The organism is Neobacillus niacini (assembly GCF_000759675.1).
Taxonomy (GTDB): Bacteria; Bacillota; Bacilli; order Bacillales; family Cytobacillaceae; genus Neobacillus; species Neobacillus niacini_A.
The window spans coordinates 1-56,717 of sequence record NZ_BAWM01000012.1 but is presented as its reverse complement, the minus strand read 5'-3'; the positions used below and the strand labels follow the sequence as shown (position 1 = coordinate 56,717).

The following is a 56,717-nucleotide window of genomic DNA, read 5'->3' as shown; positions in this document are numbered from 1 at the left end:
CTAAAAGTTCTTGTTAATATGTTTGGACGTGACACCCCGGTAGAACTGGAATTTACACAGATTGAGAAGCTTTAATTTAAAGAAATATAAATAGTAATTTTAAAAAAACTTGAAATCATTTATAAAAAGTGGTAATATTTCATAGGTCAGTATGTCTCTTGTGAGACAAAGACTTTTGATAAGCTCTTTATCTTTATATAAAGACTTTTGTTGAGTGGGAGGGTAAAAACCCTATTACCACATCACGGACTTTAAGGAGGTGTGTCTCGTGGCTAAAAAAGTAATTAAAGTTGTTAAATTACAAATCCCTGCTGGGAAAGCAAATCCTGCGCCACCAGTTGGTCCTGCATTAGGTCAAGCCGGTGTTAACATCATGGGATTCTGTAAGGAATTTAACGCTCGTACAGCAGATCAAGCTGGATTAATTATTCCTGTTGAAATCACGGTTTTTGAAGACCGTTCATTTACATTTATTACGAAAACCCCTCCTGCTGCCGTTCTTTTAAAAGTAGCAGCTGGAATTCAGTCTGGTTCTGGTGAACCTAACCGTAATAAAGTAGCAACAGTTAAGCGTAATACAGTACGCGAGATTGCGGAACAGAAAATGCCTGACCTAAACGCAGCAAGCGTTGAAGCAGCAATGCGTATGGTTGAAGGTACTGCTCGCAGCATGGGTATCGTAATCGAAGATTAATCCATGTAAACTGTTTTTGTAATGAAGGGGGTTGCGTAATTGCGCAACCTTTATTCGTGGGAGGTAATTCCGCTAAAAGGTTATTCCGTTAAAACCACAATCTAGGAGGAAATAAAAATGGCTAAAAAAGGTAAGAAGTATTTAGAAGCTGCTAAGCTTGTTGATAACACAAAAGCTTACCCAGTTGCTGAAGCGATTGAACTTGCAAAGCAAACAAACTACGCTAAATTCGATGCGACACTTGAAGTTGCATTCCGTTTAGGAGTAGACCCTAAGAAAGCTGACCAACAAATTCGTGGTGCAGTAGTACTTCCGAATGGTACTGGTAAGACTCAACGCGTATTAGTATTCGCTAAGGGTGAAAAAGTGAAAGAAGCAGAAGCTGCTGGTGCAGATTATGTTGGCGATGCAGAATACATCACCAAAATCCAACAAGGTTGGTTTGAGTTTGATGTAATCGTAGCAACACCTGACATGATGGGTGAAGTTGGTAAACTTGGTCGTACATTAGGACCTAAAGGTTTAATGCCAAACCCTAAAACTGGTACAGTAACATTTGATGTAACTAGAGCTATTAATGAAATTAAAGCAGGTAAAGTTGAGTACCGTGTTGATAAAGCTGGAAACATCCACGTTCCAATCGGTAAATCATCTTTCGAAAACGAAAAACTTGTTGAGAACTTCAAAACAGTATTCGAAACAATGTTAAAAGTTAAGCCTGCAGCTGCAAAAGGTACTTACATGAAGAACGTAACAGTTACTTCAACAATGGGACCTGGCGTGAAGGTTGATCCTTCATCAGTTACAGTTAAGTAATTTTTTACCAATTGACAAATATAGATTCATTTTATATAATCTATTTTGTTGTTTAAATAAAAACATTTGTACTGAAGACAGCAGGTGCTTATAAAGCTTAATTTCCTGCCGAGGTAATGCGATAATTGGCTGAAATCTTCGGCTATTGTATGCACCTCCATGTCTGACATTTGATGTGGAGGTTTTACTTTGCCTGGTATAAATGTAGAGAATCTACAGGAGGTGTAAAGATGAGCAGCGTAATCGAACAAAAGATTCAAATCGTTGATGAAATTACAGCTAAGTTAAAAGCTAGTGTTTCAACAATCGTAGTTGACTACCGTGGGCTAACTGTTGCTGAAGTAACTGAACTTCGTAAGCAACTTCGTGAAGCTGGTATCGACTTCAAAGTTTACAAAAACTCTATGACTCGTCGTGCGGCTGATGCAGCTGAGCTTTCAGAATTAAATGCAGCATTAACTGGTCCGAACGCAATTGCGTTCAGCACAGAAGATGTAGTAGCACCTGCAAAAATTCTTAACGACTTTGCGAAAAAGCATGATGCACTTGAAATTAAAGCTGGTGTAATCGAAGGCAATGTAGCAACAGTTGAAGAGGTTAAAGCACTTGCAGAACTACCTTCACGCGAAGGCTTGCTTTCTATGCTACTCAGCGTACTACAAGCTCCAATCCGCAACCTTGCTCTTGCTACAAAAGCAGTTGCAGAACAAAAAGAAGAACAAGGCGCATAAGTTAAAACTTATCGCTTAAAAAATAACGGAATGAAAACTAAGGAGGAAAATTAAAATGACTAAAGAACAAATCATTGAAGCGGTTAAATCTATGACTGTTTTAGAACTTAACGATCTAGTAAAAGCAATCGAAGAAGAATTCGGTGTAACTGCTGCTGCTCCAGTAGCAATGGGTGGCGCAGCTGTTGCAGCTGTTGAAGAGCAAACTGAATTTGATGTTATCCTTGCTAGCGCTGGAGATCAAAAAATCAAAGTTATCAAAGTGGTACGTGAAATCACTGGTCTTGGTCTTAAAGAAGCAAAAGACCTTGTTGACAACACTCCAAAAGCTGTTAAAGAAGGCGTTTCTAAAGAAGAAGCTGAAGAAGTTAAAGCTAAGCTTGCTGAAGTTGGAGCTAACGTTGAAGTTAAGTAATAACCTTATAGAAAAGCTCGCTGTATAAGCGGGCTTTTTTTCGATAGTTTTTTTCCTCAGGTAACCTCATTAATGAACACTCCTCAGGAGGTGAGCTTATTGTCTGAACATTACTATTCTCGCACTCAAAAGGTTGAAAGTGAACCGAAATATTGGGACTTTACCTTAAGGAATCAGTTATTCCGTTTTAAAACGGATAACGGAGTATTTTCAAAGAAGGAGGTAGATTTTGGCTCCCGCTTATTAATAGAAGCTTTTGAATTCCCGAATATAGAAGGACCTGTTCTAGATGTAGGGTGCGGTTACGGTCCAATTGGTCTTTCAATCGCAAAAAATTATCCAGAGCGCATTGTACATATGATTGATGTAAATGTACGAGCGATTGAACTGGCAAAGGCTAATGCTGGACAAAACTCTGTACACAATGTTGATATTTATGAGAGTGATACTTTGATAAATGTTAAGGAATTCAATTTTGCTGCTATTTTAACAAATCCTCCAATCAGGGCGGGTAAAAAGACAGTTCATGATATCTTCGAACAAAGTCATGAGCATTTAGTCACCCGTGGTGAGCTTTGGGTTGTGATTCAAAAGAAGCAAGGAGCACCTTCCACGATTGAAAAATTAAACCAATTATTTACCACGGTAGAGACTATTGACAAGTCAAAAGGTTATTTTATCATTAAAGCGGTAAAATAGTTGACTTGAAAATGTCATATATGGTAGCATTATAAAATGCCATCATAATAATTTCCGATTTATTCCTGTAAATACTTATTTCTATGGTATAAAAATGGTTTAAGACGGAAATGATGACAAAATAATAGTCAAAATGTGAAAATGTGGTTTTTAAGAAATAAAAACCCTTTTTCTTTTTTTGTCTGATGGGGGAACAATCTAGTTCCTTTCATATAGACCAAAATATATGTTTAATAAAAACGCTTGATTTGAGGGGTGAATCAGTTGACAGGTCAACTAGTTCAGTATGGACGACACCGCCAACGAAGAAGTTACGCACGAATCAGTGAAGTTTTAGAATTACCAAATCTTATTGAAATCCAAACCTCTTCATATCAATGGTTTCTTGATGAGGGATTGCGTGAAATGTTCCAGGATATTTCACCGATTGAAGACTTTACTGGTAACCTATCACTAGAATTTATTGATTACAGCCTTGGCGAACCAAAGTATTCTGTTGCGGAATCAAAAGAGCGGGACGTTACATATTCTGCACCATTGCGTGTTAAAGTACGTCTTGTAAACAAAGAAACAGGCGAAGTAAAAGATCAAGATGTTTTTATGGGTGATTTTCCACTTATGACGGAAACAGGTACGTTTGTCATCAATGGGGCAGAACGTGTTATCGTTTCTCAGTTAGTACGTTCACCGAGCGTATACTTTAGTGGAAAACTTGATAAAAACGGAAAAAAAGGATTTACAGCTACTGTAATTCCGAACCGCGGCGCTTGGCTGGAATATGAAACTGACGCCAAAGATGTCGTATATGTCAGAATAGATCGTACTCGGAAACTGCCCGTTACGGTTCTTTTGCGTGCACTTGGGTTCGGCTCTGATCAAGAAATCATTGAATTGATTGGAGACAACGAGTACATTAGAAATACTCTTGAAAAGGACAACACTGAGGGAGTAGAAAAAGCGCTTCTAGAAATTTATGAGCGCCTGCGTCCAGGTGAACCTCCAACCGTGGATAACGCAAAGAGTTTATTGGTTTCGAGATTTTTTGATCCAAAGAGATATGACTTAGCAAATGTAGGTCGTTATAAAATTAACAAAAAGCTTCATATTAAAAATCGTTTATTCAACCAGCGTTTGGCTGAATCTCTTGTTGATCCTGAGACAGGTGAGATTATTGCAGAAAAAGGAACAGTTCTTGATCGCAGAAACCTTGATCGGATTATTCCTGCTCTCGAAAAGGATATTAACTTCAAGGGCTTTAATCCGGTTGGCGGTGTAGTAGAGGAAGAAATCATTCTTCAAGGCATTAAAATCTATGCACCAAATGACGATGGTGAAAAGGTAATCAATGTGCTAGGTAATGCTTACGTTGCTGAGCCAATTAAGAATATTACACCTGCTGATATTATTGCTTCTATCAGTTATTTCTTTAACTTACTGCATGGTGTCGGAGATACCGACGACATTGACCATTTAGGGAACAGACGTCTTCGTTCAGTTGGCGAATTGCTTCAAAATCAGTTCCGAATTGGTTTATCTCGTATGGAACGTGTGGTTCGTGAAAGAATGTCGATTCAAGATACTGCTACGATCACACCACAGCAGTTAATTAATATTCGTCCTGTAATTGCCTCGATAAAAGAGTTCTTCGGAAGCTCCCAGTTATCGCAATTCATGGATCAAACGAACCCGCTTGCAGAATTAACACATAAGCGTCGTTTATCTGCATTAGGACCTGGTGGATTAACACGTGAACGTGCAGGATTTGAAGTGCGTGACGTTCACTATTCACACTATGGCCGTATGTGTCCAATTGAAACGCCAGAGGGACCAAACATTGGTTTAATCAACTCTTTATCATCTTTTGCAAAGGTTAATCGTTTTGGCTTTATCGAAACTCCATATCGTCGGATTGATCCTGATACTGGAAAGGTTACAAGTCGAATCGACTACTTAACAGCAGATGAAGAGGATAACTATGTTGTTGCACAGGCGAATTCTCGTCTAGCTGATGATGGTTCATTCATAGATGAAGATGTTGTTGCCCGTTTCCGTGGCGAAAACACGGTGGTAAAACGCGACCGAATCGACTATATGGATGTATCACCTAAACAGGTAGTTTCTGCAGCGACAGCTTGTATTCCGTTCTTAGAAAATGATGACTCTAACCGTGCGTTGATGGGAGCGAACATGCAGCGTCAAGCCGTGCCGCTTCTACAGCCAGAAGCACCAAGAGTTGGAACAGGTATGGAGTATGTTTCTGGGAAAGACTCTGGAGCAGCGGTTATTTGTAAGCATGAAGGAATCGTTGAGCATGTTGAGGCACGTGAGGTTTGGGTGCGTCGAATTAATACAGTTGATGGTCAAGAAGTTAAAGGTGACCTTGATAAATACAAAATGTTGAAGTTCATTCGTTCTAATCAGGGAACTTGTTATAATCAACGCCCAATAGTTGCTGTGGGTGACCACGTAACAAAAGGTGAGATTCTTGCTGATGGTCCTTCTATGGAACTAGGTGAACTAGCTTTAGGTCGTAACGTTTTAGTTGGCTTCGTTAACTGGGATGGCTACAACTATGAAGATGCGATCATTATGAGCGAGCGCCTTGTAAAAGATGATGTTTATACTTCTATTCATATTGAAGAATATGAGTCGGAATCACGTGATACAAAGCTTGGACCAGAAGAAATTACCCGTGACATTCCAAATGTAGGGGAAGATGCCCTTCGTAATTTAGATGAGCGTGGAATTATTCGTACTGGTGCTGAAGTAAAAGATGGTGACTTGCTTGTTGGTAAAGTAACTCCTAAGGGTGTTACAGAACTTACTGCTGAAGAGCGCTTGTTGCATGCAATCTTCGGAGAAAAAGCACGTGAAGTTCGTGACACTTCATTAAGAGTTCCACATGGCGGAGGCGGTATTGTTCTTGATGTTAAAGTCTTTAACCGTGAAGACGGCGATGAACTGCCACCAGGTGTGAATCAACTTGTACGTGTATATATTGTTCAAAAACGTAAGATCCATGAAGGGGATAAAATGGCGGGTCGTCATGGTAATAAAGGGGTTATTTCTCGTATATTGCCTGAAGAAGATATGCCATATTTACCAGATGGTACTCCGGTTGACATAATGTTAAATCCGTTGGGCGTTCCTTCACGTATGAATATCGGACAGGTGCTTGAGTTACATTTAGGTATGGCAGCTAGAGCCCTTGGAATCCATGTTGCATCACCAGTATTTGACGGTGCACGTGAAGAAGATGTTTGGGGAACGATTGAAGAAGCTGGAATGGCCGGTGATGCAAAAACTGTATTATATGATGGACGTACCGGTGAACCGTTTGATAACCGTGTGTCTGTTGGTGTCATGTATATGATTAAACTTGCTCACATGGTTGATGATAAATTGCATGCTCGTTCTACAGGACCTTACTCACTTGTTACGCAGCAGCCACTTGGCGGTAAAGCTCAATTTGGTGGACAGCGTTTCGGTGAGATGGAGGTATGGGCGCTAGAAGCATACGGTGCCGCATATACTCTTCAAGAAATTCTGACAGTAAAATCAGATGACGTTGTTGGTCGTGTGAAAACGTATGAAGCGATTGTAAAAGGTGAAAATGTACCGGAACCAGGTGTTCCTGAATCATTCAAAGTATTAATTAAAGAACTTCAGAGTCTTGGTATGGATGTAAAGATCCTATCAGGAGATGAAAAAGAGATAGAAATGCGTGATATGGAAGATGAAGATGACTTACAGCAAGTTGATACATTAAACATCGTTCCAGAAACACAAGCATTTGAATCTGAGAAGGTTGGTTCCAAGGAATAAGACTTAGCTGAAAGCGCTCATGACGCGCTTTCAGCTAATGATTGTCTAGATAGAAAGGGAGGTAGGCCCCTTGCTGGATGTTAATAATTTTGAGTATATGAAGATCGGTCTGGCATCACCAGATAAAATTCGTTCTTGGTCATTTGGAGAAGTAAAAAAGCCAGAAACCATTAACTATCGTACATTGAAGCCTGAAAAGGATGGTTTATTCTGTGAGAGAATTTTTGGTCCAACTAAGGATTGGGAATGTCACTGTGGAAAATATAAACGTGTCCGCTACAAAGGTGTTGTATGTGACCGATGCGGTGTTGAAGTAACACGTGCAAAGGTTCGTCGTGAACGTATGGGGCATATTGAGCTTGCTGCTCCTGTTTCTCATATTTGGTATTTTAAAGGAATCCCTAGCCGGATGGGACTAGTTTTAGATATGTCCCCTAGGGCGTTAGAAGAAATTATTTACTTTGCTTCCTATGTTGTTACTGAATCAGGGGATACAGCTCTTGATAAGAAACAACTTTTATCAGAAAAAGAATATCGAGCATACCGCGAAAAGTACGGAAATAAATTCCAAGCTGCCATGGGTGCTGAAGCGATTAAAAAGCTTCTTTCTGATATCGACTTAAATAAAGAGGTTGACGCATTAAAAGAAGAATTAAAATCAGCCCAAGGTCAACGTCGTACTCGGGCGATTAAGCGCCTTGAAGTTTTGGAAGCATTCCGTAACTCTGGAAATGAACCTTCCTGGATGATTCTTGATGTTCTTCCTGTCATTCCGCCAGAACTTCGTCCAATGGTACAGTTGGATGGAGGAAGATTCGCTACATCTGACTTAAACGATTTATACCGTCGAGTAATCAATCGGAATAATCGTCTAAAGCGGTTGTTGGATCTTGGTGCACCAAGCATTATCGTTCAAAACGAAAAGCGGATGCTTCAAGAAGCAGTAGATGCACTAATTGATAATGGCCGCCGCGGCCGTCCAGTAACAGGTCCGGGTAACCGTCCGTTAAAGTCACTTTCCCATATGCTAAAAGGAAAGCAAGGTCGTTTCCGTCAAAACTTACTTGGAAAACGTGTTGACTATTCTGGCCGTTCCGTTATTGTTGTTGGTCCGAACCTAAAAATGTACCAATGTGGTCTTCCAAAAGAAATGGCTCTTGAGTTATTTAAGCCTTTCGTTATGAAGGAACTTGTTGAAAAGGGATTAGCCCATAATATTAAATCTGCAAAACGTAAGATTGAAAGAGTGTCTCCTGAAGTATGGGATGTGCTTGAAGATGTAATTCGTGAGCACCCAGTTTTATTAAACCGTGCCCCAACACTTCATAGACTTGGAATTCAGGCATTTGAACCAACACTTGTTGAAGGAAGAGCGATTCGCCTTCATCCACTTGTATGTACTGCATATAACGCGGACTTCGATGGTGACCAAATGGCTGTTCACGTTCCACTTTCATCTGAAGCGCAAGCAGAAGCTAGACTTTTAATGCTAGCTGCCCAAAATATTTTGAACCCTAAAGATGGCAAGCCAGTTGTTACACCTTCTCAGGATATGGTACTAGGTAACTACTACCTAACTCTTGAAAGAGAAGGCGTTGTCGGAGAGGGTATGATTTTTAAAGATACCAACGAAGCGTTAATCGCTTATCAAAATGGCTATGTTCATCTGCACACCCGTGTTGCTGTCCATGCTGGTTCATTAGGGAACGAAACATTAACGGAAGAACAAAACAATAAGCTACTGATTACTACTGTTGGTAAACTTATTTTTAATGAAATTCTTCCGAAATCTTTCCCATATATCAACGAACCTACAAGACAAAACTTAGAAGTTGAAACACCTGCAAAGTATTTTGTAGAAAAAGGTGAAGATGTTCCAGCAAGAATTAAAGAAATGCCATTAGTAGATCCATTCAAGAAGAAAATCCTTGGTAATATTATTGCTGAAGTATTTAAGCGATTCAAGATTACTGAAACGTCTAAAATGCTAGACCGTATGAAGGACTTAGGATTTAAATATTCTACAAAAGCAGGTATTACTGTCGGTGTTTCTGATATCGTCGTATTACCTGAAAAGCAAGAAATTCTTCACGAGGCTCAAAGCAAAGTTGATAACGTCATGAAGCAGTTCCGTCGTGGTTTAATTACGGAAGACGAACGTTATGATCGTGTCATTGCTATCTGGAGTGCTGCGAAGGATACGATTCAAGGAAAGCTGATGAAATCCTTGAATAAAACAAATCCAATTTTCATGATGAGTGATTCAGGAGCCCGTGGTAACGCATCTAACTTTACACAGTTAGCAGGTATGCGTGGATTGATGGCCAACCCGGCTGGACGTATTATTGAATTACCAATCAAGTCAAGTTTCCGTGAAGGTTTGACAGTATTAGAGTACTTTATTTCTACACACGGTGCTCGTAAAGGTCTTGCTGACACTGCATTGAAAACGGCTGACTCTGGTTATTTAACACGACGTCTCGTTGACGTAGCACAAGATGTTATTGTCCGTGAAGATGATTGTGGAACTGACCGTGGTTTATTAATCCGTTCATTGAAAGACGGTACAGAGGTTATCGAAGGATTGGATGAACGCTTAATTGGTCGACATGCTCGTAACCCAATTAGACATCCTGAAACGAATGAAGTGCTAGTACCTGAAAATGGACTTATCACTGAGGATCTTTCTGAAACAATTGTAGGTGCAGGAATTGAAGAAGTTAAAATTCGCTCTGCTTTTACATGTAATACCCGTCATGGTGTATGTAAGAAGTGTTATGGCCGTAACTTGGCTACAGGTCAAGAAGTTGAAGTTGGGGAAGCAGTTGGTATTATTGCAGCCCAATCAATTGGTGAACCTGGTACACAGTTAACAATGCGTACATTCCATACAGGCGGTGTTGCAGGAGACGATATCACTCAAGGTTTACCGCGTATTCAAGAAATATTCGAAGCGCGTAATCCTAAAGGGGTTGCGGTTATTTCTGAAATTGATGGTGTGGTTGTTGGTATTAATGAAGGTCGTGATCGCCAGCATGAAATTATTGTTCAAGGTGAGATTGAATCACGTACTTATAATGCTCCATATACAGCACGCCTGAAAGTTGCGGTTAATGATCAAGTTGCCCGTGGTGAGGAATTAACGGAAGGTTCAATAGACCCTAAAGAGTTAATTAAAGTAAAAGATGTAACGGCTGTTCAAGAGTACTTGTTACGTGAAGTCCAAAAGGTTTACCGTATGCAGGGTGTTGAAATCGGTGATAAACACGTAGAGGTAATGGTTCGTCAAATGATGCGTAAGGTTCGTGTTAGTGATGCAGGTGAAACAGATGTACTTCCTGGTACACTCCTTGATATTCACCAATTCACAGATGCAAATGAAAAAGCATTGTTAAGCGGCAAATTACCTGCTACTGGACGTCCAGTATTACTCGGTATTACGAAAGCGTCACTTGAAACTGATTCATTCTTGTCAGCTGCATCCTTCCAAGAAACAACTAGAGTTCTTACGGATGCTGCGATTAAGGGTAAACGCGATGAACTACTCGGCTTAAAAGAGAATGTTATCATCGGTAAACTTGTTCCAGCAGGAACAGGAATGCAGCGCTACCGCAAAGCAGAGCCTGTTTTAAGGGACACAACCTCCGAAGAAACTGTTGCAATTGACTAAAAGTAAACATGATGCGGTACACGCTAACAAGCGAGTACCGCATTTTAAAGAATAACTTAAAGTGCATAATCAAAATAAAAAATGAAACTGTTGTTGACATCTTTTTTATAAGATGGTAATATATCAAAGGTGCTCCTATTCACTGATACTTTGGAGGATATGATAAATGTCTTATGAAAAAGTATTACAGGCAACTAAGATTGTTATAGGAACAAAACAAACGGTAAAAGCACTGAAGGATGGAACAGCAAATGAGCTGATCATTGCAAGTGATGCTGAAACGAAAGTAACAGCTGCGGTAGTGAAACTAGCTCAAGAATTGAACATCCCAATTATCTATGTTGACTCGATGAAAAAACTCGGGAAAGCATGTGGAATAGAAGTTGGTGCTTCAACTGTTGCAATTATCCGTTAAAAACTGTTTTTGTAGATAGATGATCTGCAAAAACTTTGTTTTTGCACAAAAATGAACCACCTGGATGTGTGGGCTTACAAATAATGAAGGGAGGAAAAGTAACATGCCAACTATTAACCAATTAGTGCGCAAGCCTCGTCAAGCAATCACTGAAAAGTCGAAGTCTCCTGCGCTAAATAAAGGTTACAACAGCTTCAAAAAAGCACAAACTAATGTATCTTCACCACAAAAACGAGGAGTATGTACTCGTGTTGGTACAATGACTCCAAAGAAACCGAACTCAGCGTTACGTAAATATGCACGTGTACGTTTGACAAACGGTATTGAGGTGACTGCATACATTCCTGGTATTGGTCACAACCTTCAAGAGCACAGTGTTGTTCTTATTCGTGGAGGACGTGTAAAAGACTTACCAGGGGTACGTTATCACATCGTACGTGGTGCTCTTGATACGGCTGGTGTAAATAACCGTATGCAAGGTCGTTCTAAATATGGTACTAAGAGACCAAAAGCAGCTAAGAAATAATCACAGTTTAAATAGAAAGCTTGTTTGAAAGGAGGAAATTAAATGCCACGTAAAGGTCCTGTAGCAAAAAGAGACGTGTTACCAGATCCACTTTACAATTCTAAATTAGTTACTCGTCTAATCAACAAAATGATGGTTGACGGTAAAAGAGGTAAATCACAAGAAATTCTTTACTCTGCATTTGAAACAATCCGTGAACGCTCTGGTAAAGAGCCAATGGAAATTTTCGAAGCAGCTATGAAGAATATCATGCCAGTACTAGAGGTAAGAGCTCGCCGTGTAGGTGGAGCAAACTACCAAGTACCAGTTGAGGTACGTCCTGATCGTCGTACTACTCTTGGTCTTCGTTGGTTAGTAAACTATGCGCGTCTTCGCGGTGAAAAAACGATGGAAGAGCGTTTAGCAAACGAAATCATGGATGCAGCAAACAGCACTGGTGCATCAGTTAAAAAGCGTGAAGATACTCACAAAATGGCAGAAGCAAACAAAGCGTTTGCTCACTATCGTTGGTAGAATTACCTTTAATATAAAAACTTTCATACTAGGAAGGAGAAAGACCCATGGCAAGAGAGTTCTCCTTAGCAAACACTCGTAATATCGGCATCATGGCACACATCGATGCCGGTAAAACGACGACCACTGAGCGTGTCCTTTATTACACTGGTAAGATTCATAAAATCGGTGAAACACATGAAGGTGCTTCTCAGATGGACTGGATGGAGCAAGAACAAGAACGAGGAATCACTATTACATCCGCAGCAACAACTGCACAATGGAAAGGTCATCGCGTAAACATCATCGATACACCTGGGCACGTAGACTTCACAGTTGAGGTTGAACGTTCACTTCGTGTACTTGATGGCGCGGTAGCTGTACTTGATGCGCAGTCTGGTGTTGAACCTCAAACTGAAACAGTTTGGCGTCAAGCAACAACTTACGGTGTACCACGTGTAGTATTTGTAAACAAAATGGACAAAATCGGTGCAGACTTCTTGTATTCTGTAAAGACTTTACATGAACGTTTGCAAGCGAATGCCCACCCAATTCAGTTACCAATCGGAGCTGAAGACCAGTTTTCTGCAATCATTGACCTTGTGGAAATGAATGCTGTATTCTACAGTAATGACTTAGGTACTGATATTGTCGTAGGTGAAATTCCTGAAGAATACCGCGAACTGGCTGAAGAGTGGCGTGAAAAGTTAGTTGAAGCAGTAGCAGAACTAGATGAAGAGTTGACAGAAAAATACCTTGGCGGTGAAGAAATCACTAAAGAAGAGCTAAAAGCAGCTATTCGTAAAGGTACTGTTAATGTAGAATTCTACCCTGTTATTTGTGGATCTGCTTTCAAAAACAAAGGTGTTCAGTTAATGTTAGATGCTGTTATTGATTATCTTCCATCTCCATTAGATGTACCTGCAATCAAGGGTCATGCTCCGGATGATGATGATGAAATCCTTGAACGTCATTCAAGTGATGAAGAGCCGTTTTCAGCTCTTGCATTTAAAGTTATGACAGACCCTTATGTTGGTAAATTAACGTTCTTCCGTGTTTACTCTGGTACTTTAGAATCTGGATCTTATGTTCAGAACTCTACTAAAGGAAAACGTGAACGTGTTGGACGTATCCTGCAAATGCATGCAAACAGCCGTCAAGAAATCTCAAAAGTTTTCGCTGGTGACATTGCTGCTGCTGTAGGATTGAAAGATACAACTACTGGTGACACGCTTTGTGATGACAAGAATCTAGTTATTCTTGAGTCTATGAATTTCCCTGAACCAGTAATTCAACTTTCTGTTGAACCAAAATCAAAAGCAGACCAAGATAAAATGACAACTGCACTGCAAAAGCTTCAAGAAGAAGACCCAACATTCCGTGCACATACTGACCAGGAAACTGGACAAGTTATCATCGCGGGTATGGGTGAGCTTCATCTTGATATCTTAGTAGATCGTATGCGTCGTGAATTCAAGGTAGAAGCAAACGTAGGTGCACCTCAGGTTGCCTACCGTGAAACTTTCCGTGATTCTGCACAAGTAGAAGGTAAGTTCGCACGTCAATCCGGTGGTCGTGGACAATACGGACACGTTTGGATTGAATTCTCACCTAATGAAGAAGGTAAAGGATTCGAATTCGTTAACGGCATTGTTGGTGGTGTTGTTCCTCGTGAATACATCCCTGCAGTTCAAGCTGGACTTGAAGATGCCCTTGATCGTGGAGTTCTTGCTGGATATCCATTAGTAGATATTAAAGCTAGATTGTTCGATGGTTCTTACCATGATGTCGATTCATCTGAAATGGCGTTTAAGATTGCGGCTTCAATGGCGCTTAAAAATGCAGCGTCTAAGTGTAAGCCAGTAATCCTTGAACCTATGATGAGGGTTGAAGTTGTTATCCCTGAAGAATATTTAGGGGATATCATGGGACAAATCACTGCTCGTCGCGGCCGTGTTGAAGGTATGGAAGCACGCGGTAATGCACAAGTAGTTCGTGCACAGGTTCCACTTTCAGAGATGTTTGGTTATGCAACTGCACTTCGTTCTAGTACTCAAGGACGTGGAGTATTCTCCATGCACTTCGATCACTACGAAGAAGTACCAAAATCAGTTTCTGAAGAAATTATCAAAAAAAATAAAGGTGAATAATTGATTTTCACCTTTTAATAAAGTATAACTACTTATGTAACCATGGAAACTGTGAAAATAGGATAACCCTGTTTACAGTTTCCATAAAATATACTTAACTTTTTTATATTAAAGGAGGATTTTCCTAATGGGTAAAGCTAAATTCGACCGTTCAAAACCACACGTTAACATTGGTACAATTGGTCACGTTGACCACGGTAAAACAACTTTAACTGCTGCAATCACTTCTGTACTTGCTAAATCAGGTAAAGCAGAAGCACGTGCATATGATCAAATTGATGGTGCTCCAGAAGAAAAAGAACGTGGAATCACAATCTCAACTGCACACGTTGAGTATGAAACTGATACTCGTCACTATGCACACGTTGACTGCCCAGGACACGCTGACTATGTTAAAAACATGATCACTGGTGCAGCACAAATGGACGGCGGTATCCTAGTTGTTTCTGCAACTGATGGTCCAATGCCACAAACTCGTGAGCACATTCTTCTTTCACGCCAAGTAGGTGTTCCATACCTAGTTGTATTCATGAACAAGTGTGATATGGTTGATGACGAAGAACTTCTTGAATTAGTAGAAATGGAAATTCGTGATCTATTATCAGAATACGACTTCCCAGGTGATGACACTCCAGTTATCAAAGGTTCTGCTCTTAAAGCATTAGAAGGCGATTCAGCATGGGAAGAAAAAATCTTTGAACTTATGAACGCAGTTGATGAATGGATTCCAACACCGGCTCGTGACACTGAAAAGCCTTTCATGATGCCAGTTGAGGATGTATTCTCAATCACTGGTCGTGGAACAGTTGCTACTGGACGTGTAGAGCGTGGAGTAGTTAAAGTTGGTGACGTTGTTGAAATCGTAGGTTTCACTGAAGAGCCAAAATCTACAACTGTAACTGGTGTAGAAATGTTCCGTAAGCTTCTTGACTTTGCTGAAGCTGGAGACAATATCGGTGCATTACTTCGTGGTGTAGCACGTGAAGAAATCGAGCGTGGTCAAGTTTTGGCTAAGCCGAAATCAATCACTCCACACTCAAAGTTCAAAGCACAAGTTTATGTATTATCAAAAGAAGAAGGTGGACGTCATACTCCATTCTTCACAAACTACCGTCCACAATTCTATTTCCGTACTTCTGATATTACAGGTATTTGTAATCTTCCAGAAGGCGTAGAAATGGTTATGCCTGGCGACCACATCGAAATGATCGTTGAACTTATTGCTCCAGTAGCAATCGAAGAAGGTACAAAGTTTTCTATCCGTGAAGGCGGACGTACTGTAGGTTCAGGTTCAATCACAACAATCACTGAATAATATATTTTACTAAAAGCAGCTGGATGACGATCCGGCTGCTTTTTTTATGTAAAAATACGAGTTTCTTCTATATAAATAGAACATGTAGAATTATCTAATAATACATCTGAAATTAGGTTATTTTTGGAGAATGACTTTTTCTATTGAAATTGAATAGACTGGTCGCTATAATAATAAAAGTGTGCTAAACGTAACAAAAAAGAAAATAATAAAAAATGTTGCGTTTGCCTAATGTTTTATGTATAATAGACAATGTTGGTCTTTGACTGCGATGATGTGAAAGGTTGCTGACACACCCGGCCGCTTTGCCATGGCGAGTGTGTGGGAAATTTTCACTGAGAATGTCTATTTTTAAAATAGGCGAATAAAGGAGGGAAAATAATGGCAAAACAAAAGATTCGTATCCGTTTAAAAGCTTATGATCACAGAATTCTTGATCAGTCTGCAGAAAAAATCGTTGAAACAGCAAAACGTTCTGGTGCATCCGTTTCAGGTCCGATTCCACTACCGACTGAAAAATCAATCTACACGATCCTTCGTGCGGTGCATAAGTACAAAGATTCTCGTGAGCAATTCGAACAAAGAACACATAAGCGTCTAATCGATATTGTTAACCCAACACCACAAACAGTTGATGCGTTAATGCGTTTAGACTTACCATCCGGTGTTGATATTGAAATTAAACTATAGTAAAGAATAAATAAACAAATTATCAGGAGGTGTGACTTAAATGACCAAAGGAATCTTAGGAAGAAAGATTGGTATGACTCAAGTATTTGCAGAAAACGGCAACTTAATCCCCGTAACTGTAGTTGAAGCTGCTCAAAACGTAGTTCTTCAAAAGAAATCAGTTGAAAGCGACGGCTATGAAGCTATTCAAGTAGGTTTTGAAGATAAGCGTGAGAAGTTAGCTAACAAACCAGAAAAAGGCCATGTTGCTAAAGCAAACACTGCTCCTAAGCGCTTCATTCGCGAATTCAGCGGAGTTGACGTAATAGGATATGAAGTTGGTCAAGAAGTCAAAGTTGATATTTTCGCTGCTGGCGATGTAGTAGATGTAACAGGAATCTCAAAGGGTAAAGGTTTCCAAGGCGTAATCAAGCGTCACGGACAATCACGCGGCCCAATGGCTCACGGTTCACGTTATCACCGTCGTCCTGGTTCAATGGGACCTGTAGCTCCAAACCGTGTATTCAAAGGTAAATTATTACCTGGTCGCATGGGTGGAGAGCAAATTACTGTTCAAAATCTTGAAATCATTAAGGTTGATGTTGAGCGTAACTTACTATTAATTAAAGGTAACGTTCCAGGACCTAAAAAAGCATTATTAAAGATTAAAAGTGCGGTAAAAGCGTAATATCTTCATAAGAAAGGAGGAGCAAAAGAATGCCTAAAGTTTCATTGTTTAACCAAAACGGATCACAAGTTGGTGAAATCGAACTTAATGAATCAGTATTTGGTATCGAGCCTAACCAACACGTATTATTTGAAGCGATTGTTATGCAAAGAGCTTCTTTACGTCAAGGAACTCATAAAGTAAAAGTTCGTTCTGAAGTACGAGGCGGTGGACGTAAACCATGGCGTCAAAAAGGAACTGGTCGTGCTCGTCAAGGGTCTATCCGTTCTCCACAATGGCGCGGAGGTGGTACTGTATTCGGTCCAACACCACGCAGCTACAGCTACAAATTACCTAAAAAGGTACGTCGCTTAGCGATTAAATCTGCACTTTCTTTTAAAGTGTTAGAAGAGAATGTATTAGTATTAGAAAGCCTTGCTTTCGATGCTCCGAAAACAAAGGATTTCAAAACAGTTTTAGGTGGTCTTTCTGTTGAGAAGAAAGCACTTATCGTTACTGCTGACCTTGATGAAAATGTAGCACTTTCTGCTCGTAATATTCCTGGTGTAACAGTTGTAACTGCTGATGGAATCAATGTATTGGATGTAGTAAATCATGATAAGTTAATCATGACGAAAGCTGCAGTTGAAAAAGTAGAGGAGGTGCTTGCATAATGGATGCACGCGATATCATTAAGCGCCCCGTTATCACTGAACGTTCTACTGACCTAATGGCTGAAAAGAAATATACGTTTGAAGTTGATGTGAGAGCTAATAAAACTCAAGTTAAAGATGCGATTGTTGAAATCTTTGGCGTTGAAGTTGAAAAAGTTAACATCATGAACTATAAAGGTAAATTCAAGCGCATGGGTAAATTCGGTGGTTACACAAACAAACGTCGAAAAGCTATTGTTAAATTAACTGCTGATAGCAAAGAAATTGAATTCTTTGAAGCATAATAAAAACTAACTAGAAGAGGAGGGAATAAAATGGCGATTAAAAAGTACAAACCTACCTCTAATGGTCGTCGCGGTATGACAGTTTCTGATTTCGCAGAAATCACAACTAGCACACCAGAGAAATCTCTACTAGCTCCATTAAAGAGAAAAGGCGGCCGTAATAACCAAGGTAAGTTAACTGTTCGTCATCAAGGTGGCGGCCATAAGCGTTCATACCGTATCATTGACTTTAAACGTAACAAAGATGGCATTCCTGGACGCGTTGCCACTATCGAGTATGATCCAAACCGTTCCGCAAACATTGCATTAATCAATTATGTAGATGGTGAAAAGCGTTATATCCTAGCACCCAAAAACCTAGTAGTAGGTATGGAAGTAATGTCTGGCCCAGAGGCTGATATTAAAGTAGGTAACGCATTACCATTAGTAAATATTCCTGTTGGTACTGTAGTACACAACATCGAATTAAAACCAGGTAAGGGTGGCCAATTAGTACGTTCTGCTGGTACATCTGCACAGGTTCTTGGTAAAGAAGGTAAATACGTACTTGTACGTTTAAATTCTGGTGAGGTTCGAATGATTCTTGCTGAATGCCGTGCAACAATCGGTCAAGTAGGTAACGAACAACACGAATTAATTAACATTGGTAAAGCAGGTCGTTCACGCTGGTTAGGCAAACGCCCAACAGTACGTGGATCTGTTATGAACCCTAACGATCACCCACACGGTGGTGGTGAAGGACGTTCACCAATCGGACGTAAATCACCAATGTCTCCATGGGGTAAACCAACTCTTGGATTTAAAACTCGTAAGAAAAAGAATAAATCCGACAAGTTCATTGTACGTCGTCGTAAAAAATAACGGGGTTGAACTACGGTTCAAAGAAAGAGCCGTAGAACAATCACGAAGGGAGGTTCATCCATGGGTCGCAGCCTTAAAAAAGGACCATTTGTTGATGATCATTTAATGGTTAAGATCGAAAAGTTAAATGAAACTGAAGGTAAGCAAGTTGTTAAAACTTGGTCACGTCGTTCTACGATCTTCCCACAATTTATTGGCCATACAATCGCTGTTTATGATGGTCGCAAACATGTGCCTGTATATGTTACTGAAGACATGGTAGGACACAAGCTTGGAGAATTTGCTCCAACTCGTGCTTACAAAGGCCATGGTAATGATGATAAGAAAACAAGACGTTAAGAGAGGAGGGCATCCAAATGCAAGCTAAAGCTGTTGCAAGAACAGTTCGTATTGCTCCTCGTAAAGCACGTCTAGTCGTAGATCTAATTCGAGGAAAGCAAGTTGGTGAAGCGGTGGCGATTTTAAATCACACTCCAAAGTTTGCTTCTCCAATCGTAGAAAAAGTGTTGAAATCTGCTATGGCAAATGCCGAGCACAATTATGAAATGGACGTAAATAGCTTGGTAGTAACTCAAGCTTTTGTAGATGAAGGACCAACATTGAAACGTTTCCGTCCACGCGCAATGGGCCGTGCAAGCCAGATTCTTAAACGCACTAGCCACATCACAATCGTTCTATCAGAAAAGAAGGAGGGATAACCTGTGGGTCAAAAAGTAAATCCAGTCGGTTTGCGTATCGGAATCATCAAAGATTGGGAATCTAAATGGTACGCTGGTAAAGACTTCGCTGAACTTTTACACGAAGACCTTAAGATTCGTGAGTACATCACGAAGCGTTTGAAGGATGCTTCTGTATCTAAAGTTGAAATCGAACGTGCAGCAAACCGTGTGAATGTAACAGTTCATACTGCTAAGCCTGGTATGGTTATCGGTAAAGGCGGTACTGAAGTTGAAGCACTTCGTAAAGCTTTAAATCAATTAACTGGCAAACGAGTTCACATCAACATTCTTGAAATCAAAAGAGCTGACCTTGATGCGAAATTAGTTGCTGAAAATATTGCTCGTCAATTAGAAAATCGTGTATCTTTCCGTCGTGCACAAAAGCAAGTAATTCAACGTGCTATGCGTGCAGGAGCAAAAGGTATTAAAACAATGGTGTCAGGTCGTCTTGGCGGAGCAGATATTGCTCGTTCAGAACATTACAGCGAAGGAACTGTTCCACTTCATACTCTTCGCGCTGATATCGACTATGCTCATGCTGAAGCAGATACTACTTATGGTAAGCTTGGCGTAAAAGTATGGATCTATAAGGGAGAAGTCCTTCCTACTAAGAAGAAATCTGCGGAAGGAGGCAAATAATATGTTATTGCCAAAACGCGTTAAATATCGCCGTCAACACCGTGGAAAAATGCGTGGTAACGCTAAAGGTGGCACTGAAGTAACATTCGGTGAATTCGGCTTACAAGCAACTGAAGCTTCATGGATCACTAATCGCCAAATCGAAGCTGCCCGTATTGCAATGACTCGTTACATGAAACGTGGCGGTAAAGTTTGGATTAAAATATTCCCACATAAGCCTTATACTGCAAAACCTCTTGAGGTGCGGATGGGTTCTGGTAAAGGGGCACCTGAAGGTTGGGTAGCCGTTGTTAAACCAGGAAAAGTAATGTTTGAAATTGCTGGTGTTTCTGAAGAAGTAGCACGTGAAGCACTTCGACTTGCTATGCACAAACTTCCTATTAAATGTAAGTTTGTAAAACGTGAAGAAATTGGTGGTGAATCAAATGAGAGCTAATGAAATTAAAGACCTTACCACTGCCGAAATTGAACAAAAAGTTAAATCTTTAAAAGAAGAGCTTTTCAACCTTCGCTTCCAATTAGCGACTGGACAACTTGAAAATACAGCTCGCATTCGTGAAGTACGCAAAGCGATTGCTCGTATGAAAACTGTGATTCGTGAGAGAGAAATCAGCGTTAACAAGTAATAATTGAGAGGAGGTTCACATAATGAGTGAACGTAACCAACGCAAAGTTTACACTGGACGCGTTGTTTCTGACAAAATGGATAAAACTATTACTGTTTTAGTCGAAACTTACAAAAAGCATCCTCTTTACGGTAAACGCGTTAAATACTCTAAAAAGTTTAAAGCTCATGATGAGCAAAATGAAGCAAAAATCGGCGATATCGTACGTATCATGGAAACTCGTCCGCTTTCAGCTACTAAGCGTTTCCGTTTAGTTGAAGTTACAGAAAAAGCAGTTATTATTTAATTGTTCGGATTAAGCATCATTCCGAAGGGAGGTTACACACATGATTCAACAAGAATCACGTTTAAAAGTTGCTGACAACTCTGGTGCTCGTGAGGTACTTACCATTAAAGTTCTTGGTGGTTCTGGCCGTAAAACTGCGGGTATTGGCGATGTTATCGTTTGTACAGTGAAACAAGCAACACCTGGTGGCGTTGTTAAAAAGGGTGACGTTGTTAAGGCTGTTATCGTTCGTACGAAAAGCGGTGCTCGTCGACCTGATGGATCATACATTCGTTTTGATGAAAACGCATGTGTAATTATCAAGGATGATAAGAGCCCACGTGGAACTCGTATCTTCGGACCAGTTGCTCGTGAACTTCGCGATAACAACTTTATGAAAATCGTATCCTTGGCTCCAGAAGTACTATAATATAAATTCAATTGCCTTTAAGGAGGTGCTTACGAATGCATGTTAAAAAAGGTGACAAAGTAAGAGTTATCTCCGGTAAGGATAAAGGCAAAACAGGAGTAATCCTAGCAGCCTATCCTAAAGATAGCCGTGTACTAGTAGAAGGTGTAAACATCGTGAAAAAACACGCTAAACCTTCACAAGTGAATCCACAAGGCGGAATTATGAGCTTTGAGGCACCAATTCATGTATCAAACGTTATGCCTATCGACCCTAAATCTGGTAATCCAACTCGTGTAGGTTACACAACGGTTGATGGCAAAAAAGTACGCGTAGCAAAATCCGGTGAAGTATTAGATAAATAGTCTAAATTTTAGAAGGGAGGTACAATAAGTGAACCGCCTAAAAGAAAAATTTGTAAAAGAAGTTACTCCTGCTCTTATGAGCAAGTTCAACTATAAATCAGTAATGCAAGTTCCTCAACTTGACAAAATTGTTATTAACATGGGTGTTGGTGACGCAGTAGCAAATGCTAAATCTTTAGATAATGCTGTTGAAGAACTAGCTACTATTACAGGACAAAAGCCTGTAGTAACTCGTGCTAAGAAATCAATCGCTGGCTTCCGTCTACGTGAAGGTATGCCAATCGGTGCAAAAGTTACACTTCGCGGTACGCGCATGTACGAATTCTTGGATAAATTAGTTTCTGTTTCTTTACCTCGTGTTCGTGACTTCCGTGGTGTTTCTAAGAAATCATTCGATGGTCGCGGTAACTATACTTTGGGTGTTAAAGAGCAATTAATCTTCCCTGAAATTGATTACGATAAAGTAAGCAAAGTTCGTGGTATGGATATCGTTATCGTAACGACTGCTAACACTGATGAAGAAGCACGTGAACTGTTAACTCAATTTGGAATGCCATTCCAAAAGTAATCGTTAAATAATGGAGGCGAAAACGTGGCTAAAAAGTCAATGATTGCGAAACAAAAGCGCACGCCTAAATATGCAGTACAAGAGTATACACGCTGCGAACGTTGTGGCCGTCCACACTCTGTATACCGTAAATTTAAGCTTTGTCGTATTTGTTTCCGCGAATTAGCGTACAAAGGACAAATTCCTGGTGTTAAAAAAGCTAGCTGGTAAAACCCAAGTCTGGGAAGGAGGTAAAAATAATGGTCATGACAGATCCAATTGCTGATTTGCTTACTCGCATTCGTAATGCGAACATGGTGCGTCACGAAAAGTTAGAAGTGCCTGCTTCTAATATTAAAAAAGAAATCGCTGAAATCTTAAAGCGCGAAGGTTTCGTTCGTGACGTCGAATTTATTGAAGACAATAAACAAGGTATCATCCGTATTTTCTTGAAGTACGGCTCAAATAACGAACGTGTTATTACTGGTCTTAAGCGCATAAGCAAGCCTGGACTTAGAGTTTATGCAAAATCTACTGAGGTGCCACGAGTCCTTAATGGTCTTGGTATCGCACTAGTATCAACTTCAAATGGTGTTATAACTGATAAAGAAGCTCGTGCAAAACAAATCGGCGGAGAAGTATTAGCTTACGTTTGGTAATCGAGTTTCTGAATGAATGGAGGTGCACTTAATGTCTCGCGTAGGAAAAAAACCTATTGAAATCCCTACAGGAGTTACGGTTACTTTAAACGATAGTACCGTTACTGTTAAAGGACCAAAAGGCGAACTTACTCGCTCTTTTAATCCAGATATCGAAATTAAAATCGAAGAAAACCTTGTTACGATCGCTCGTCCATCTGACGTGAAAGAACACCGTGCATTGCACGGAACAACTCGTGCGTTAATCGCGAACATGGTTGAAGGTGTTTCCAAGGGCTTCGAAAGAAAATTAGAATTAATCGGGGTTGGATACCGTGCGCAAAAGCAAGGTAACAAGCTTGTATTAAACGTTGGATATTCTCACCCAGTTGAGATTGAACCTGAAAGTGGTCTTGAAGTCGAAGTACCTGCTAATACAAAGATTACGATTAAAGGTACTGACAAAGAACGTGTTGGCGCATTAGCAGCCAATATTCGTCAAGTTCGTCCTCCAGAGCCTTATAAAGGCAAAGGAATTCGTTACGAAGGCGAATTTGTTCGTCGTAAAGAAGGTAAAACTGGTAAGTAATGCCGCATAGGTAAACGAAAGGAGTGACGTAAATGATTACGAAGCTTGACAAAAATGCTAGTCGCAAGAAGAGACATGCTCGTGTTCGTGCGAAACTTAGCGGTACTGCAGCTCGTCCACGTCTAAATGTGTTTCGTTCTAACAAGCATCTATATGCTCAATTAATCGATGACATGAGTGGAGTTACATTAGCAAGTGCTTCTACAATGGAAAAAGATCTTAATCTTGAATCTACAAGTAATGTTGAAGCTGCTAAGTTAGTCGGAGAATTAGTCGCTAAACGTGCGGTAGAAAAAGGTATCACTGCTGTTGTCTTTGACCGTGGAGGATACCTTTACCATGGACGTATTCAAGCATTAGCTGATGCTGCTCGTGAAAACGGCCTACAATTTTAATAGACAAAGGAGGGACACATAAATGATACGTCGTATTGATCCAAACAAACTTGAACTAGAAGAACGCGTTGTAACGGTAAACCGTGTAGCGAAAGTTGTTAAGGGTGGCCGTCGTTTTCGCTTCTCTGCTCTAGTAGTAGTTGGTGATAAAAACGGTCATGTAGGTTTCGGTACTGGTAAAGCTCAAGAAGTACCAGATGCGATTCGTAAAGCAATCGAAGATGCTAAGAAGAACTTAATCGAAGTGCCTATGGTTGGAACTACTGTTCCTCACCAAGTTATTGGACGTTTTGGTGCTGGTGAAATTCTTTTAAAGCCTGCTTCTGAAGGTACAGGAGTTATCGCTGGCGGTCCAGTCCGTGCGGTTCTAGAATTAGGCGGGGTAGGAGATATCCTTTCTAAATCTCTTGGAACTAACACTCCAATTAACATGGTACGTGCAACGATTGACGGTTTAAAACAATTAAAACGTGCTGAAGACGTAGCGAAGTTACGTGGTAAATCAGTAGAAGAACTGCTAGGATAAGGAGGGAAATCAAATGGCAAACAAACTATTAATTACCCTCAACCGCAGCGTAATTGGTCGCCCTGAAGACCAACGCGCTACAGTTACTGCTCTAGGTTTACGTAAATTAAATCAAACAGTTGAGCACCAAGATAATGCTGCAATCCGCGGCATGATTACAAAAGTTGCTCACCTTGTAACAGTTAAAGAACAATAATCGATTGTTTTTCTTTCATAAGGAGGTGCCAATATGAAACTTCATGAACTAAAGCCTGCTGAGGGTTCTCGTAAAGAACGTAAACGTTTAGGACGCGGTATCGGTTCTGGTCAAGGTAAGACTGCTGGTAAAGGTCATAAAGGTCAAAACGCTCGTTCCGGCGGTGGTGTCCGTCTTGGATTTGAGGGTGGTCAAACACCTTTATTCCGTCGTTTACCAAAACGTGGTTTTACAAATATCAGCCGTAAAGAATTCGCAATTGTAAATCTTGATGTTCTTAATCAGTTTGAAGAGGGTACAGAAGTTACTCCAGAACTTCTAATTGAAACTGGTGTTGTTAAGAACGAAAAAGCAGGAATTAAAATTCTTGCAAAAGGGAACGTAGAGAAAAAACTTACTGTTAAAGCTCATAAATTCTCATCTACCGCTAAAGAAGCAATTGAAGCTGTAGGTGGAACTACTGAGGTGATCTAATGTTCCAGACAATCTCCAATTTTATGCGCGTGGCTGAAATTAGAAGAAAAATCATTTTTACTCTTTTAATGTTAATCGTATTTCGACTAGGCAGTTTTATTCCTGTTCCTAATGTAAATGCTGAAATTTTGGCAGCACAAGACAAATTAAGTGTCTTTGGGATCTTAAATACCTTTGGTGGTGGAGCGTTGCAAAACTTCTCCATCCTTGCTATGGGTATTATGCCTTACATCACTGCTTCCATTATTATTCAGCTCTTACAAATGGATGTAGTTCCAAAATTTACGGAATGGTCAAAGCAAGGGGATGCTGGTCGTAAAAAGTTAGCACAGTTTACTCGATATTTCACAATTGTGCTTGGCTTTATTCAAGCTTTAGGTATGTCCTATGGCTTTAATAGTATGGCGAGCGGACAATTGATTAAAAATCCTGGAATCGGTACTTATTTATTAATAGCAGTTGTTTTAACTGCAGGTACAGCATTTCTGATGTGGTTAGGTGAGCAAATTACTGAAAAAGGTGTAGGGAATGGTATTTCCATTATCATCTTTGCAGGTATCGTTGCAAGTATTCCTAATACTGTAAATCAGATTTATGTACAGCAGTTTGAAAATGCTGGTGAGCAATTATTCCTCCGTATTGTTACGGTTCTTTTAATTCTCTTAGCTGTAATTGCGATTGTTGTAGGTACTATTTTCATTCAACAAGCAACAAGAAAAATTCCTATTCAGTATGCTAAACAAAGATCTGTTAACGGTCGTAATGCAGGGGCACAACAATCCACTCATATGCCGTTAAAAGTTAATGCTGCTGGTGTTATCCCTGTAATCTTTGCAGTTTCCTTTATTGTAACTCCTAGAACAGTTGCCTCATTCTTTCCAACTAATGATGTAACACTTTGGATTACAAAAGTATTTGATTATTCCCACCCAATTGGAATGACTCTATATGCTGCTCTGATTATCGCTTTTACGTATTTCTATGCCTTCATTCAGGTTAATCCTGAACAAGCTGCAGAAAACTTACAAAAACAAAGCGGTTATATTCCAGGTATTAGACCTGGCAGGAGTACACAGGAATACTTAACGCGCGTATTATATCGTTTAACCTTTGTAGGTGCACTTTTCTTAACGGTTATTGCGGTTCTTCCTATTATCTTTATTAAAGTAGGGAATCTTCCGCAATCAGCTCAAATTGGGGGAACAAGCTTGCTAATCGTGGTCGGTGTTGCACTTGATACGATGAAACAACTTGAAGCGCAGCTAGTTAAACGTCATTATAAAGGTTTTATCAAATAAGAAGGTTTTGGGGACTTTCGTTCCCTAAAACCCATAAATAGCACGAGGGGGAACACGTGTGAATTTAGTATTAATGGGGCTTCCGGGTGCTGGAAAAGGCACTCAAGCCGAACAAATCGTCGAACAATACGGCATCCCTCATATCTCAACTGGAGATATGTTCCGTGCAGCGATGAAAGAAGGAACAGAACTAGGTTTAGAAGCTAAGTCTTTCATGGACAAAGGTGAACTTGTTCCTGATGAAGTAACAATCGGCATTGTTCGTGAACGGTTAAGTAAAGATGACTGTAAAAATGGCTTTTTACTTGATGGCTTTCCTAGAACGGTACCTCAAGCAGAAGCATTGGAAAGTCTATTATCCGATTTAGATAAAAAGATTGATTATGTTATCAATATTAATGTTGATAAAAGTATTTTAATGGAACGTTTGACAGGCCGTCGTATTTGTAAAGAATGTGGATCAACTTATCATTTAGTATTCAATCCTCCAACAAAAGAGGGTGTCTGCGACAAATGTGGTGGAGAGCTCTACCAACGTGCAGATGATAATGCTGAAACTGTTCAAAATAGATTAGACGTAAATATCAAACAACAAGAACCATTGCTTACTTTCTATGAAACAAAAGGTTACCTTCGTACAATTGATGGACAGCAGGACATTAATAAAGTATTTGCTGATATCAAGCAATTGCTTAGGTACTTACGTTAATGGCCATTAGTTTAATTGTGGATCGACTCTCGAACATCTCTTCAATAAGCTTCAAAAGTATGTGGATGTAAATGGCTTTTCTATTGTACTGAGTATGTAGGACCGAGAGTTGGGCAAGACTTACATGTGGAATTTGTTATTCCATTTAATGTAGTATTTACTTGCGGACAGAAAACGAACATTATGTTAATATTAAAAGGTTGCTAATGTTTTGTACGAAAGAAAAGAATTTGCTTTGCATTTTCGAATCTAATAATTGAAATGAGAAGGGAGACGAATTAATGGCCAAAGATGATGTAATTGAAATTGAAGGTAAAGTAATTGAAACTTTGCCAAATGCAATGTTTAAGGTAGAATTAGAAAATGGTCATACCGTGCTAGCTCATGTTTCTGGTAAAATCCGAATGCACTTCATTCGCATCCTTCCGGGTGACAAAGTTACTGTCGAGCTTTCTCCATATGACTTAACACGCGGAAGAATTACTTACCGCTTTAAATAATTGCTTGCACTCCGTATTACTAAGGAGGTTAGGATAATGAAAGTAAGACCATCTGTTAAACCGATCTGCGAAAAGTGCAAAGTTATCCGTAGACGCGGTAAAGTCATGGTTATCTGTGAAAACCCTAAACATAAACAAAAACAAGGTTAATCTTGAAGGAGGTGCGCTCATTTATGGCACGTATTGCTGGTGTAGATATTCCACGTGAAAAACGTGTAGTTATCTCTTTGACTTACATTTATGGTATTGGTAAAAATACTGCACAAAAAGTATTAGCAGAAGCTGGTGTTTCTGAAGATACTCGAGTGCGTGATTTAACTGAAGACGAACTAAACAAAATCCGTGATATCATCGACAAATTAAAAGTTGAAGGTGACCTTCGCCGTGAAATTTCTCTTAACATTAAGCGTTTAATGGAGATTGGCTGCTACCGCGGATTACGTCATCGTCGTGGTTTACCGGTTCGTGGACAAAACACGAAAAACAACGCTCGTACACGCAAAGGTCCTCGTAAGACTGTTGCGAACAAGAAGAAGTAATCGGCAAAGGAGGTTATTTAAATGGCACGTAAAACTAATACACGTAAACGTCGTGTTAAAAAGAATATTGAATCAGGTATTGCACATATCCGTTCAACATTTAACAATACAATCGTAACAATTACTGATGTTCATGGTAATGCAATTTCTTGGTCTAGTGCTGGTGCGCTTGGATTTAGAGGTTCTCGTAAATCTACTCCATTCGCTGCACAGATGGCTGCTGAAACAGCTGCTAAGACATCTATTGAACACGGTATGAAGACTCTAGAAGTTACTGTTAAAGGGCCAGGTGCTGGTCGTGAGGCTGCTATTCGTGCGCTACAAGCTGCAGGTCTTGAAGTAACTGCAATTAAAGACGTTACTCCTGTTCCTCATAACGGATGCCGTCCACCAAAACGCCGTCGTGTTTAATTTTTCTGTATAGAATTTGTATCCCTGTCTATAATGGGATATGATACTAATTTTTCCGTTCATACAGAAGATTTATTCCAGTTGTTGTGCACAAAACGGGAACGTATACATGGGGGAATTTCGATTAGATAATATACTAGTCGAGGTTTCGACGTTTTGAAGGAGGGTTATTTGATGATCGAAATAGAAAAACCAAAAATCGAAACGGTTGAGATCAACGATGATGCCAAGTACGGGAAGTTCGTCGTAGAACCACTTGAGCGTGGATATGGTACCACTTTGGGTAACTCCTTACGTCGTATCCTATTATCTTCACTCCCAGGTGCCGCTGTTACATCGATTCAGGTCGATGGGGTACTTCATGAGTTCTCAACAATTGAAGGCGTCGTAGAGGATGTAACATCCATCATTTTAAACATTAAAAAATTAGCTTTAAAAATCTACTCTGATGAAGAGAAAACTCTTGAGATTGATGTTCAGGGTGAAGGTCCTGTTAAAGCTGGAAACATTACTCATGATAGTGATGTTGAAATCTTAAATCCTGATCTTCATATTGCTACATTAGCTTCAAGTGGTCATCTTCGCATGCGTTTAACTGCTAAGCGAGGCCGTGGTTATACACCTGCCGAGCAAAATAAGCGTGAAGATCAGCCAATTGGTGTAATTCCAATTGATTCTATTTTCACTCCAGTCTCTCGTGTGTCATATCAGATAGAAAATACTCGTGTGGGTCAAATGACAAACTATGATAAGCTAACGCTTGATGTTTGGACAGATGGTAGCACAGGGCCAAAGGAAGCTATTGCTCTTGGTTCGAAAATTTTAACCGAGCATTTAAATATTTTTGTTGGTTTAACTGACGAAGCACAAAATGCTGAGATTATGATCGAAAAAGAAGAGGATCAGAAAGAAAAAGTCCTTGAAATGACGATCGAAGAACTTGATTTATCAGTTCGTTCATATAACTGCCTAAAGCGTGCAGGAATCAACACTGTTCAGGAATTAGCTAATAAAACTGAAGAAGATATGATGAAAGTACGTAACTTAGGACGCAAATCACTTGAAGAAGTGAAGGCGAAACTAGAAGAGCTTGGATTAGGCTTACGTAAGGATGACTAATTAGGTCACTTTATAACTAATCTGTTTAATGACTTCAACAAAGGAGGGAACCCTTCATGGCATACAGAAAGTTAGGACGCACAAGCGCACAGCGTAAAGCTATGCTTCGTGATTTAACTACAGACTTAATTATCAATGAGCGCATTGAAACAACAGAAACTCGCGCGAAGGAACTTCGTGGTACTGTTGAGAAAATGATTACTTTAGGTAAACGTGGTGACTTACATGCTCGCCGTCAAGCTGCTTCTTACGTTCGTAATGAAGTTGCTGATGCTGAAAAAGGTACAGATGCACTACAAAAACTTTTCACTGATATCGCTCCACGTTATTCAGAGCGCCAAGGTGGATATACTCGTATTATGAAACTTGGACCACGCCGCGGCGATGGTGCACCAATGGTAATTATCGAGTTAGTTTAATACCTGAAAGCAGACAACAAGGGCGCTGGACAGTTTCGTTACAAACTTGTTCTTGTGCCCTTTTTCTGTAAGATAAACTTTATATCATTTACGAACCAAGCCAAAAAGAGCGTTATGATGAGCGTGACTCTTATTTAATAAGGGCACTTGAAGGAGAATTCCTTTCTCTTTGGAAAGATGAATGAAAGCCTTTTATTTATCTTTTTCACGTCTCGTCTAGCTCATGCACCTCCTCCCATTTCTTTTTAGAAATCCCGTTTAAGCGGCAGAATTTATTCGCAATTCTGCCCAGGGGCGAGGTGCAGGCTTTTTTTGTATTCTTCGAGCTAAGCATAGAAAAGTAGGAATAGGTGAGATGAGAGGAGAAGTTTTTATGAGGGAGTCCATTGTTTCCTTAAAGAATGTGTCTTTTCAATATGAGAACCAAGGCAGAAACGCACTTCAGAATGTAAGCTTTGATATCTTTGATGGTGAATGGTTAGCAATTGTTGGTCATAATGGCTCAGGTAAATCAACTATGGCAAAACTCTTAAATGGGCTACAATTTCCGCAGCAAGGTGAGATTATGGTCTGTGGTATTAGATTAAATGAAGAGTCCATTTGGGAGATAAGAAAAAAATTAGGAATGGTCTTTCAGAACCCTGATAATCAGTTTGTTGGTACGACTGTACAGGATGATGTGGCTTTTGGTTTAGAAAACCATGGAACCCCTAGGGATGATATGATCTTGAGGGTTGAAGATTCTTTAAAAAAAGTCAAAATGGATCATTTTCTTAATCAAGAGCCGCACCATCTATCTGGTGGACAAAAGCAGCGTGTGGCTATAGCTGGTGTTCTTGCGTTGAGACCGTCAATCATTATTTTAGACGAAGCGACTTCGATGCTCGACCCGAAAGGTAGAGGCGAAGTTTTAGAAACAGTGCGCGCTTTAAAGGATGAAAAGTCCCTTACTGTCATCTCTATTACTCATGATTTAGAAGAAGCGGCTAAAGCCGATAGAATTATTGTGATGAATCAAGGTGAAGTATATCGCGAGGGTACACCAGAGGATATCTTCTCAATGGATGATGAATTGGTCCAATTAGGGCTTGATATACCATTTTCTATTAAAATGAGTAATGCATTTCGCCAAAAAGGGATTGATTTATCAAAGCACTATTTATCGGAAGAAGAGTTGGTGAATGAGCTATGGACATATCGCTCCAAAATATAGAGTACCGTTATCAAGCTAAAACTCCTTTTGAACGTTTGGCCATTAAAGATGTGTCCATTGACATTCCAACGGGAACTTACATGGCGTTAATCGGTCATACAGGTTCAGGAAAGTCAACGGTTCTACAGCATTTAAATGCCCTGCTGCTGCCGACAGAAGGAACTGTAGTCATTGGTAACCATGAAGTCAAAGCGAAGCAAAAGAATAAGAATTTAAGACAGATTAGACAAAAAGTCGGGATTGTTTTTCAATTTCCAGAGCACCAGTTATTTGAGGAGACCGTTGAAAAAGATATTATTTTCGGTCCTATGAATTTTGGCGTTTCTGAAGCAGCTGCAAAGGAGCGAGCACGACTTGCTTTAAAACAAGTTGGTCTGGCTGAGGAAATATTAGAAAAGTCTCCGTTTGATTTGTCTGGTGGTCAGATGCGCCGTGTAGCTATAGCAGGTGTTCTGGCAATGGAGCCAGAGTGTCTTGTCCTTGACGAGCCAACGGCTGGTTTAGATCCTAGAGGCCGTAAGGAAATTATGGACATGTTTTATTCCCTCCATAAGGAGAGGAATTTGTCTACAATACTGGTAACCCATAGCATGGAAGACGCTGCACGGTATGCGGATCAAATCGTCATAATGCAGGAAGGTCATGTTGTCAAACAAGGGACACCTGTTGAGATTTTTTCCTCCGTTTCTGAGCTTGTTGATATGGGTTTGGACGTACCAGAAGTGGTTCGTTTCCAAAGGAGTTTGGAAGAAAAGTTAGGGATAAAGCTAGGAGCAACCTATCTTTCAATTGAGGAGCTATCATCTGCTGTTGCAGAATTGTTAAGAGGTGCACCGGTATGATGGAAAAAATGATCATTGGAAGATATGTTCCCGCTGAAAGTTTGATTCATCGAATGGACCCTCGGTCAAAGCTGATCATCATTTTCTTATTCGTGTGTATCATATTTCTTGCGAACAATATGCTCACCTATGTACTAATTGGAATTTATACTTTCTTAATGCTTGGTTTATCTCGTATTCCGTTCCGCTTTTTATATGCAGGTTTAAAACCTGTTCTCTGGTTAGTGTTATTTACCCTGCTCTTACAGGTTTTCTTTACAAAAGATGGTAGTTTATTGTATGAGCTTGGTCCAATTAAGATTTATGAAGAAGGAGTCAGACAGGGTATTTTCATTTCGATGAGATTCTTTTTCTTAATATTGATGACCAGTTTGCTTACATTAACTACTACACCTATAGAAATAACCGATGGACTGGAAACACTATTAAACCCATTGAAAAAAGTTCGCTTCCCCGTACATGAAATGGCCTTAATGATGTCCATTTCTCTACGGTTTATTCCAACACTTATGCAAGAAACCGATAAAATCATGAAAGCTCAAATTGCGCGCGGGGTAGAGTTTTCGAGTGGTCCGGTAAAGGAAAGAATCAAAGCTGTTATTCCCTTACTTATTCCCCTTTTTGTTAGCTCTTTTAAGCGTGCTGAGGAGCTTGCTATTGCCATGGAAGCCAGAGGGTACCGTGGTGGTGAAGGAAGAACAAAATACCGCCTGTTGCGCTGGAAACTCGCTGACACTATGCAACTTTTGATTCTTGCTATTTTAACGATATTATTAATCCTATTACGTTCATAAATGGAGCTAAATAATGAATCGCTATAAATGCATCATTTCCTACGATGGTTCTGGATTTTCCGGATATCAGGTTCAACCTAATAAACGAACTGTCCAAAGCCAAATAGAAGCTGTATTAGCTAAAATTCATAAGGGCAGTCATGTAAAAATTTCTGCTTCCGGTAGAACGGATGCCGCGGTCCATGCAAAAGGTCAGGTAATTCATTTTGATTCACCGTTAGCTCTTCCTAAGGAAAAGTGGGAGTTAGCCTTAAACTCTATGCTGCCTGAGGATATATCGGTACGATCTGTTGAAGAAGCTGACTCTGCTTTTCATGCTCGTTTTGATGCAAGTGGTAAAGAATACCGTTATTTTCTGTATCAAGCACCGAAAAGAGACCCGTTTCAACGGAATTATGCTTTTCATTACCCTTATCCTTTAAATCTTGAGACTATGAGAGAGGCGAGCACCTATTTACTAGGTACACATGATTTTTCAAGTTTTTGTTCTGCAAGAACGGAAGTAGAAGATAAGATTAGAACCATTGAGACCATTGAGATTTTACAAGAGGATGAACGTGTAAGCTTTCGTTTTGTAGGTAATGGTTTTTTATATAATATGGTTCGAATTTTAGTAGGAACTTTACTAGAGGTAGGTTCTGGAAAGCGGAGGCCAGAAGAAATAGTGGAGATATTAGAAAAAAGGGATCGCCGCTATGCTGGGAAAACCGCACCAGGACAAGGGTTATATCTTTGGAAGGTATATTATTAAAATTTTAAAAGTAAACAACTCATCCTAGTGTAACATTTTCTTGACTTTTAGCTCTAAAGAATTTATTATATTATATGGTTGTGTTTTTAATCCCACGATTAAGCCCCGGAAAGTCTTCATCGTGATTGAAAATATATGAACTTAAAAATTGACGCACAATGGCGTTACCGTTTATTCCCGGAACAGAACAAACGATAATGGCTTATGATGGTGCGAAAAAATAATCTTTTTGGATTTAATTTAGGAGGGAAATTCATGCGTACAACGTTTATGGCTAACGCCAACAATATCGAGCGTAAATGGTACGTGATTGATGCTGAAGGCAAAACTCTTGGACGTCTTGCTTCTGAAGTAGCAGCAATCTTACGTGGTAAAAATAAACCAACTTTTACACCACATGTTGACACTGGTGATCATGTTATCATTCTTAACGCTTCTAAAGTTGAATTAACTGGTAAGAAATTAACTGACAAGATCTACTACCGTCACACTATGCATCCAGGTGGTTTAAAAACTAGAACTGCTCTTGAAATGCGTACGAACTATGCTGAGAAAATGATCGAGCTTGCTGTTAAAGGTATGCTTCCAAAGAATTCTCTTGGCCGTCAAACGTTCAAAAAATTACACGTATATGCTGGCAGCGAACATCCGCACCAAGCACAACAACCTGAAGTTTACGAACTTCGCGGTTAATAAAGAGGGAGGGAATTAACTTGGCACAAGTTCAATATATTGGTACTGGTCGTCGTAAGAGCTCTGTCGCACGCGTGCGCTTAGTTCCAGGTACAGGTAAAATTACAGTTAACGGACGTGACATCGAAGAGTATATCCCATTTGAAGCTTTACGTATGGTTGTAAACCAACCATTAGTAGCTACTGAAACAAAAGGCAGCTACGATGTTCTTGTAAACGTAAGCGGCGGTGGATACACTGGTCAAGCTGGCGCAATCCGCCATGGTATTGCTCGCGCATTACTTCAAGCTGATCCTGAATATCGTCCAACATTAAAGCGTGCAGGACTATTAACACGTGACCCACGTATGAAAGAGCGTAAGAAATACGGTCTTAAAGGTGCGCGTCGTGCTCCTCAGTTCTCAAAGCGTTAATTTTCAACATTTCAAAGGCTCTCAACCATTTTGGTTGGGGGTCTTTTTATTACTCATTTTGTGAAGCTATTTGCAAAATAGAGGATCACTTTGTCTTTGTTAAAATTATTGCAAACAATGAAGAATCTAATTAAATTTGCATTTTCTAGAAACAAAAAAGGCAATAATTAACGACCATGTTGAAATTTAAAAAACCCACATATTGGACTCTCTTTTTAAAAAAGTCCGATATTTGGGTTGTAGTTCAAAGGACGCTCTGTTCCTTTTTCTCTTTCCTCTTCTGATTAGCCTAATAAGCGTTTATATAATGTTATACAGAATTTCCCATGTGTTCCATCAGGTACGTCAATGCTAAATGAATCAGGATTATTTACTGATATTGCAACTGAATTTCTTGGAGGTACAGATAAGGTACCAATTATTGCTCCTGTTGCGTCTAAAACATTAGCTGTGATGAAATCAGGACCTGCATTGAAAATTTCAAACGTTCCCTGAAAATAATCGTTCACATCTGGGGCTTCCCATGCAACAAAGTTAGTAAGGGGCCCCGTCAAGTTTCCACAAATTTTTTCTTGAAGCACTGTTGCATTTGGACAGCAACAACAATCTTGGCTAGAGCCATTAGATCCACACATTACACATTTCTCCTTTTATTAAATTTTTTATGCAAATACTCGTTTGTATAGCGTGATACACCATTTCCCAGTTGTTCCGCTAAACACGTCATTAAAAATAGTTTGAATAATAAATGTTTCCGGATTATTAACTGATATGCTTTGACTTGTCCTAGGTGGAACATTTTCAATAACAGGAATGGTTGGGAAATTGACGGAGAAATCTACTCTCCCACTCCCTGCATTAAAAACCTCAAAAGTGCCTTGAATATAGTCATTGACTTCAGGTGCTGACCACACTACTTGATTAATACTCGCAAAATCACCACAAATTTTTTCTGTAAAAATCATTGCATCTGGACAACAACAACAGTCGTTCCCTTGACTTCCGCACATATAATTCACTCCTTTAATATGATAAGATGGTTTGTCCTTACTTTTATATTTAATGCAGTTTGTCAATAGTTGTACATGTTAAACGCTGAGTTTTAAACAAATGGGCTGGACCACAATTCTGTCCAGTGCATTTGTAAGGCGTTAAAGGAAATTGCAAAAGCTCAATCCTTCACAAAAGAGGATCGCAATATACAATGTATGGATTTTAAGTCTCCATTACGGATGAATACAAATTTTAATACAATCCCAATTATGCTTCTATGTAAGGGTGCTTGTGATTTCTTTATTGGTTCAGGAGTTTTTAGGTCTGACGAGGCTATTGAATGTTTTAAAACGCCGATATTCATCTTTAAAGAACTAAATGATGCTACTTCTCATAAGCTATGAAAAGTAGGACTAACACGATTGGATCAATACATCTTTCAATCTTACTATATAATAATTTTAAGAGGGGATAGCTATTGACTATAATAAAACCTTTGACATACGAAGTTTCTGATGATCCCACGAAGGAGCTGAGTATCTTTTTTGGCGGAGATACTTTGTTAGGTGATGCTGCACAAAAAATATTGAACAGAAATGGTTATATCTATCCTTTTAAATACCTTGATCAAATATACAAATCAGCGGATGTACGGACACTTAACCTTGAAGCACCTATCAGCCAAATTGCCAAAAAAATTGAGGCGGAAAAAGATTATATATATAACATGTCCCCTTTAGTGCTTGATGTATTTAAACAAAAGGCGTTCAACATATTTTTTTTGGCAAATAATCATTCCACCGATTACGGACATGATGGTTTATTGGAAACCATTATGTATTTGAAAAAAAACTCAATGATCCCGCTTGGTGCCGGAAAAAATAAAAAAGAAGCAAGGAAAGCACTCGTTATTAGAAAAGGAAATATTAAAGTCGCAATTTTAAATTACATGAGCTTTAGGAAAAGATATCAGGAGAAATATCAACATTTCGCGTCTAATGTTCATAGTGGTATAGCTGCTTTGTCTAAAAAAGAAGTATCCAATGATATCAAAGCCTTAAGAAAAATAGGGATAAACACTATTGTCGTGTCCATCCATTGGGGAAAGAATTATGAACCCGTATCAGAAGAGCAATTATTACAGGCAAAAATGATTGTGAAAGCCGGAGCGGATATTATTGTCGGACATGGATCACACCAATATCAAACAATAAGCATGTTGGATGGAGTCCCCGTTTTTTTTAGTGTCGGAAACTTTATTTTCAATACTCCTGGTCGATCCCCCCTTACCTATGGGTTTCCAATAACTTTACACGTTAACGAAAGTGGATTAACAAGGGCTGAAATTTGGCCGATCCATACTAATAATAAAATAATTAAGTTCCAGCCTCGGCATTTATCTGGTGAAGAAGCCTATGAGGCCATCCATGAGTTGTATACTAACTCCGAATTAAATGGACTGAAAAAAGAAATCGACATTAATAAAGGTGTTTTATTTTTTTAGTCAAAAGAAGATAAGTGATTACATCCATATTTAATAAAAGCTGCCTAAACCTTGATGTAACAAGGATTTCTTTATTTCATGTCTTTTCATTTAATATGGAGAAATGAAAGAACGTAAGAAATACGGTCTTAAAGGCGCTCGTCGTGCTTCTCTTTTCTCAAAGCGTTAACGTTAATTTTCAAACCCTCAAAGGCTCTCAACCAATTGGTTCGGGGGTCTTATATATGTTTCTAAAAGAAAAAAATTAAAGAATGCGGATAAAAATCGTGAAAAAATAGCAAATAATAATGCAGGTGCAGGAAATTTGACGTCTAAAAACGTGAATTGTGAAATAAAATTTCACATTTTTATCAGAAATTTTAAAAAATAATGCTAATGACATAATCCTTTATACCTGCATAAACACGGATGACAGGACTTAAGTGGTATAGACGACTGCATACCATTACCTATATGCTTTTACTATAAGTTGTAAGCGTTGCCAGTTTATTGGTATACATAGGGGGAGATCCCGCCTACAATTCATTCAATTGTATAAAGGAGGACGTATGAAAAGAAAAACGTTTATGATTACAGCAGTTTGTACCATGCTACTAGGCACATCAACCGTATTTGCCAACAATGACCTTCCAAATGCTCCAACGATTGAAAAGGAAGGAAAACTCACATTCCCATCTAAGAAACCACACCCTGTCTTTACATGGAATTCGACTGTCATTCCTAATTCTAGCGTACTTCACCCAAGCTCTGCACGAGGTGCCGGAATGGTGGAAGCTCCACTCCAACAAATCGATCAAATTATGAACCAAGCAATTTCACAAAAATTAATGCCAGGCGCTGTTACATTTGTAGCGAGAGCAGGGAAAATTGTGAAACATGACGCTTATGGCTATTCAGCTCAATACACTGATGGTAAGTTTACCGAAATGGAAAATCCCATTCCGATGGAAAACGACACGATTTTTGATTTAGCGTCGATCAGCAAGATTTTCACTGCTACGGCCGTAATGATTCTTTTTGAAAAGGGATTATTCAATCTTGATGATCCGGTGGCAAAACATATTCCAGAATTTGCTGCAAACGGGAAAGAAAACGTAAAGATTCATCAGTTGTTAACCCACACTTCTGGGTTCACCGCTTGGATTCCTTTATATGCTCAGGGGACTTCAAGAGAAGACCGGCTGAAGTTGGTGTTAAACCAACAGTTAAAAAACGACCCAGGTACCACTTACACCTACAGTGATTTAAATATGATTACATTAGGTATGTTAATTGAGAGGTTATCCGGTCAGCGCCAGGATGAATTTGTCCGGGAGCACATCACAGAACCTTTAGGGATGAAAGATACGATGTACAATCCGCCAGCTTCTTTGAAACACCGCATTGCTGCAACTGAATACCAGGCCATACCAAATCGCGGTCTGGTGTGGGGAGAAGTTCATGATGAGAATGCATGGTCATTGGATGGGGTTGCTGGACACGCCGGTGTATTTTCAACCGCAAATGACCTAGCAAAGCTTGCACATATTTTTATTAATGAAGGCAAGTATGGCAGTAAAAGAATTTTGAAACCGGAAACGGTACAGTTGCTGCTGCAAAATCAGAACGCAGCATTCCCTGGTAATGACCATGGACTTGGCTGGGAATTAGGTCAGGGATGGTATATGGATGCTTTATCAGAAGGTACATACTCTTTCGGCCATACGGGGTATACAGGAACTTCAATTGTAGTAAGCCCGAACAATAAAACAGTGGCGATTTTACTGACCAACCGTGTCCATCCGTCAAGAAATATGGGGTCAATGAATCAAACCCGTCGCTTATTTGCTAGAAATGTAGCGGATTCGATTCCTGTCTCAATTCCTGGTAAGAGTGATGCTTGGTTTGCAGGTTACGGTGACAAGCTAAACCGAGTAATGGAAACTGATCTTCAATTATCTAAGGATACCAAACTCACCTTCTCCACATGGCATATGATTGAGAATGTCTGGGATATCGGGTCAGTAGAGATTTTTAGAGATGGCAGTTGGCATCAACTTGCCCTATTAACAGGCACAAGTAATGGCTGGGAAAAGAAGGAATTGGCTATACCTAGTGATGCGACGAAATTGCGATTTGTCTATCAAACTGATGGTTCTACAAATTCCCGCGGCTGGTACATTCAGAATCCAAAACTGGATTCTGGAACAAAACTTTCTTTTACAAATAATGAATGGGAACTAAGAGATTATTAAAAGTTAGAGGAGGAGAAACAACATGCGAAAATTTTTAAAGACATTTATCACCTCGTTTCTGGCATTTGCACTATTATTAACGGGAATCCCACTTGCGGGGGCAACTGCTGCTACGGGAATCGAGGATTTAGTGATTGACCTCAATGTTCCACAGGTTACAAGGGAAGTAAAGGATAGCAAGCTTGATTTAAATGCACTTCATGTTTATGAGGATGGCCGCTTTATGCTGGCGTCTGAGAACTTAAAATGGCAATCATCTAATAAAAATGTTGCCTCTGTATCTAAAGATGGAGAAGTAACTTTATCTGGTCACAATGGTACAACATTTATCTCTGTAAGCGATGGCAGCAATAGCGATAGAATTTCGATTCAATTCAAGGGAAATCAAGACAAAATCTTTGTTGAAAAAGAAAAAGGCACTCGCTATGACCTTATCGGCAATGCTATCGAGCATATGACGATGGAAGAAAAGGTCGGGCAAATGCTGATGCCTGATTTTAGAAATTGGAATGGCAAAAATGTAACAGAAATGAATGCGGAAATTGCCCAGCTTGTTAAGGATTATCATCTTGGCGGTGTGATTTTATTCCGCGAAAATACGGTGACAGCTGATCAAACAACTAAGCTCGTTAGTGCCTATCAAGAAGCTGCGGAAAAGTACGGCCTAATGATTTCGATAGACCAGGAAGGCGGAATTGTTACACGTCTGCAAACTGGTACCGATATGCCAGGGAATATGGCGTTAGGTGCGACTAGATCTGAAGAGCTAGCTGAAAAAGTCGGCAGGACAATTGGTGAAGAGCTAAACGCACTTGGGATCAACATGAATTTTGGACCAGTGCTGGATGTTAACAATAATCCTGATAATCCGGTGATAGGTGTTCGTTCTTTTAGCGAGGACCCTGAGTTAGTTGGGAAATTGGGAAATGCCTATATTAAAGGGCTCCATGAAACGGGCACTGCGGCAACAGCTAAGCATTTTCCAGGTCATGGAGATACTGCGGTTGATTCCCATGTAGGACTTCCAGCGGTACCTCATGATCTTGATCGTTTGAAGAAAGTAGAATTATATCCTTTCCAGCAGGCAATGGATGCTGGTATTGATGCCATTATGTCAGCACATGTGACCTTCCCGAAAATTGATGATACAAAAGTAATCTCTAAGAAACCAGGAGTAGGTGAAGTTGCTTTACCAGGTACGCTTTCCAAAGAGATATTAACTGGTCTAATTCGCGAAGATATGGGCTTTAAAGGAGTCATTTTTACAGATGCGATGAACATGGCAGCGATCGCGGAGCATTTTGGATCCGTTGATGCGGCTATCCGTGCTGTAGATGCAGGTGCAGACGTTCTCTTAATGCCTGTTGGCATTCAGGAAGTGGCAAAGGGCCTCTACGATTCTGTAAATTCTGGGAAAATTTCAGAAGATAGACTTGAGCAGTCAGTTGAGCGAATTTTAACCTTGAAATTAAATCGCGGTATCGTTAAGGCGGAGGTAGAAAAGAGCCTTGATGAGAAGGTGGCAAATGCACTTCAAGTAGTAGGCTCACCTGAACATAAAGCGATTGAAAAAGAAGCAGCAGCTAAATCCATTACGCTAGTAAAAAATGAAGCTGTGCTTCCACTTAATGTTTCTCCTGAAGATAAGATTGTTGTGGTTGGTGGATCTGGATTCTCCATTAATCTCCTTACAGCTGAGGTCCAAAAACACCATCCTAGTGCAATTTATATCAATGCATCAGGTTCACTTAATGCTACACAATTAGCACAAGTGCAGGATGCGAAATACATTATTGTCGGAACCTATACCTCTAGTGTTGGGGGCAGGGCTCAAGACGCTAGCCAAATGGTGATGACAAGACAACTCATCGAGACTGGTGTACCTGTCATTGCAGTTGGAGCTAGAAATCCGTATGACATTATGTCCTATACAGATGTAGATGCCTATCTTGTTCAATATGGATTCAGACCAGCAAGCTTTGAAGCAGCAGCAAACACCATTTTTGGTAAAAACAATCCAACTGGAAAACTACCAGTTACGATTTACAACCATGATGGTAGTGTTTTATACAGTTTTGACCACGGTATAGGATACTAAGTAGGGGATTTATTAAAGGGAATTTAGTTTTAACTCTGAGAGTTTCGGCTATTTTCCCTAAGATAGATAGATTTAAATGAGGAGGGGTACTTTTGAAAAAGTTGTTAACAGGTTTGTTGGTTCTAGTTCTACTACTGTCTACTGTTTCTGCGGCGATGGCTAAGAACGATAAAGAGAAAAAGAATAAAAAGTTCCGTTTGGGCATCGAGGTTTTGTTGCAGGATGAAATTGATTTAATTAAAGATAAACGCGTAGGTTTGATCACCAATCCAACCGGAGTTGATCAGAACGTTGCGAGTATCGTAGACTTACTTTTCAACAACCCCGAAGTAAACCTGACTGCTCTTTACGGACCTGAGCACGGTGTTCGTGGAAGTGCACAAGCTGGTCAATATGTCGAACAATATACGGATGAAAAAACAGGACTTCCTGTTTACAGCCTATACGGAAAGACAAAAAAGCCAACACCTGAAATGCTAAGCAATGTCGATGTATTGTTATTTGATATCCAAGATGTGGGGGCACGATTTTACACCTATATTTACACCATGGCCCTAGCGATGGAAGCAGCAAAAGAGAACAATATTCCAATTATCGTTCTTGACCGTCCAAATCCAATCAGCGGGACAAAAGTTGAAGGACCTGTGCTCGAGGATAAGTACTCTTCGTTCATCGGTGAGTATCCGATTCCTGTTCGCCACGGGATGACCGTTGGGGAGTTAGCTAAGCTTTTCAATAGCGAATTTGGAATTGGAGCAGATTTAACAGTTGTGGAAATGGAAGGCTGGAAGCGGAACATGTATTACGATGAAACGCCATTAGAATGGGTCCTTCCGTCACCAAACATGCCAACATTGGAAACTGCGGTTGTCTACCCAGGGGCTGCCCTCATTGAAGGAACCAATGTTTCCGAGGGACGAGGAACAACAAAGCCATTTGAATTGATTGGAGCACCGTTCATTAATAGTGACAACCTGGCGTCCAAGCTAAACTCTTACAATTTACCTGGTGTCACATTCCGAGCTGCTTCGTTTATACCGACTTTCTCGAAACATGCGAATGTGTTAAGCCATGGTATTCAAATTCATGTCACAGACCGAAACGCCTATAAGCCGTTTGAAACAGGATTATATATTGTAAAAACAATCCATGATATGTATCCAAACGAATTCCAGTTTAGAGCGCCAAATGCAGCAGGAATCTCCTTCTTTGATAACCTTGTTGGTAATGGTTCGATTCGCGCTGATATTGAAGCTGGCAAATCTATTGAAGATATAAAAGCTTCATGGCAAGCTGGTTTAGATCAATTTAATGAGGTTCGTGCGAAGTATTTATTATATTAATAGGTGAGAAGGGGGCCTTCTTTTTAGGAGGTCTCTTTTTGTAGCAAATTTAATCAATGGATTGATTAAAGTAGAAAAATCACAGAACAAGTCGAAGTTTGTATTTTCGGGGAAATAATAAACTATTTTTGTTGAATTATGATAATATACGGAAACCGGACGGTCATGAAGAGATATAACAAAACCTGTGTGAGGGATAATCGGGAATAAAATAAAAAGGGCTATAGAAGGCCCTTTAATTAATCATTCAAATATCAAATTCTTTTCGAAGCCCAATTATTAATGAACTGTCTACCCCTAGTAGTTCTGCTAAAATCATTTCATTCGCATTTGGGTTCTGTTTCAGAAATTTTTTAAGCTTTTTCTTTTGAGCTTTGCGGTCTGCTTTCAACACCGAATTTTCATCTTTAGCTTCCGGCTCTGCTTTCAGCTCCGAACTTTCTTCAGCTTGTGATTCACTTTGTTGGTTGGTTAATAGTGATAATTCCCCGATTAACGAATCAAGTTTTTCTTTGTACTCTCCAATCAATGTTTTTTGATTTTCATTGGTTGCTTTTAATTCGTCTACTTGTTTATGAAGTTCTACAATTTCCTTTTTGCTGTTTTCTAGACTTACAGCAAATGACGTAATTATTTGTTCTTTGGTGCCAATTACTTCTCTTAGTTTTTGTAGCTGCATTTCTTGCTCAGTTACTAGAGTGCTTAACCCCCCAATCAATGATTGGTTTTTTTCATTTGTTGCTCTCATTTCGGCTATTTGCGTTTGAAGTTCTGCTATTTCTTTAATGCTGTTTTCAAGCTTTGCGGTAATTGAAGCTAGCTCTTCTTTTTTAGTTGCCATTCCTTACACTCCCCTTTTGGTTTACTATTTAATTCTAAAAAAATAAACATAGGATCAAGAGAATCTTTCACATACTTAATATAAAATATGATGGTAAGTGAAAAATTGAATGGACAAGTATCTAAAATTAATGAATAATTTTTAAAAAAATTATGCTTCAAATCTATTTTAGACTACAATGGTAGCAGCGAATGATAGGATAAATGTTTCATCAAATTTCCCTCTCACTTAAGAAAAAAGTTGTTTTCGCAGGAGTCTCGCAGAAATCAGCCAAAATCAACAGTCAAATTTAACAATAAAGAGAATTACCAACTCGGTGTGTCTATCGCATCTGTTGTGGTATTCCTGTTAGCACTATCTATGGAGGTATTTCAGCTAGGACTATCCGTTATACCGGCAAGTCTTTTTTCCACATGTTGAGTAAAACCTTAATATAACAAGGAACGCAGTTAATTTAATCAAACGATTGATTAAAGTAGAAAAAAGTAAAAGTTAAGCGGTACTTTTCTTACACATCGTATCGCTGGGCGATATGACATGTGAAATCAAACTAGATAGGGCGGCAAGCACACCATATTGCTGTTCAAAAGGACATTGAAGGGTTTATAGCGCCACCCGATACGACCAAGCTGCAGGAGGATTTGCTAATGCTCATTTGTTTTACCAGACCCACTTTTAATAAAAACAGTCTTTTTAACTAGAGGTTTGTTGAAAGAAGCTACGCTGTACTTTTGCTCTATCGTATCGCTAGGCGATATGCCTTGTGTATTTTAAACTAGAAAGGAGAGCAAATTCAGACATATCGTGTTCAATTGGACATCAAAAAGTAATAGCACTACCCGATATGGCCAACCTACGGAAGGATAGAGACACTTATAAAAAAGTGTTCTATTTAATAGAATTGCTAAGGAAAGGGGGCAATCGTCTCTATTTTTTTGTATCGCTAGGTGATATGACTCTTGAAAATTCATCAATAACCCTTCATATTTAGTATAAAAAAGGTGGTCAGATATGCGAAATGATATTCAACCGTTTGAACGCTCCTTCTCTTCAAAGGAAGTGGCAGAGGAGGCCGGGATTGCAACACCTACTGTTCGGAAGTATGGCCAAATTTTAGAGCGAAATGGCTATGAGTTTTTAAAAGAGGGCGATCGGCGTATCTTTGTTCAATCCGACATTGAAGCACTTATATCGTTACGCGATACGGACAAGCCCCTAGACGATACAGCTAAAGACCTTGCGTATCAACAAAAAGAAAGATTAAAAGGATCAAATGAAACAGAGATTGCGATATCCGATACGTATGACAATTTACCGCAAGATCCCAATCACTTAAAAGAATTATTATCCTATTTAGCCAGTGAACTCGCATCCACACGTGAAATGAGTGTCCAAGTAATAAACGATATGACTGAGCTAAAAACTACTGTTTCCAGGTTAAAGCAGGATCATCATGACTTAAGTTCTAACATTTCAAATTCAGCGCAAAAAACGCAAGCTAAGATTGAGAGATTATCTGAACAGGAAAAGATCCATTACGAAACAATGCTGGAACAAGAAAAACAAAAGAGCGAGTACTTACAAAGAGAATTACAAGATCTTAGGGAAGAAATGAAAAAAGAGTGGCTTTCACAAAATGACTTTAATAAACGTTTAGAAAAAGCGATTGAAAAACCGAAAGATAAATGGGAGTGGATTTTCTCCATCTTCCGTAAATAAGGATCTTAGTTCCAAACGGTTATTCATCAATATTTCAAAGGCTCTCAATCATTTTAGTTGGGGGTCTTTTTATTGTCTAAAATAGCTTTCATAAAAAATATATCTTTTACATGAAAAATTTTTGTGGACAGATTGAAAAAAGCAAAGTATATTATTCAAATATAATACTTTAGTGCTTAAAAGCGTTTTGGTATAAAAGTAAATACTGTGCCTGCAGGTTTAGTAGAATTGTCATTAGCAGCAAAAAGAGACCGGATGGGAGGTGGAAATCCGGGCGATGATAAATTTGAAATACAGCTGCCTTGAACGGGTATATTTTTCAAAGAGGGCGGGGAGTTATTCCTGCCAACTAGGGTGGTACCGCGGAGTCCCTTCGTCCCTAAAGCCGAAGGGGCTTTTTTGCGTTTATTTTTACTTCTTAGGGGGAGATTTTTATGGATCAAGAAAAGAAAATTCTGGAAATTCGACCAGTCGAAGCCGCATTTATTACTGCACTTTTAATGGGGATTGTAGGTTATCTAATTATAGGCATTAAAGTAGTTCCGCAAATTGCAATAATTGCAGGGATCGCCCTGTTGCTTGTATATGGTGCTGTAAAGAAAGTGAGCTTTACCGAGCTTGAAGGAGCTATGGCAGATGGAGCTAAATCCGGAATAGCCTCTGTCATGATTTTCTTTTTTATTGGAATGCTAATCAGCAGCTGGATGGCGAGTGGTACAATTCCGACGTTTATTTATTTAGCTGTCGATTTAGTCTCGGGGAAATTTTACTATGCAATTGTTTTTATAGTAACTTCTATTATCGGCGTTAGCTTAGGAAGTTCCTTAACAACTGCTGCAACATTGGGAGTAGCGTTTGTTGGAGCAAGTACTGCACTGGGAATATCACCTGTTATCACTGCGGGGGCAGTCGTTTCTGGAGCGTTCTTTGGCGATAAAATGTCGCCTTTATCAGATACGACAAACCTCGCTGCTAGCGTTGCAGGTGTGGATCTATTTGACCATATTAAAAATATGTTATGGACCACAATTCCGGCTTTTGTTTTTTCGTTAATTGTTTATCTGGTGATATCTCCAGACGAAACAGAAAAAAGCATTAAACAAATGGACATCCTTAAAGAGGCATTAATAAATCTAAACCTCGTACACTGGTACTCACTCCTGCCATTCGTTATCCTAACTATACTGGCGGCCAAAAAAGTACCTGCAATCGCCACGCTTTCCGCTGGCATTCTTTCAGCCATTTTGGTTTCTGTTTGGATGAATGGGGGAGTCGACAGCAAAGGATTGTTTGATTTGCTCTATTCCGGTTTCAAATCTGAAAGTGGAATCAACGAAGTGGATTCGATGCTGACAAGGGGTGGAATGGAGAGTATGATGTTCAGCATATCAGTGATTTTGCTGGCACTAAGCATGGGAGGACTTCTCTTCAGGCTAGGCATTATTCCGGCTCTTATATCGCTTTTGCAAGTTGTATTAACCCGTGTTTCCTTTTTAATTAGTACAACTGCGGGACTTGCGGTAGCTGTTAATTTTATTATTGGAGAGCAATATTTATCAATCCTGTTACCTGGAAATGCCTTTAAAGAGCATTTCAAAAAAGCTGGATTGGAGCCGAAGCATCTTTCAAGGGTGCTTGAAGATGCCGGAACTGTCGTCAATCCTCTCGTTCCATGGAGTGTTTGTGGTGTATTTCTGGCTTCCGTTCTAGGGGTGCCTGTTACTGAATATTTTCCGTTTGCATTATTTTGCTTATTTTCACCATTGCTCACAATATTTTATGGTTTTACAGGCATAACACTTCCGAAACACGGTAAAAATTCAAGCAAAGACTCTAGACGTTCTCCACAGTTATCTAAGCGTTAATTATCAAAAGCAAAAACTCTCAACCATTTTGGTCGAGGGTTTTTTAATGTTTAAAAAATAATTCCACTTGACATTCTCCTGACTTATTTGGGCATTACAGTAAAAGTACAAGGTTCAGCAAGTACAAGTACCTAAATATGTTTAGAAAAATTGGAGGGATTATATATGAAAAAGTCTGTATTAGGATTAACGGTTGCAGGTGTGTTATTACTTGGAGGATATGCCACCACGACGCTCGCAAATGATGACACAACGAATAGTACAGGTTCAAAGATTGGAAATTTTATGATGGGCTTTAAGGGCATGATGGGATTCGGACATAAAGGAATGGATTCAGAAGAATTACTAGATAAAGCCAAGGATTTAGGGATAGAAACTAGAGGGAAGGATGCAGAAACTTTAATACAGGAAATTCAAGAAGCGCTCATTAAGCAGCAAGCTGAGGATTTAGGTATTAAGACAACGGATAAAGATATTGATACTCTTGCGCAGGAAGTACAGTTAGCAAAATTGCAAGAAGAAGCTAAGTCCTTAGATATTAAAACAGATGGAAAGGATGCACAGACATTACGTCAGGAAATACGTTTAGCTGAGCTTCAGAAGGAAGCGAAAGAACTAGGAGTAACAACGGATGATAAAGATGCGGAAACATTAAAGCAGGAAATCAGACTAGCTGAACTGAATAAGCAAGCAAAAGAGTTAGGAATTACCACTGAGGGTAAAGATCTAACCACACTTTCTCTGGAAGTATATACCGCAGCAGTTAATAAAGAAGCAAAAGACCTTGGTATAAGTGTCGAAGGAAAAGAAATAAACGAAATTGCCCAAGAGGTTTATAAAGCAAAGGTAAAAGCAGATGCAAAGGAATATAATATAACTATCGACGGGAAAACAATTCAACAAATTGCGGAAGAAGTGAAAGAGGGAAAAATAGCGAAATTAGCAAAAGACCTTGGAATCTCTACTACAGATAAATCAACACAAGAAATAATGAGTGAAATAAAAGAAAAGGACGCTGCGAAGTTAGAAGAATTACTCGGGAATGAGATATTCGGAATGTTTGGTAAAGGAATGGGTGGTTCTGGACATAGAGGTGGTGGACACAGCGGCGGTATGCACAAAGGCGGAGAAACGCAACAAGGAGTTAGTGGCACGGCTACCATGAGCAGTATGGGACTTTAAAGTATACTAGTAAAAATCCTCGGTATAGCTTCGAGGATTTTTCTACTATATTTAAAGAGATGGGAGGTTGTTTAATAATGAAAACCATTTTGGTTGTTGAGGATGAAGAGACAATCTCGAGAGTATTGGCTGTTTACTTACAGCACGCAGGTTATCATGTGGTACAAGCTTATGATGGTGATGAAGTGTTGCGTTTTTTTAATGAGAACTCCCCAAACCTGGTGTTACTTGACGTCATGCTGCCAGGGAAGGATGGCTGGAGTATTCTAGAAGAGATTCGAAAAATTAGTGCCTGTCCGGTAATAATGCTGACAGCCCTAGGGGATATTGATTACCGCCTAAAGGGATTGAATCATGGAGCGGATGATTATATCACAAAGCCATTTATTGGTGAGGAAGTAATTGCTCGTGTGCACGCTGTGCTACGACGTTCAGCAAATGTCCTTGATACGGAGAATGGTAAGCAGTTTGGCAGCTTAAAAATAAATCTTAATTCACATGTCGTAACCATTAATGGAGAAGAGGTTATCTTAACACCCAAGGACCTCAGCTTGCTTATCTTTTTAACAGAGAGACCTAATAGAACTTTTACACGAGACGACCTAATTGAAAGTGTCTGGGGGATGGATTATGAAGGCAGTGATCGTGCAGTGGATTTAGCGATAAAACGGATACGACAAGCATTGATAGATTGGCCTGTCTCGCAAGGCGAAATTCGAACTCATCGCGGATTGGGGTATCAATTCTGTGTTTATGAAAAATAAAAAACGAACCACATTATTGAGATATTGGACAACAAGATATCTTGTTACTCTTATTATTGGTTTAATCCTATTAGGTGCTGGTTCTTTATGGTGGATTCAAAAAACCACCTTGGAAAATCGTTTAAACTTAATGGAATATTTAGCAGTTGAAACAGCAAATCGAGTGATTCAATCGAATGGAATGATGGCAGTTGATCCATTTTTTAATCGAATGCTTGAAGAAAGGGCTAGAGTCCTTCAACTAGAAAAAGAGCCAGAACTATTTATTACTGATTTGAATGGGGAAGAGATTTTTTCAAGACCACGTCATATGGGACTTGGGAGAAAGGGACCACAGAATCCAAACAAAATGGATATTCCAAGTGAAGTATTTAAAAAAAACGACACCGTTCAAAAACTGGATGTAGAAGGTGTGGGTGTCGTGTATGCAGTCAAATCACCAATTATGGAAGGTGAAAATCAACTTGGCTGGGTTGTGTTAATGCAAAGTGCTGATGAACTATCAGATGTAAATCAAGAATATCGGCTATTAATTATTTTATTAGGCGGCTTAGGATTATTAGGGTGGCTGGTGATTTACCTGCTTTCAAAGAAAATTCTTAAGCCAATTCAAGAAGTTGCTTTTGCAGCGACACAAATCAAAGAGGGTAATTATGACCTCAATTTAAATACAGAATCAAACGAACAGGAAATATATGAACTCGTCAGTTCGTTTGAAGAAATGACCAACCGGCTAATTCAGATGGAAAAGCTTCGGGCTGAACTATTGGCTGGGGTAACGCACGATCTTAAAACACCAGTAACCTCCATTAGCGGCCTCGTACAAGCGGTCAGAGATGGGCTTGTTACGGGAGATGAACGTCAAGAGTTTCTCGACATTACCCTAAAAGAAATTGATCGCTTGCAAGCCATGATAGCGGATTTGTTAGATTTTAATTCATTATCCGCAGGTGCGTTCACTATTCGACCGGAAACGTGCAATATGAATGAACTGGTAGAGGACATTGTCCGCCATTGGGCTGTCACGCAAACGAAGGCTGTTCATCCTAAGGTACTACTGCCTGAAGATGTTATATATCGGAATACGGACCCGCTCCGTCTGCATCAAATTATGATTAATCTATTGAATAACTCTTATCAGGCTTTGGATGTTGATGGTATGATAACAGTTGTACTTACCGAGGAATATATCGATATAAGGGATACTGGGTCTGGAATTCCCGAGAAGGAACAGTCATATGTGTTTGAACGCTTTTTTCGGGGTGAAAAGAAAAAATTAAAGGTGAGAGGGCTTGGTCTAGGACTGCCATTTAGCAAAATGCTCGCTAAGGCTCTAAAAGCTGATCTAATCTTAAAAGAAAGCAACAGTAACGGAAGCACTTTTTCAATTATTTGGAATAACAAAGAAGGGTAAAGCAAATCGGTGCTTTACCTTTTTTACTTACAAGAACAAGTGAAAAGGGATAAATAGAAAAATGGTTTCCAGTCATACGGTGTATGTCTAAAATGAGCATCCATGACAGGATAAAAATTGGCAAATGAAAATACGGCTCGCTCTGTATTTCTAAGCAGTATAGGATGAAGAATAGTCCTAAGAGGTGAAAAACGAGTGACTGTAATTACAACCTTTAAAGAAAAGCGTCGCGATAAACAAATAAAATATGAACGGTCCGTACTAAAGGACTTATCAGTTAAAACATTGAAAGAACGTGTGCAGCAATATTTTGGCTCATCAAGAATTGCGTCTAGCTTTGTTATGAATACAGGAATAGAAGAGGCTTGTTATGATGTAGCGTTAGAAGCCTACTTATTAGGAGCTAAATTCAGCAAATTTGGTTATTACGGTGAAAATATAGATGATGTAAGAAAACGTTGTTATAGAGAAGAGAAACATTTAATTGATACACTGTACAATTTTCTCCTTTATTGGGGTAATGGAGAAGAAGGAACAATGAGTGAAACGCTCTATTACTCATGTGAAGGCTATATAGACGTATGGTGGAAAGAAGGATATGAAAAGGCTCAAAGACGCCGAAAGTTGCGGTTACATTAATAATATGGGTTAGATCGAGCACCAGGATTAGTAGTAATCCTGGTGCTTTAATTTCTCATTTCTTCCTGTTCTAAACAGGTCCCTTGTCCCATATAGTAAAGTGAATAGGGACGAGCGGGAAGGAATGATTTGGGTGTCAAAGAAAAAATTAAAGGTCATTGGTTTTTCTGTTGGTTTACTTCTTCTATTTCTGATTTTACAATATGACTTTATCAAAGAGGATACTTGGGGTGATTCTTGGAGTCTTCCCCTATCTGGCAAAATTATATTACTTGACCCAGGTCATGGTGGTCCAGATGGGGGAGCTGGAAACTCCAAAACATTAGAAAAAGACATTGCCTTGGATATTTCATTAAAAGTCAGAGATTATTTACAGGAACAGGGAGCCTTAGTTGTCATGACCAGGGAGACAGATAAAGATTTGGCTGATGAAGGTACTAAAGGATACAGCAGAAGAAAAGTAGAGGACTTAAAAAAACGGCTTAAGATGATAAACAACTCAGATAATGACCTTTTTGTCAGCATTCATTTAAATGCCATTCCATCTTCAAGATGGAGCGGAGCCCAAACCTTTTATGCTTCTCATTTCAAAGAAAATGCCAAAGCGGCAAAGTTCATTCAGGATGAGCTGATTGTTAATTTAGAAAATACGACCAGAAAAGCGAAGCCGATAAATTCAGTTTATATTTTAAAAAATGCTAAAAAGCCAGGAGTGTTGGTAGAGGTTGGCTTCCTGTCCAATCCAAATGAAAGAGAGCAATTAAAAAAGGAAACTTATCAGGAGAAAATAGCTGCTTCCATTTATCAAGGAGTTATACGTTATTTTACGAATGAAAAGGAATTAAAGATAGAAGATTAAGCAGGGTGGTGGTACCACCTTATTTTCTTGACATGATATTGACTGTGATTCAGTTAACTGTTTCTATTTTAAGTTATGGTATACTGAAAAGTGGAAACGAATTCATTAGGTGAGGTGTTTGTTTACATGTTAACAGAAGTAAATATACGTGAAGTATTAGGCAGTTTAAAAGAACCATTTTTACATAAAACTTTAGCAGAATTAAATGCTATTGAAGAAATAAAAATTAAGGAAGAAAAGAACCATGTCAGCGTGAAATTGCAGATTGCTAAAACCGGTACGGCTGAACAATTACAGCTGCAAACACAAGTCGTCAATTTGCTAAAAGAAGCTGGAGCGGAAACAGTTGGAATTAGATTTAGTGATTTACCAGAAGCTGTTTTAGCAGAATACCGTCAAGCTGGAAGCGAAACGGAGGATAAAGGATTACTTTCTTCTAATAAAACCACATTTATCGCGATTGCAAGTGGAAAAGGCGGAGTTGGTAAATCAACTGTTTCTGTCAACCTTGCCGTTGCCCTAGCACGTTTAGGTAAAAAAGTTGGGTTAATTGATGCGGATATTTATGGTTTCAGCGTTCCGGATATGATGGGAATTACGAAAAGGCCAGTAGTAAGAGGTGAAAAAATATTACCTGTTGAGCGCTTTGGAGTAAAAGTCATTTCAATGGGCTTCTTTGTAGAAGATAATTCTCCAATCATTTGGCGTGGTCCGATGTTAGGAAAAATGCTGAATAGCTTCTTTAATGAAGTAGAATGGGGAGAAATTGAGTATTTACTGTTAGACTTACCTCCTGGAACAGGAGATGTCGCATTAGATGTTCATACGATGCTTCCTGCTTGTAAAGAAGTAATCGTAACAACTCCACATCCAACTGCAGCATTTGTAGCGGCTCGTGCTGGTGCGATGGCACTGCGTACTGATCATGAAATTCTCGGGATTATTGAAAATATGGCATACTTTGAAAGTAAGCTAACAGGTGAAAAAGAATATGTATTTGGAAAAGGCGGCGGTGATAAATTAGCCGAAGACTTGAACTCAGAAGTGCTTGGACGCCTGCCTCTTAATCAGCCTGATTGGAATGATGATGATTTTGCACCGTCAATCTATCAAGAAGACCATCAATTAGGGAAAATTTATTTAGAAATCGCAGAAAAAATGACAAGTCGTTTGAAAAAATAATGGAATAAATGAAAGCCTCATCCAAATACCTTGGAGGAGGCTTTTCTTTTAATTTTTAGGACTCGCCGCCACTTTGACCGCCGCTTTATTGTCCTTTTTCTTCCGTTTTTCCTTCTTCTTTACTTTTTTGTTCTGCCGCCTTTAAGAGTAATTCTTGCATTTTTACTTTAAAAAGTGGGCTTTCAAGTGTTTCGGATATGACAGTTTGAAGGTGCTCCCGGTATTCTTTACTTTTTAGAGCGTCTGCCATTTCCTTCTGGATTTCTGGTTCCTTAAAAACTTCAATCATCATGCCTCTATACTCAGGATCTTTCATCAAATCCTTTAAAAGTTGTTCATTCTCGGTTCTCATGGTTTTGGCAACACCTTGGGCGAACTTAGCATCACTAAAAGTTTTTTTCCAAAACTCTGTCGCATTCTCTGAAGTAAGGGTTTGTTGAATCGTATCCGAGACAACCTTTTGATCCATTACTAATGATTCTTTCATCTTATCATCAGACATTACTTCTTGAATTGCTTTTTTTCCATCATCCGTTTTAAGAATATCTACAACCATTTTTTTTGTTGCTTCATAATCTATCTGTTCACCGCCACTTGCTTCTGGAGTAGAACAACTAGACAGAAACATGGTGATGAGCAAGAGGAGGCTAAGTCTTTTCCCTTTCATTTAAAAAGCTCCTTTCACATAAGACTCCTTAATTTTTAGGATGAAGAAAAGCGCCTTAGATTATGCGTGAGGATATTGAAAAGATGGATTTTTTATATTTGGATTGATACAATCAGTATGGAAATTTATTTTTTGTTATTGGAGGATAATGGTGTGACAAGTCGTATATGGGTTAGGCTGTTTATGACTACGCTATTTATTGGCGGAATTACAACAGCAATTGTAGGTTTTATAATCAATTGGAATGAATATGTGCACTATTTTACTGATTTTCGAATCATCAATATATTATCCGCCCTTTTTTGGTTTATTTTGTGGGGCTTTCTTTATAGTGTTATAAGTCAAATGGGTTATTTTGCGTACCTTACAGTCCACCGTTTTGGATTAGGTATATTTAAATCAGTATCCCTCTGGAATGGGGTCCAAGTGGTTTTTATTTTATTTGTTTTATTTGACCTTGTTTATTTACGCTATGAAACCTTTGCGAAATCAGGAGATAGTATTCTTCCTTATATAGGACTTACCATAATTCTTTTACTTGTGGGGTTAGTCACGGCGTGGTATAAAGCAAAACAAACAAATCGAGAGGCTTTTATTCCGGCCCTGTTTTTTATGATCGTTGTTACCGTAATAGAGTGGTTCCCTGTTTTACGTGTAAATGAACAAAGCTGGCTTTATCTTATGTTGTTCTCTTTACTCGCCTGCAATGCTTATCAATTAATCGTTCTTCATAAATTAAACCTGAAATCACAGCAGGAAAGACAGAGAATTGAAAGTAAACGATCGACCAATAAAAATACAAAGGCACAAAAAAAATCAACCAAAAAACCGTCCATTTAATAAAAGTGGACGGTTTTTTTAGTAAAAGCTAATTAATTTCTTTTGAATCAACAGCCCCATTGGCAATTAATTCTGATACAGTCACAAGCTTCAGGCTCTTCCCTCGTATATCTTGAAGAATTCCTGGCAAAGCTTTGGCAGTCTGTTTAGCGGAATCAGACGCATGAAGAAGAACGATATCTCCTTTATTAGCCTGCTTTACATTCGCTATGATTTGATTTACACCAGGATTGGTCCAATCCTTTGAATCCACACTCCAATGAACGACAGTGTAGCCATATCGCTCTGCTATTTTTAAGGAGCGTTTATCAAAATGACCGGTAGGAGCACGCAAAAGCTTTATATCTTTAATATTTAACTTTTTAAAGGCTTCTTGTGCTTTTGAGATGTCTTTTCCAATCTTAACATCTTCTAATTTTGTGTAATCCTCATATGCATAGCCGAGAATTCCAATTTCAAAGCCTTCCTTAACGATCCGGCTGACAATATCCGGGTGCCGCTCGGCCCAGGAACCAGCTAAAAAGAAGGTTGCTGCTTTTACATTCTCTTTTTTTAGTGCATCCAAAATAGGTTCTGCTTTTTCATCACCCCAACCAATATTAAAGGTAAGAGCAATGTCCTTTTCACCGCGATACACTGCCTTAGGTCCATCCTTTGTTGAAAAGACTGGAGATAATGACAAATTACTCAAAAATAAAAACAATGCAGTAAAAAAAGCAGCAATTACAACTAAAAGAATTTGTTTAACAGATTTACTATTTAATACAAATAAGAAATTCATATTTACCACCTCGTCCATTGCTATCCTTGTCTCATACCTATGCGGATTTTTAAATTAATATGATTAAGAAATTTTAATTATAAATTTCATTAAATTGGAAAAGACTACTATAACTACATATTAAAGGGTGATTCAATGTTTGGGCTTCTCATTAATGATAAAGAAGTAAAAGAAATGGAATACCTGATAAAGCGTGAGATGGATGAGATATTATTTGATTTAAAAGATGATCGTATTGACCATATAGTAAAACGTGCAATGGAAGAGCGTTACAAGATTTTATTTACCCTATTTAGAAGAGTAGCCCCGCCAAATGAATGTTTGAAATATATGAGAAGAGATAATAAAAGCAGGAAGAAAGGATAGATAAACTCTATGAAAAAAAGTAAGGAATTAATTTAAAATAATTGATTGACTTTTAAGTGTTATGTTGTTATATTAATAAACGTCGCTGCTGACGTAAAAACAATTGCTTTTAAAAAAGTTGTTGACTTTACACTGTAGTGATGATAAATTTAAAAAGTCGCTTTTGGGCGATGGTGAGAAATTGATCTTTGAAAACTAAACAAACAAGAACGTCAACAAACAATTTTTTAGCTTTTTATAAAAGCTAAGCCAACGTAACTTTTATGAGCTATATCAACTTTCTTGGAGAGTTTGATCCTGGCTCAGGACGAACGCTGGCGGCGTGCCTAATACATGCAAGTCGAGCGAACCTTTAGGAGCTTGCTCCTAAAGGTTAGCGGCGGACGGGTGAGTAACACGTGGGCAACCTGCCTGTAAGACTGGGATAACTTCGG

General features: G+C 39.2%; 69 protein-coding genes, 1 rRNA gene and 1 other annotated feature (1 of these 71 running past the window's edge). Of the genes, 65 read left to right on the top strand and 5 right to left on the bottom strand.

The genetic code is table 11. The annotated features are described in order from the left end of the window. The 48 genes from nusG to rpsI (TR08_RS05720) all read left to right on the top strand — a co-directional run. Positions 1–75, top strand: partial view of a transcription termination/antitermination protein NusG gene (gene nusG, locus TR08_RS05955; RefSeq protein WP_045516561.1) — the final stretch only. It extends 459 nt beyond the left edge of the window; the window shows 75 of its 534 coding nt (coding positions 460–534); its start codon lies beyond the left edge, outside the window; its stop codon occupies positions 73–75. Between the two features lie 193 nt (positions 76–268). Then, a complete protein-coding gene (gene rplK / locus TR08_RS05950) occupies positions 269–694 on the top strand; it encodes a 50S ribosomal protein L11 (protein ID WP_026565509.1) in 426 nt (141 codons plus the stop codon). Between the two features lie 117 nt (positions 695–811). Beyond that, entirely contained in the window at positions 812–1,510 is a 699-nt protein-coding gene (rplA, locus tag TR08_RS05945; protein ID WP_045516559.1) for a 50S ribosomal protein L1, read from the top strand. A 53-nt stretch (positions 1,511–1,563) separates the two neighbouring features. Next, positions 1,564–1,707, top strand: a sequence feature (ribosomal protein L10 leader region). A gap of 33 nt (positions 1,708–1,740) precedes the next feature. Next, positions 1,741–2,241 carry a 50S ribosomal protein L10 gene (gene rplJ / locus TR08_RS05940; RefSeq protein ID WP_045516558.1) on the top strand — a complete coding sequence of 167 codons (501 nt, stop codon included), beginning with the start codon at positions 1,741–1,743 and terminating at the stop codon, positions 2,239–2,241. Between the two features lie 55 nt (positions 2,242–2,296). Next, positions 2,297–2,656 carry a 50S ribosomal protein L7/L12 gene (gene rplL / locus TR08_RS05935; RefSeq protein WP_045516556.1) on the top strand — a complete coding sequence of 120 codons (360 nt, stop codon included), beginning with the start codon at positions 2,297–2,299 and terminating at the stop codon, positions 2,654–2,656. A gap of 99 nt (positions 2,657–2,755) precedes the next feature. Beyond that, complete coding sequence (locus TR08_RS05930) at positions 2,756–3,355, top strand: class I SAM-dependent methyltransferase (protein ID WP_045516554.1); 600 nt, start codon at positions 2,756–2,758, stop codon at positions 3,353–3,355. A gap of 264 nt (positions 3,356–3,619) precedes the next feature. Further along, entirely contained in the window at positions 3,620–7,180 is a 3,561-nt protein-coding gene (gene rpoB, locus TR08_RS05925; protein ID WP_045516553.1) for a DNA-directed RNA polymerase subunit beta, read from the top strand. A gap of 70 nt (positions 7,181–7,250) precedes the next feature. Beyond that, entirely contained in the window at positions 7,251–10,850 is a 3,600-nt protein-coding gene (gene rpoC / locus TR08_RS05920; protein WP_045516552.1) for a DNA-directed RNA polymerase subunit beta', read from the top strand. A gap of 166 nt (positions 10,851–11,016) precedes the next feature. Beyond that, positions 11,017–11,265 carry a 50S ribosomal protein L7ae-like protein gene (locus tag TR08_RS05915; RefSeq protein WP_045516551.1) on the top strand — a complete coding sequence of 83 codons (249 nt, stop codon included), beginning with the start codon at positions 11,017–11,019 and terminating at the stop codon, positions 11,263–11,265. A 103-nt stretch (positions 11,266–11,368) separates the two neighbouring features. After that, positions 11,369–11,791, top strand: coding sequence for a 30S ribosomal protein S12 (gene rpsL, locus TR08_RS05910; RefSeq protein ID WP_045516549.1), 423 nt, complete (start codon positions 11,369–11,371; stop codon positions 11,789–11,791). A 42-nt stretch (positions 11,792–11,833) separates the two neighbouring features. Continuing rightward, entirely contained in the window at positions 11,834–12,304 is a 471-nt protein-coding gene (gene rpsG / locus TR08_RS05905) for a 30S ribosomal protein S7 (RefSeq protein ID WP_045516548.1), read from the top strand. A 47-nt stretch (positions 12,305–12,351) separates the two neighbouring features. Beyond that, positions 12,352–14,433 carry an elongation factor G gene (gene fusA / locus TR08_RS05900; protein ID WP_045516547.1) on the top strand — a complete coding sequence of 694 codons (2,082 nt, stop codon included), beginning with the start codon at positions 12,352–12,354 and terminating at the stop codon, positions 14,431–14,433. Between the two features lie 127 nt (positions 14,434–14,560). Then, entirely contained in the window at positions 14,561–15,748 is a 1,188-nt protein-coding gene (tuf, locus tag TR08_RS05895) for an elongation factor Tu (RefSeq protein WP_045516545.1), read from the top strand. 381 nt (positions 15,749–16,129) lie between these two features. Beyond that, on the top strand, positions 16,130–16,438 hold the full coding sequence (gene rpsJ, locus TR08_RS05890; protein WP_045516544.1) for a 30S ribosomal protein S10: 309 nt from the start codon (positions 16,130–16,132) through the stop codon (positions 16,436–16,438). 40 nt (positions 16,439–16,478) lie between these two features. Further along, positions 16,479–17,105 (top strand): 50S ribosomal protein L3, encoded by a 627-nt coding sequence (gene rplC, locus TR08_RS05885; protein WP_045516543.1) that lies wholly within the window; start codon positions 16,479–16,481, stop codon positions 17,103–17,105. 29 nt (positions 17,106–17,134) lie between these two features. After that, positions 17,135–17,758 (top strand): 50S ribosomal protein L4, encoded by a 624-nt coding sequence (rplD, locus tag TR08_RS05880; protein ID WP_045516542.1) that lies wholly within the window; start codon positions 17,135–17,137, stop codon positions 17,756–17,758. Continuing rightward, on the top strand, positions 17,758–18,042 hold the full coding sequence (rplW, locus tag TR08_RS05875) for a 50S ribosomal protein L23 (RefSeq protein WP_034676080.1): 285 nt from the start codon (positions 17,758–17,760) through the stop codon (positions 18,040–18,042). Before rplD ends, rplW begins: the two co-directional genes overlap by 1 nt. A gap of 30 nt (positions 18,043–18,072) precedes the next feature. After that, on the top strand, positions 18,073–18,903 hold the full coding sequence (gene rplB / locus TR08_RS05870) for a 50S ribosomal protein L2 (RefSeq protein WP_045516539.1): 831 nt from the start codon (positions 18,073–18,075) through the stop codon (positions 18,901–18,903). 60 nt (positions 18,904–18,963) lie between these two features. Continuing rightward, positions 18,964–19,242, top strand: coding sequence for a 30S ribosomal protein S19 (rpsS, locus tag TR08_RS05865; protein ID WP_026574091.1), 279 nt, complete (start codon positions 18,964–18,966; stop codon positions 19,240–19,242). Between the two features lie 17 nt (positions 19,243–19,259). Beyond that, complete coding sequence (rplV, locus tag TR08_RS05860; protein WP_045516537.1) at positions 19,260–19,601, top strand: 50S ribosomal protein L22; 342 nt, start codon at positions 19,260–19,262, stop codon at positions 19,599–19,601. Between the two features lie 3 nt (positions 19,602–19,604). After that, positions 19,605–20,261, top strand: coding sequence for a 30S ribosomal protein S3 (rpsC, locus tag TR08_RS05855; protein WP_045516535.1), 657 nt, complete (start codon positions 19,605–19,607; stop codon positions 20,259–20,261). Between the two features lies 1 nt (position 20,262). Then, positions 20,263–20,697 carry a 50S ribosomal protein L16 gene (gene rplP, locus TR08_RS05850; RefSeq protein ID WP_045516533.1) on the top strand — a complete coding sequence of 145 codons (435 nt, stop codon included), beginning with the start codon at positions 20,263–20,265 and terminating at the stop codon, positions 20,695–20,697. Next, a complete protein-coding gene (rpmC, locus tag TR08_RS05845; RefSeq protein WP_034676094.1) occupies positions 20,687–20,887 on the top strand; it encodes a 50S ribosomal protein L29 in 201 nt (66 codons plus the stop codon). Before rplP ends, rpmC begins: the two co-directional genes overlap by 11 nt. 22 nt (positions 20,888–20,909) lie before the next feature. After that, positions 20,910–21,173 carry a 30S ribosomal protein S17 gene (gene rpsQ, locus TR08_RS05840; RefSeq protein WP_034676097.1) on the top strand — a complete coding sequence of 88 codons (264 nt, stop codon included), beginning with the start codon at positions 20,910–20,912 and terminating at the stop codon, positions 21,171–21,173. Positions 21,174–21,213: 40 nt separating this feature from the next. Then, positions 21,214–21,582, top strand: coding sequence for a 50S ribosomal protein L14 (gene rplN, locus TR08_RS05835; RefSeq protein WP_034676100.1), 369 nt, complete (start codon positions 21,214–21,216; stop codon positions 21,580–21,582). Positions 21,583–21,617: 35 nt separating this feature from the next. Continuing rightward, positions 21,618–21,926: a 50S ribosomal protein L24 gene (gene rplX, locus TR08_RS05830; protein ID WP_045516531.1), complete on the top strand. Its 309-nt coding sequence runs from the start codon at positions 21,618–21,620 to the stop codon at positions 21,924–21,926. A 28-nt stretch (positions 21,927–21,954) separates the two neighbouring features. Continuing rightward, positions 21,955–22,494, top strand: coding sequence for a 50S ribosomal protein L5 (gene rplE / locus TR08_RS05825; RefSeq protein WP_045516529.1), 540 nt, complete (start codon positions 21,955–21,957; stop codon positions 22,492–22,494). Between the two features lie 24 nt (positions 22,495–22,518). Beyond that, positions 22,519–22,704: a type Z 30S ribosomal protein S14 gene (locus tag TR08_RS05820; RefSeq protein WP_034676107.1), complete on the top strand. Its 186-nt coding sequence runs from the start codon at positions 22,519–22,521 to the stop codon at positions 22,702–22,704. A gap of 29 nt (positions 22,705–22,733) precedes the next feature. Next, positions 22,734–23,132 carry a 30S ribosomal protein S8 gene (gene rpsH / locus TR08_RS05815; RefSeq protein WP_045516527.1) on the top strand — a complete coding sequence of 133 codons (399 nt, stop codon included), beginning with the start codon at positions 22,734–22,736 and terminating at the stop codon, positions 23,130–23,132. A gap of 31 nt (positions 23,133–23,163) precedes the next feature. After that, positions 23,164–23,700: a 50S ribosomal protein L6 gene (gene rplF, locus TR08_RS05810; protein WP_045516524.1), complete on the top strand. Its 537-nt coding sequence runs from the start codon at positions 23,164–23,166 to the stop codon at positions 23,698–23,700. A 32-nt stretch (positions 23,701–23,732) separates the two neighbouring features. Next, positions 23,733–24,095, top strand: coding sequence for a 50S ribosomal protein L18 (gene rplR / locus TR08_RS05805; RefSeq protein ID WP_045516522.1), 363 nt, complete (start codon positions 23,733–23,735; stop codon positions 24,093–24,095). 25 nt (positions 24,096–24,120) lie between these two features. Continuing rightward, positions 24,121–24,621, top strand: a complete 501-nt coding sequence (gene rpsE / locus TR08_RS05800; protein WP_081954368.1) for a 30S ribosomal protein S5 — start codon at positions 24,121–24,123, stop codon at positions 24,619–24,621. Positions 24,622–24,634: 13 nt separating this feature from the next. Beyond that, entirely contained in the window at positions 24,635–24,817 is a 183-nt protein-coding gene (gene rpmD / locus TR08_RS05795) for a 50S ribosomal protein L30 (RefSeq protein WP_034676120.1), read from the top strand. Between the two features lie 33 nt (positions 24,818–24,850). Next, complete coding sequence (gene rplO, locus TR08_RS05790; RefSeq protein ID WP_045516516.1) at positions 24,851–25,291, top strand: 50S ribosomal protein L15; 441 nt, start codon at positions 24,851–24,853, stop codon at positions 25,289–25,291. Then, the gene (gene secY / locus TR08_RS05785) at positions 25,291–26,589 is read left to right on the top strand and encodes a preprotein translocase subunit SecY (RefSeq protein ID WP_045516514.1); all 1,299 of its coding nucleotides are present in this window, start codon (positions 25,291–25,293) and stop codon (positions 26,587–26,589) included. Before rplO ends, secY begins: the two co-directional genes overlap by 1 nt. Positions 26,590–26,647: 58 nt before the next feature. Next, the gene (locus TR08_RS05780; protein WP_045516512.1) at positions 26,648–27,298 is read left to right on the top strand and encodes an adenylate kinase; all 651 of its coding nucleotides are present in this window, start codon (positions 26,648–26,650) and stop codon (positions 27,296–27,298) included. Positions 27,299–27,579: 281 nt separating this feature from the next. After that, positions 27,580–27,798: a translation initiation factor IF-1 gene (infA, locus tag TR08_RS05775; protein WP_007085268.1), complete on the top strand. Its 219-nt coding sequence runs from the start codon at positions 27,580–27,582 to the stop codon at positions 27,796–27,798. Positions 27,799–27,834: 36 nt separating this feature from the next. Next, the gene (gene rpmJ, locus TR08_RS05770) at positions 27,835–27,948 is read left to right on the top strand and encodes a 50S ribosomal protein L36 (protein WP_000868344.1); all 114 of its coding nucleotides are present in this window, start codon (positions 27,835–27,837) and stop codon (positions 27,946–27,948) included. 23 nt (positions 27,949–27,971) lie between these two features. Further along, on the top strand, positions 27,972–28,337 hold the full coding sequence (gene rpsM / locus TR08_RS05765) for a 30S ribosomal protein S13 (protein ID WP_026565543.1): 366 nt from the start codon (positions 27,972–27,974) through the stop codon (positions 28,335–28,337). A gap of 21 nt (positions 28,338–28,358) precedes the next feature. Continuing rightward, entirely contained in the window at positions 28,359–28,748 is a 390-nt protein-coding gene (rpsK, locus tag TR08_RS05760; protein ID WP_024027886.1) for a 30S ribosomal protein S11, read from the top strand. A gap of 174 nt (positions 28,749–28,922) precedes the next feature. Then, a complete protein-coding gene (locus TR08_RS05755; RefSeq protein ID WP_045516506.1) occupies positions 28,923–29,867 on the top strand; it encodes a DNA-directed RNA polymerase subunit alpha in 945 nt (314 codons plus the stop codon). Between the two features lie 56 nt (positions 29,868–29,923). Further along, positions 29,924–30,286: a 50S ribosomal protein L17 gene (gene rplQ / locus TR08_RS05750; RefSeq protein WP_045516505.1), complete on the top strand. Its 363-nt coding sequence runs from the start codon at positions 29,924–29,926 to the stop codon at positions 30,284–30,286. A gap of 373 nt (positions 30,287–30,659) precedes the next feature. Continuing rightward, entirely contained in the window at positions 30,660–31,499 is an 840-nt protein-coding gene (locus TR08_RS05745; protein ID WP_045516504.1) for an energy-coupling factor ABC transporter ATP-binding protein, read from the top strand. Continuing rightward, entirely contained in the window at positions 31,475–32,341 is an 867-nt protein-coding gene (locus TR08_RS05740) for an energy-coupling factor ABC transporter ATP-binding protein (RefSeq protein ID WP_045516503.1), read from the top strand. The genes TR08_RS05745 and TR08_RS05740 overlap by 25 nt, the downstream gene beginning before the upstream one ends. After that, positions 32,338–33,135 carry an energy-coupling factor transporter transmembrane component T family protein gene (locus tag TR08_RS05735; protein WP_045516502.1) on the top strand — a complete coding sequence of 266 codons (798 nt, stop codon included), beginning with the start codon at positions 32,338–32,340 and terminating at the stop codon, positions 33,133–33,135. The genes TR08_RS05740 and TR08_RS05735 overlap by 4 nt, the downstream gene beginning before the upstream one ends. 13 nt (positions 33,136–33,148) lie before the next feature. Next, complete coding sequence (gene truA / locus TR08_RS05730; RefSeq protein ID WP_045516501.1) at positions 33,149–33,886, top strand: tRNA pseudouridine(38-40) synthase TruA; 738 nt, start codon at positions 33,149–33,151, stop codon at positions 33,884–33,886. Positions 33,887–34,141: 255 nt separating this feature from the next. Beyond that, positions 34,142–34,579, top strand: a complete 438-nt coding sequence (gene rplM, locus TR08_RS05725) for a 50S ribosomal protein L13 (RefSeq protein WP_045516499.1) — start codon at positions 34,142–34,144, stop codon at positions 34,577–34,579. 20 nt (positions 34,580–34,599) lie between these two features. Beyond that, entirely contained in the window at positions 34,600–34,992 is a 393-nt protein-coding gene (rpsI, locus tag TR08_RS05720) for a 30S ribosomal protein S9 (RefSeq protein WP_045516497.1), read from the top strand. Positions 34,993–35,276: 284 nt separating this feature from the next. On the opposite strand, the gene TR08_RS05715 is transcribed toward rpsI (TR08_RS05720), so the two are convergent. Then, entirely contained in the window at positions 35,277–35,627 is a 351-nt protein-coding gene (locus tag TR08_RS05715) for an S-Ena type endospore appendage (protein WP_045516496.1), read from the bottom strand. A 27-nt stretch (positions 35,628–35,654) separates the two neighbouring features. Next, positions 35,655–36,002, bottom strand: coding sequence for an S-Ena type endospore appendage (locus TR08_RS05710; RefSeq protein WP_045516495.1), 348 nt, complete (start codon positions 36,000–36,002; stop codon positions 35,655–35,657). Positions 36,003–36,107: 105 nt separating this feature from the next. On the opposite strand from TR08_RS05710, the gene TR08_RS33865 reads away from it, so the two are divergent. The 6 genes from TR08_RS33865 (at position 36,108) to TR08_RS05685 (ending at position 43,164) form a co-directional block, all read left to right on the top strand. Then, the gene (locus tag TR08_RS33865; RefSeq protein WP_081954365.1) at positions 36,108–36,389 is read left to right on the top strand and encodes a CotY/CotZ family spore coat protein; all 282 of its coding nucleotides are present in this window, start codon (positions 36,108–36,110) and stop codon (positions 36,387–36,389) included. A 74-nt stretch (positions 36,390–36,463) separates the two neighbouring features. Further along, positions 36,464–37,489, top strand: a complete 1,026-nt coding sequence (locus TR08_RS05700) for a CapA family protein (RefSeq protein ID WP_045516491.1) — start codon at positions 36,464–36,466, stop codon at positions 37,487–37,489. A gap of 103 nt (positions 37,490–37,592) precedes the next feature. Next, entirely contained in the window at positions 37,593–37,658 is a 66-nt protein-coding gene (gene rpsI / locus TR08_RS33860; RefSeq protein ID WP_152597344.1) for a 30S ribosomal protein S9, read from the top strand. 379 nt (positions 37,659–38,037) lie between these two features. Next, positions 38,038–39,723 (top strand): serine hydrolase domain-containing protein, encoded by a 1,686-nt coding sequence (locus tag TR08_RS05695; RefSeq protein WP_045516490.1) that lies wholly within the window; start codon positions 38,038–38,040, stop codon positions 39,721–39,723. Positions 39,724–39,745: 22 nt separating this feature from the next. Continuing rightward, on the top strand, positions 39,746–41,821 hold the full coding sequence (gene nagZ / locus TR08_RS05690; protein WP_045516488.1) for a beta-N-acetylhexosaminidase: 2,076 nt from the start codon (positions 39,746–39,748) through the stop codon (positions 41,819–41,821). Positions 41,822–41,913: 92 nt separating this feature from the next. Further along, positions 41,914–43,164, top strand: a complete 1,251-nt coding sequence (locus TR08_RS05685; protein WP_045516487.1) for an exo-beta-N-acetylmuramidase NamZ family protein — start codon at positions 41,914–41,916, stop codon at positions 43,162–43,164. A 247-nt stretch (positions 43,165–43,411) separates the two neighbouring features. Here TR08_RS05685 and TR08_RS05680 read toward each other — a convergent pair whose 3' ends face one another. Then, positions 43,412–44,005, bottom strand: coding sequence for a hypothetical protein (locus TR08_RS05680; RefSeq protein WP_045516486.1), 594 nt, complete (start codon positions 44,003–44,005; stop codon positions 43,412–43,414). Between the two features lie 1,011 nt (positions 44,006–45,016). Here TR08_RS05680 and TR08_RS05670 point away from each other — a divergent pair. The 8 genes from TR08_RS05670 to TR08_RS05635 all read left to right on the top strand — a co-directional run bounded on the left by TR08_RS05670 (position 45,017) and on the right by TR08_RS05635 (position 53,629). Beyond that, positions 45,017–45,724: a hypothetical protein gene (locus TR08_RS05670; protein WP_045516483.1), complete on the top strand. Its 708-nt coding sequence runs from the start codon at positions 45,017–45,019 to the stop codon at positions 45,722–45,724. Between the two features lie 434 nt (positions 45,725–46,158). After that, a complete protein-coding gene (gene nhaC, locus TR08_RS05665; RefSeq protein ID WP_045516482.1) occupies positions 46,159–47,589 on the top strand; it encodes a Na+/H+ antiporter NhaC in 1,431 nt (476 codons plus the stop codon). 165 nt (positions 47,590–47,754) lie between these two features. Further along, a complete protein-coding gene (locus TR08_RS05660; protein ID WP_045516481.1) occupies positions 47,755–48,771 on the top strand; it encodes a hypothetical protein in 1,017 nt (338 codons plus the stop codon). 77 nt (positions 48,772–48,848) lie between these two features. Then, positions 48,849–49,535, top strand: a complete 687-nt coding sequence (locus TR08_RS05655) for a response regulator transcription factor (RefSeq protein WP_045516479.1) — start codon at positions 48,849–48,851, stop codon at positions 49,533–49,535. Next, positions 49,525–50,949, top strand: coding sequence for a sensor histidine kinase (locus tag TR08_RS05650; protein WP_238579090.1), 1,425 nt, complete (start codon positions 49,525–49,527; stop codon positions 50,947–50,949). Before TR08_RS05655 ends, TR08_RS05650 begins: the two co-directional genes overlap by 11 nt. A gap of 195 nt (positions 50,950–51,144) precedes the next feature. Then, positions 51,145–51,588 carry a YbaK family protein gene (locus tag TR08_RS05645; RefSeq protein WP_045516477.1) on the top strand — a complete coding sequence of 148 codons (444 nt, stop codon included), beginning with the start codon at positions 51,145–51,147 and terminating at the stop codon, positions 51,586–51,588. A 133-nt stretch (positions 51,589–51,721) separates the two neighbouring features. Then, the gene (gene cwlD, locus TR08_RS05640) at positions 51,722–52,447 is read left to right on the top strand and encodes an N-acetylmuramoyl-L-alanine amidase CwlD (protein WP_274520995.1); all 726 of its coding nucleotides are present in this window, start codon (positions 51,722–51,724) and stop codon (positions 52,445–52,447) included. Between the two features lie 126 nt (positions 52,448–52,573). Beyond that, positions 52,574–53,629, top strand: a complete 1,056-nt coding sequence (locus tag TR08_RS05635; protein WP_045516474.1) for an Mrp/NBP35 family ATP-binding protein — start codon at positions 52,574–52,576, stop codon at positions 53,627–53,629. An 85-nt stretch (positions 53,630–53,714) separates the two neighbouring features. On the opposite strand, the gene gerD is transcribed toward TR08_RS05635, so the two are convergent. Next, positions 53,715–54,296: a spore germination lipoprotein GerD gene (gene gerD, locus TR08_RS05630; protein WP_045516472.1), complete on the bottom strand. Its 582-nt coding sequence runs from the start codon at positions 54,294–54,296 to the stop codon at positions 53,715–53,717. 153 nt (positions 54,297–54,449) lie between these two features. Here gerD and TR08_RS05625 point away from each other — a divergent pair, with 153 nt between their 5' ends. Then, positions 54,450–55,136: a KinB-signaling pathway activation protein gene (locus tag TR08_RS05625; protein ID WP_045516592.1), complete on the top strand. Its 687-nt coding sequence runs from the start codon at positions 54,450–54,452 to the stop codon at positions 55,134–55,136. A 28-nt stretch (positions 55,137–55,164) separates the two neighbouring features. Here the strand turns inward: TR08_RS05625 and pdaB are convergent, their stop codons facing one another. Continuing rightward, complete coding sequence (gene pdaB / locus TR08_RS05620; RefSeq protein ID WP_045516470.1) at positions 55,165–55,917, bottom strand: polysaccharide deacetylase family sporulation protein PdaB; 753 nt, start codon at positions 55,915–55,917, stop codon at positions 55,165–55,167. Between the two features lie 135 nt (positions 55,918–56,052). Between pdaB and TR08_RS05615 the strand changes: the two genes are divergently transcribed. Both TR08_RS05615 and TR08_RS05610 read left to right on the top strand, forming a co-directional pair. Then, on the top strand, positions 56,053–56,283 hold the full coding sequence (locus tag TR08_RS05615; protein ID WP_045516468.1) for a hypothetical protein: 231 nt from the start codon (positions 56,053–56,055) through the stop codon (positions 56,281–56,283). Between the two features lie 279 nt (positions 56,284–56,562). Then, positions 56,563–56,717: ribosomal RNA gene (locus TR08_RS05610) — 16S ribosomal RNA — on the top strand; the annotation flags it as partial.

What these genes read in the sequence shown, in the direction of transcription:
- rplJ (WP_045516558.1), top strand. Translation starts at nt 1,741, where the DNA reads ATGAGCAGCGTAATCGAACAAAAGATTCAAATCGTTGATGAAATTACA.
- rplR (WP_045516522.1), top strand. Translation starts at nt 23,733, where the DNA reads ATGATTACGAAGCTTGACAAAAATGCTAGTCGCAAGAAGAGACATGCT.
- rpsH (WP_045516527.1), top strand. Translation starts at nt 22,734, where the DNA reads ATGGTCATGACAGATCCAATTGCTGATTTGCTTACTCGCATTCGTAAT.
- rplO (WP_045516516.1), top strand. Translation starts at nt 24,851, where the DNA reads ATGAAACTTCATGAACTAAAGCCTGCTGAGGGTTCTCGTAAAGAACGT.
- rplP (WP_045516533.1), top strand. Translation starts at nt 20,263, where the DNA reads ATGTTATTGCCAAAACGCGTTAAATATCGCCGTCAACACCGTGGAAAA.
- rplF (WP_045516524.1), top strand. Translation starts at nt 23,164, where the DNA reads ATGTCTCGCGTAGGAAAAAAACCTATTGAAATCCCTACAGGAGTTACG.
- rplC (WP_045516543.1), top strand. Translation starts at nt 16,479, where the DNA reads ATGACCAAAGGAATCTTAGGAAGAAAGATTGGTATGACTCAAGTATTT.
- TR08_RS05745 (WP_045516504.1), top strand. Translation starts at nt 30,660, where the DNA reads ATGAGGGAGTCCATTGTTTCCTTAAAGAATGTGTCTTTTCAATATGAG.
- TR08_RS05670 (WP_045516483.1), top strand. Translation starts at nt 45,017, where the DNA reads ATGCGAAATGATATTCAACCGTTTGAACGCTCCTTCTCTTCAAAGGAA.
- TR08_RS05715 (WP_045516496.1), bottom strand. Translation starts at nt 35,627, where the DNA reads ATGTGTGGATCTAATGGCTCTAGCCAAGATTGTTGTTGCTGTCCAAAT.
- fusA (WP_045516547.1), top strand. Translation starts at nt 12,352, where the DNA reads ATGGCAAGAGAGTTCTCCTTAGCAAACACTCGTAATATCGGCATCATG.
- pdaB (WP_045516470.1), bottom strand. Translation starts at nt 55,917, where the DNA reads ATGAATTTCTTATTTGTATTAAATAGTAAATCTGTTAAACAAATTCTT.
- rplA (WP_045516559.1), top strand. Translation starts at nt 812, where the DNA reads ATGGCTAAAAAAGGTAAGAAGTATTTAGAAGCTGCTAAGCTTGTTGAT.
- rplD (WP_045516542.1), top strand. Translation starts at nt 17,135, where the DNA reads ATGCCTAAAGTTTCATTGTTTAACCAAAACGGATCACAAGTTGGTGAA.
- rplX (WP_045516531.1), top strand. Translation starts at nt 21,618, where the DNA reads ATGCATGTTAAAAAAGGTGACAAAGTAAGAGTTATCTCCGGTAAGGAT.
- TR08_RS05660 (WP_045516481.1), top strand. Translation starts at nt 47,755, where the DNA reads ATGAAAAAGTCTGTATTAGGATTAACGGTTGCAGGTGTGTTATTACTT.
- TR08_RS05635 (WP_045516474.1), top strand. Translation starts at nt 52,574, where the DNA reads ATGTTAACAGAAGTAAATATACGTGAAGTATTAGGCAGTTTAAAAGAA.
- rpsK (WP_024027886.1), top strand. Translation starts at nt 28,359, where the DNA reads ATGGCACGTAAAACTAATACACGTAAACGTCGTGTTAAAAAGAATATT.
- rpmD (WP_034676120.1), top strand. Translation starts at nt 24,635, where the DNA reads ATGGCAAACAAACTATTAATTACCCTCAACCGCAGCGTAATTGGTCGC.
- rpsQ (WP_034676097.1), top strand. Translation starts at nt 20,910, where the DNA reads ATGAGTGAACGTAACCAACGCAAAGTTTACACTGGACGCGTTGTTTCT.
- TR08_RS05655 (WP_045516479.1), top strand. Translation starts at nt 48,849, where the DNA reads ATGAAAACCATTTTGGTTGTTGAGGATGAAGAGACAATCTCGAGAGTA.
- TR08_RS05740 (WP_045516503.1), top strand. Translation starts at nt 31,475, where the DNA reads ATGGACATATCGCTCCAAAATATAGAGTACCGTTATCAAGCTAAAACT.
- TR08_RS05615 (WP_045516468.1), top strand. Translation starts at nt 56,053, where the DNA reads ATGTTTGGGCTTCTCATTAATGATAAAGAAGTAAAAGAAATGGAATAC.
- rpsG (WP_045516548.1), top strand. Translation starts at nt 11,834, where the DNA reads ATGCCACGTAAAGGTCCTGTAGCAAAAAGAGACGTGTTACCAGATCCA.
- rplQ (WP_045516505.1), top strand. Translation starts at nt 29,924, where the DNA reads ATGGCATACAGAAAGTTAGGACGCACAAGCGCACAGCGTAAAGCTATG.
- rpmC (WP_034676094.1), top strand. Translation starts at nt 20,687, where the DNA reads ATGAGAGCTAATGAAATTAAAGACCTTACCACTGCCGAAATTGAACAA.
- TR08_RS05710 (WP_045516495.1), bottom strand. Translation starts at nt 36,002, where the DNA reads ATGTGCGGAAGTCAAGGGAACGACTGTTGTTGTTGTCCAGATGCAATG.
- rplL (WP_045516556.1), top strand. Translation starts at nt 2,297, where the DNA reads ATGACTAAAGAACAAATCATTGAAGCGGTTAAATCTATGACTGTTTTA.
- rpsJ (WP_045516544.1), top strand. Translation starts at nt 16,130, where the DNA reads ATGGCAAAACAAAAGATTCGTATCCGTTTAAAAGCTTATGATCACAGA.
- nagZ (WP_045516488.1), top strand. Translation starts at nt 39,746, where the DNA reads ATGCGAAAATTTTTAAAGACATTTATCACCTCGTTTCTGGCATTTGCA.
- TR08_RS05695 (WP_045516490.1), top strand. Translation starts at nt 38,038, where the DNA reads ATGAAAAGAAAAACGTTTATGATTACAGCAGTTTGTACCATGCTACTA.
- rplM (WP_045516499.1), top strand. Translation starts at nt 34,142, where the DNA reads ATGCGTACAACGTTTATGGCTAACGCCAACAATATCGAGCGTAAATGG.
- secY (WP_045516514.1), top strand. Translation starts at nt 25,291, where the DNA reads ATGTTCCAGACAATCTCCAATTTTATGCGCGTGGCTGAAATTAGAAGA.
- rplB (WP_045516539.1), top strand. Translation starts at nt 18,073, where the DNA reads ATGGCGATTAAAAAGTACAAACCTACCTCTAATGGTCGTCGCGGTATG.
- nhaC (WP_045516482.1), top strand. Translation starts at nt 46,159, where the DNA reads ATGGATCAAGAAAAGAAAATTCTGGAAATTCGACCAGTCGAAGCCGCA.
- gerD (WP_045516472.1), bottom strand. Translation starts at nt 54,296, where the DNA reads ATGAAAGGGAAAAGACTTAGCCTCCTCTTGCTCATCACCATGTTTCTG.
- TR08_RS05755 (WP_045516506.1), top strand. Translation starts at nt 28,923, where the DNA reads ATGATCGAAATAGAAAAACCAAAAATCGAAACGGTTGAGATCAACGAT.
- TR08_RS05680 (WP_045516486.1), bottom strand. Translation starts at nt 44,005, where the DNA reads ATGGCAACTAAAAAAGAAGAGCTAGCTTCAATTACCGCAAAGCTTGAA.
- rpsS (WP_026574091.1), top strand. Translation starts at nt 18,964, where the DNA reads ATGGGTCGCAGCCTTAAAAAAGGACCATTTGTTGATGATCATTTAATG.
- TR08_RS05915 (WP_045516551.1), top strand. Translation starts at nt 11,017, where the DNA reads ATGTCTTATGAAAAAGTATTACAGGCAACTAAGATTGTTATAGGAACA.
- infA (WP_007085268.1), top strand. Translation starts at nt 27,580, where the DNA reads ATGGCCAAAGATGATGTAATTGAAATTGAAGGTAAAGTAATTGAAACT.
- rplN (WP_034676100.1), top strand. Translation starts at nt 21,214, where the DNA reads ATGATTCAACAAGAATCACGTTTAAAAGTTGCTGACAACTCTGGTGCT.
- rpmJ (WP_000868344.1), top strand. Translation starts at nt 27,835, where the DNA reads ATGAAAGTAAGACCATCTGTTAAACCGATCTGCGAAAAGTGCAAAGTT.
- rplW (WP_034676080.1), top strand. Translation starts at nt 17,758, where the DNA reads ATGGATGCACGCGATATCATTAAGCGCCCCGTTATCACTGAACGTTCT.
- rpsM (WP_026565543.1), top strand. Translation starts at nt 27,972, where the DNA reads ATGGCACGTATTGCTGGTGTAGATATTCCACGTGAAAAACGTGTAGTT.
- rplV (WP_045516537.1), top strand. Translation starts at nt 19,260, where the DNA reads ATGCAAGCTAAAGCTGTTGCAAGAACAGTTCGTATTGCTCCTCGTAAA.
- truA (WP_045516501.1), top strand. Translation starts at nt 33,149, where the DNA reads ATGAATCGCTATAAATGCATCATTTCCTACGATGGTTCTGGATTTTCC.
- tuf (WP_045516545.1), top strand. Translation starts at nt 14,561, where the DNA reads ATGGGTAAAGCTAAATTCGACCGTTCAAAACCACACGTTAACATTGGT.
- TR08_RS05650 (WP_238579090.1), top strand. Translation starts at nt 49,525, where the DNA reads ATGAAAAATAAAAAACGAACCACATTATTGAGATATTGGACAACAAGA.
- TR08_RS05735 (WP_045516502.1), top strand. Translation starts at nt 32,338, where the DNA reads ATGATGGAAAAAATGATCATTGGAAGATATGTTCCCGCTGAAAGTTTG.
- rpsL (WP_045516549.1), top strand. Translation starts at nt 11,369, where the DNA reads ATGCCAACTATTAACCAATTAGTGCGCAAGCCTCGTCAAGCAATCACT.